Raw genomic sequence first — 57,671 nt, 5'->3', positions numbered from 1 at the left:
CAATTGAGTTAAAAATAAAACAAGATAGCTCGCCACATTTTTGATTAAAATCCAAATTGATTGATTGTGGAGCTAAAAAAATAAAGGGGCTGTCCAAAAAGTCAGGAAAACTGAATTTCTGGAGTCCCTTTTAATCAAACTTTATTATAAATTATCACTTAAAGATGCTCAATACGATTACGTAAGGCACAAAGACCAGTAATAGATGGAGAACAAATTGAAGACATGGAAAAGCTCTTAACAGAGAGCTTAGCTAACAAGACAATTCTTGAAATGATTACTTGGAAAAATGGATACTATCACTAAAGAATTGGATTCCATTATCAATATTGATTTTTTTATATTACAAATGGAACATTATCTGAGCTTTAAAATCACAGTGATACTGGAGTTATTGATTAACTAAAATCATCCCAATCTAGGAAGCTATCTTAGGAAAATCACAAGCAGTTGCATGCCTTATTGCTTTTCCTCAAGCATAAGCTTTTAAAATAGACAGACAAAGTCTCTTCCTTATCTAATAATTGTAGAAATGGAATGTTTATAAAGAGTCTGTTGTTTTCCATTAGAATTAACCAAAATTGAGAAATTATCGTATCCTTCAATAATTCCTTTTATATGAACACCTTTTATTAATATTACTTCTACTTCCTTCTTGCTAATTTTAATCTCTTCTAGAAAGTTCTCCTGCAGATTCATCTAATCGCCTCCCTTATTTAACTTCTAGTATTTACTTAATTAATATAATTATAGAGCAAAATAAATAATGAGGTTAGGTAAATATCATCGTTTAATAAGGGATTTGCAAACTTATACACATTCTAATTTCTTGAAGGAGATCTTCATACAAAATTGGTTTATGAGTTGTTTTTGCACATCCTTCGAAAAGGTGGAATAAGGGATTTCCCGAAAACTATTCCTCATACCTATCCCTTAGTGCAGAATAGGCGCTTCCTTTTTCAAGAAAAGCGCCAGATCGTTGAATAATTTATTACTGGAATGCTGACTGTTACTACAATAAAAAAGAACTATAAATTAGCTCCTTGATTTATTAACAACTCATGAATTAACTTTGGTTTCTTTTCAGATTAGCTTCAAATAAATCTATGATCTCTAAGAACCTTTCAGCTTCTCTAAAGGTATGGTCTGCTAATAGGGGATGAATATTACTCTTAATGAGGCATGCTTCTATTAGCTCTCTGGCAGTTTTCTTAAAATCTCTTATGGAAACAACTGAAACTTTATTTTGATCTAAGAATTGACTAAGAATTGGTTTAGTTTCGGATTGTGGACGCATGGAATCCAAATCAATGGCTTGAAAAACAAGTTGGTCAAAATCATGACTAAACTCTCTTGCCTGTTCAACTAACTTCCTTTCAGAAGGATCTAAGAGATGTCCAATAAATTTTGCATGATCAGCCATAATTCTTAAAAAGAATACATTTTCCTCAATTACATTATCGGGTTCTGGTGCTAATATCCCTTCATTTAGTTCTTTTAATCGGTTGGCGAAATACGCAGCTTCTCTACTAATGTGGTCAACTAACAAAGGAAAATTATTTGTACGGATTTCACAGCGTAAAGTTAAGCCTAATACCTTTCGCTTGTAGCTCCATATTGCTACTACAACTTGGTAAACTTCGGTATTAAAAGCTTGAACTTGACGTAAATCTGAATTTACTGTAAATCTAGATAACTTTTCCTCTACTCTTTCAAACATAGTGATAAACTGGCGTGCCTCATCGATCAATTGCTGCTGTTCATAAGTGAATCCCAAGCTTAAAAATAAGGCATGTTCTTTCATTATCCTAGACCAAAATCTTATCTCATCTAATGACCTAGCCACAATTGGATTAGCCATTGTAAGCCTCCTTATCTAACATCACTTCCTTTCTAATGTATTTTCGATTTCTTGTCAAAATTCCATAATTGTTAAACAAGTATCACAACAAATTGGCATTGAAAAAGGTTTTCTTATTCCGAAATCTGGCCAAATTCATTAAGAAAAGCGCATTTCTTGCTCCAGAATGCGCCAGATTATAGAACAAAAAAGCTTGTTTTTTTCTCCTGTCTATAAAATTCGTTATCGTAATTGCCATTACTCACTTAGTTGTCTATAAACATGGATTTATTTTCTTTTTTTTCACTTTGTACACGAGATCTTCTTTGATACTGCAGGACGGTAAGACCTAGCGAGATACCCCAAACTAAGAACAATGAATACCAAATGTAACCCCAAATTATAGGGTGTATATTTGAATCTTGATAAATAAATTGTGGAGAATATATCATACGATCTATTTCTATAAAAAACCTAAAGTAATAAAAACCGAGACTCCAAAACGTCAACCCGACCACGGAGACTTTGTTCAGGGGGATACACCCGGTGATCTCGAGCTAAGGGCTCGTTTATTGGATTTGAAAAGTAACTGAAGCCAGTCCGTTTGTTCAAGAGGGATAAAAAGTTCCTCTCTTTAACCATCTTAATCATTCTGTAATTTCCTAAGCAAATGGAAAATCTGACCCCTATGATGTGATTCATGTTCAATCAGATGGTAAACAACCCACTCAGGTGTGACGTCATAATGTTCAAGTACCCTCGGCTTACGCCAATCCGTTAGGTCCATTGAACGAAAATGGGAAAGAAATACTTCACGTACCTTATTAAGGCGGTAAAAATGTTCCTCTAAACTTTGTCCCTCAATGTGGATTAAAGATCCGTCTTCAGAACTGATTTCTAACGGAAACAACGAGCGTATTTCGGGATCCCATTCACCACCAAGGACTTCTACATATAACCAATCTGCCTCTACCAATGCAATGTGATATAAAAGCGAGCCGATCGTTTGTCTTTCATCAATTTTTGTGTCGAGTATACTTTGACTTATTCCAGTTAATTCTGTTATAAGAGTTCGGCGAACATCTTCTAAACACCATAGCCATCGGCTAATTTCTTCTTCATATTCTGGTAATGGTGATACCAGTAATGCTCTTCTCTCCAATGGGATCAGCCTCCTCTTAATTAAAGTACTTTATATTCTATTAAAAATGGTCGTTTCCTTCTTTTAAATAAAAAATTCTCTTCACTTATTCCACAACCTGGACCTAAACATAAAGAAAAGAGCACGATTCTCGCAGCAGAATTGCGCTCGTTAGTTGAACAACGTATGTCTAATGGTCGAACTATTTAGTAACAGTTTGAGTTGTTCTGCTCTTACATTTAGTTCCTATTAAATGCTAGTCTTAATATTTTATAAAAAAACAGAGGGACATTTCGTGTTCCTCTGTTTTTTCCTTATGGAAAAATTATTTATCATTTAAGTACGCTTCTTGACAAACTTCATCTAAGAAAGAAAAAATCTTTAAAAACGAAACATAATACTTATTTGTCCTTTCTTAACTTCCTCTCCATCAATTGTGCCATTTGTTGAGAATTCAAATCCTTTTCTTCATAGAGTTTATTAACGATGTTATGATAGTCCTCTTCATTACGATTTTGACTCAGTTTATTGGCAGCTTGAATTTCTTGTACTTTAATCTTAAATCCAACAATACCTTTTAGTTGTTTTTCTAATAGCTGAGGAGAAAGCTTATCCCATAAAACTGGATTTTTACGGTGTTTTTCGTATTTTTGCAGCAACTTTGTCAGGTCCTGTTTTAACTCTTCTTCGTCTAAAATGCTGGCTGAACCATATACATGTACAGCTTGATAGTTCCATGTGGGGACATTTTCCTCTTCATACCAGGAAGAAGAGATATAAGCGTGTGGTCCTTGGAACATAACCAATACATCTTCACAGGTTTCGAATGTTCTCCATTGAGGGTTCCCATAAGCCATATGCCCCGTTATATAGTCAGTATCTCCTTCTTTAATTAACTGCAATGGCAAATGAGTGGCAATTGGTTTCCCTTTTTCTGTTGTGACAATCGTGCCAAAAGAGTTTTTTTGAACAAAATCCCAAATTTCATCAACATTTGTGACTTTAAAATATTTTGGAATATACATAATAATCCACCTTTCAAAAAAGTTATATGAGTGTTTTGGTCATTATAAAGTCTATTTGTTCTTCATCACCCATATAAAAAGAGTGGGCTCCAGTTTGAACAAACCCCATTTTCTTATAAAAAGCAATAGCATTTTCATTTTTTTCCCATACGCCTAGCCAGATTTTCTTTTTATTATGTTCCATCGTAATTTCCATAGCTTTATTTAACAGATATTTACCAAGCCCATGTTTTTGAAAAGTGTTCTTTATATAAATCCTCTCGATTTCAAGTGATTCATCACCCATTTCTTCAGACTGAGCATCATTAGTATTGACCTTTAAATATCCAGCGACTTCACTATTAAAATAAACAAAAAAGAATTGCGAAGAAATATTGGATAATTCTTTTTCTAATTGTTTTAAGTTAAATGCCCTTTCCAAATAGGCATTCATATTTTCGAGTGAATTCTGATGCTTAAATGTCTCATTAAATGTTTCACAACTAATTTCTTGAAGTTTGCGTGAATCTTCAAGGGTACACTTTTTTATATTTATAGTCATTCAAATATGTCGCTCCTTTATATAATCAATAATTTCTCTTGTTTCCCTTTTTTACATATTCCCAGTCTTTTTCTATATTTTTTCTTACTCTTTGAAGAAGATTGAAAATGGTTTCTACTTCTCTTTCGGAAAATCCCTCTAATGCAACGATATTAGAATAATCATTTTCTCTTTTTATAAAAGGAAAAACATTTTTCCCTTTCTCTGTAGGAAAGAGTTTTTTAATTTTTTTGTTATGTTCATCTTCTTTCTTTTCAATAAAGCCATTCATTTCAAGTTTTTTTATAGCACGAGCTGCTGTTGTTCGATCTACTTTTATCATCTCAGCTAACTTTTCTTGAATGATTCCTGGGTTTTCACATATTCTTACAAGGTACAAATACTGACCTTTTGTAAGGTCATATTCTTTAAATTCTATATTACTTATAGAATCTAATGACCTTGCTATCATTCCAATTTCACGTAGAATTTCCTTCATAATTAACTCCTTAGTACATATTTTTATTGTAAATGCAATAAAAATGGTCTATATTAAATTTAAGCTATTTTTGTTGTATTTGCAACAAAAAATAATGATAAAGAGGTCGAGTAAAGTGAAATCTATTTTTTATGTATTAGGAATTTTAATATTAACCCTTGGTATTTCTTTCACTATACAATCAGACCTTGGAACTTCACCTTTTGATGCACTTTTGGTAGGACTGTCCATAAATGTGGGGCTTACTGTGGGAAGTTGGGAAATAATAATAGCTTTAATATTGATAGGTTGTAATTCATTTTTAAAAAGACAAAAACCAGAAGTTTTGGGGTTGTTAACCGCATTTATAACGGGTATTGGTATTGATATGTGGCTTTTTATATTGCACAATTTGATAACACCTGAACTATGGTACAGCAAAGTTGTTTGTTTTGGAATCGGCTTAGTTGTTATAGGATTAGGAACTGCAACATATTTATACACAAATTTTGCACCGATTCCAGTTGACCGATTAACATTCATCATACAAGAATTAACTAAAACAAATATATTTTTTGCGAGAACATTCATTTACCTCGTATTCTTGTTAATGGCAATGATTTTAAATGGACCAATTGGCGTTGGAACTTTATTAACCGTTTGTTTAGGGGGGCTAATACTTAATTACTTTATGCCATTTACTGAAAAAGTACTAGACCGCTTATTAACACACTCTAATACATCACCACATGATGATAAAGGTAAAAACCATTCAATATAGAATGCTTTTTATTTTTCTTGTTCAACTGCTAACCTGCCCGTTAGTTAAGTATTTTTCTTTACAATCTCTTTTATAAATAGTAACAAAAATATCTTTTTGTTTTGAAAATGAGTAACTCAACAATCTGGCCCTATACATAAAGAAAGAGCGCAATTCATACTCCAGAAATGCGACCTTTTCTTGAATAACTATAGCTTTAAAAGAAAGTTACCCGACAATAAGAGGTCAGGCGTAGGCGAGGCATCGCGATATGCGACCTGTAGATCGGGTATTTGTTAATGAATGGCTATATTATTTACCTACCGCGTAGTGCAATTGAACAACACCACTGCCAAGAGACTTGAAATCTAACAACTGGATATCCTTGTATTGGTAGTTGACTGTGTCAAGCAAAAGGCTGAGCCCCTTACCCTCCAACACAGGTACAATATTGAATAGTATCTCGTCAACAAGGTCTTGCTCTAAAAATGCATTATGCAGATCCGCACCCCCCGAAAGGAGTACTGTTTTATGGCCTTTTTCTTGCAAGTAGTTAAGGGCTTCTTGTGGTGAACCCGCAATCTTAATGCCAGGGATTTCTTTGAGGCTCTTAGAAACTACGACTATGTCAATATCGGTAAAAGTGCCACCACCACTTGCCTGGAAGCCTTCAAACGTTTTACGCCCTACTATAAAATTCCCCGCAGCTTTTGCATACGTCTCAAAATCGGTTAGGGCTTCCTTTTTGGGTGGATGTTCAGGGCTGGACTGCGCATAGTTACCATTAGCGGTCAATGTTGCCCAAAGAATTGTTTTCATATTCACTCCTCCTCATTTATAGATGGTTATAATAAGTTAATGGTTACCTTACAGAAATATAGTTGGTTCAACCTAACTTCCATCACTGCTACGACGTTCTTTCAAGGACTCTTCGGATAGATGCTGCAACTCGATCTGGTCGATCCTCTTGCACATAGTGAGAGGCATCACTCAGGGACTCAGTTTCATTCATTTGGAGGTATCTCTGCCATTTTGCCATCTCTTCAGGTGGAAAGCCGGCACTATCTTTAGTACCCCAAAGTATTTGCGCAGGTAAATCAGATAGCGCTGGCAGTTTCGATTCAATTTCCGCGAGCCACGATCGTGCCTTCCGAATCTGTCTAGGGAAAATCCATGTCGGTATCCTTGATTTTAGTGTTGGGAACGGGTCAGTATAGGCCTTTCTCAAGCTTTCCGTGACTTTTTCAGAATGGTAAATCCCTTGTGGAACAATGTTTTTGGCGAAGAAGTTGTGATGTGTCTGAAGCCAGTATCCGAGAGGCCATCCCCCCATTACCAAAGAAAAAATCTTCATTGGAAGGAGAGTTGCGGGCCAAGCCCAGCTGTTCATCACGACGATGCCGCATAAGTTTTCCCGGTGCCGAACGGCGTAGTTTAATCCAATCGGTCCTCCCCAATCCTGAACCACTAAAACAAAATTCTTTAGGTCTAAGCGATAGATGAAATCCAAGACCGCCTCCGAGTGCTCTTGTGGTGTAAAACCATAGTGGGAAGGCGCTTTTGACATACCAAATCCAGGGTAATCCAACGCGATAAGACGATAATCGTTGTGAAGCTCCTTAATGACATTTCGATAGAGATACGACCATGTGGGATTCCCGTGAAGGAGAAGAACTGTCGGCCCTTGTCCTTCGTCAATGTAATGAATATATCCGTCATGATAAGGTAGCCAATGGTCCTTAAATGGATACTCCGAATCCACTTCAAATGGTCTTTTCATTTCCTCCTCCAAATTTTTCACTCTCCTTTATTCAAATAAATATTTCTACTTTCCAGCTGGACTTTGGTACACGTATCTTTACCGAACTGGAAAGTGTAATCCAACAGAATGATTCATACATAAGAGAAAAAAATGAAATAATGGATGTAAAGAAAGCTTGTTTGCCCACCCGATTCTGTTGATGGTGCTGAGTCATAGCTTCTTCTCTCTTTGGCGAACCTGTTCGCTCATGTTGTACAGCATCTTTTTTAGCAAAGAAAGCATAAACTCATATTCCTCTTCATCTATGCCAACTCGGCTTTTTCTACTGATATCATGCAATACTGCCGCTACTTTCGGCAAAACTTCTCTACCTAATTCCGTCAAATAAAGGAGATGATAACGGTTATCGGCGGGGTTTGTTTCCCTTTGCACATACCCTTCTGCTTCTAGTTTTTTGATCGCCTTCGCCGTTGTTGTCTTGTCAATCAAAAGCTCCTCGCTTAGCGCTTTTTGTGAAATCCCTTCTTTTTTCGCGATCGTCAACAAGAAGATATACTGCCCGCTTCCGATTCGGAATGGCTGAAGCTGAGCTGTTATGAGGATTTGCAGATGACGGTATATAGCCGAAATATATTTGCCAGGCGGCGACCCAGCGCCCATGGAGGGCCTATTCATATCGTTGTCCACGAAAACATCAACTCCCAAATAGTATGTTATTGCAACTAATTATAGGATATTCCATATAGAGTGCTATTGCAACTATTTTTTGAAAAATAAACCTCCTTATTCCATTAAAAGGAAAAAGAGCGCTCATCCTTTTTAGGATAGCGCCCTTTGATAGAAAAACTATGAAGTTCCTATCTTTTATTTATTTCACAAAAAAATATTCCTTCTTTCGATCAACGATTTGATGGCCACGACCCCTGCAATTTTCTTAATTGAATAATTTGGCCTGTATGATAAGCATCATGAAGCATGATGTTCAGTAATTTCTCCTCAAGTGAATTTTGGTTAAGCTCTTGATCGGAAATTACACTCAATACCTGTTTTAAATTGCGTTGAGCGTTTTCGGAACGTTCAACGACTTTCCTCCATTCCTTATCATCATTTGATTGATCGGTAAGATAAAAGGTTTCATCACCGTCGAGATTATGTGTCCATTCACGGCCTTCCAAGTTTGCAGCAAGTCTCTCTTTGTAATAAATGAGATGATTAACGTTCTCCCAAATGGTTTTAGTTGCTTCTCCGGAAGGTTTCCAGTTTGCCTGTTCGGCTGTAAGTCCTTTTACAGCATCTTTAAACGGGGCATACCAACTTTCTTTATCGAATGTTGAATCTAGTACGTTTAAAAGCAAGTCAACTCGTTTCAAAGTAATCTCCTCCTTGAAAAGTTAGAGTATTAAAAGATCTCAATAAATAAACTACTTCTGTTGAAATTCTCCATTTTTTATAAAACATCCTGCTTATTACTATCCTGTTATTCTTATTCCCCAATTCTGATCCCTTGATTATTAACCTGCATATGATGAAATGACACTCCTGCAGTTAGTGCTTAGTTAATTAAAGTATAGGAGAATAATAGATTTTAGTTGGTTAACATCTCAAACAGATAAGGTGATAATATGGGAAGAAGAAGAGACAAGAAAAGCAACAAAAAAAAGTGTGTCATTGGACCTTTAAATGCGGAAAAGCGTAATGAGAAGGCATTTAAAGTTCGATATAAAGCAGCAAAATTTCAGAGGGAGGCTCCTCTTTTAGATCATCTGTGTAATGGGGACGAATGTTTGTTTCCTAACAAAATTGGAAACTTTTCAAAAGGATTACCGCATAATTCACTTGGTGAAGTGGACATTAATTCCTATAATATCTTTATTAAAGCACTTGACTCCAGTAAAGTGAATGATTTTAATTCCATACCTATGGGAGGTGTTGTGAAGCTTGCGAATCCACAAGGAGCTTATGTGTTTGATCTTATCGGATCTGATTGTCACAAAATGAGTATAGCTGTGCCGCCTACATTCAGTAGTTCATGGGCGGCAGGTGAAATGGTAGAAATATATTGGCAATCCCTCACTCGTGATGTACCTTTTCAAGAATATGATACCAACCCTCTCACAATAGCGGCTGCATCTGAGATATCGGGACTTTCAGATTTTCGTGGACCAAAAGTGCATGGAGCCGTTACGACGGAGACTTTGTTCCGTGGGGATACACCCGGTGATCTCGTTGGACCATACATCTCACAGTTTCTTTGGATGGACATTCCTTTTGGAGCAAGAACAATTACTCAGCAATATCGTACCACACCAGCTGGCTCCGACCACATGACATCGTATGAGGAATGGTTGAACATTCAGAATGGAGCACTTCCTGGGGCTCCGATATTTGATCCTGAACCTCGTTATATTCGTAATGGTCGTGATTTGGCTGAATATGTTCATCTAGATTTCACCTTCCAAGCTCCTCTTTCTGCTTGTTTGATTCTACAAGGCTTTGGAAAGGGAGCAATTCAGCAATCCAATCCGTACCTAAATTCAGCAACTGAGGGAGGTTTTGTAACTTTTGGTGCTGCCCACATTCTAGATGTAGTAACGAAGGTAGCCCGCGTTTCACTTGAGGCTGCATGGTTTCAAAAATTCTTGGTTCATCGGAGAATTCGACCGGAAGAATTCGGGGGACGAGTCCATAATCATTTAATTGGGAAAGCTAGGTACCCAATCCACACAGAACTATTGGATTCTCAGGTAGTTTCTAAAGTCTTCAATCAGTTTGGCTCTTATTTGTTACCAATGGCTTATCCGGAGGGTTGCCCTACTCATCCTGCCTATCCGGCAGGGCACGCTTGCATTGTTGGAGCAGGAGTTACGGTTCTTAAAGCATTTTTTAATGAAACATTTGTCATTCCAAATCCGGTAACAGTAACTTCTGATGGACTTTCTTTAATTCCTTACGTAGGGGCTCATTTGACAATAGGTGGAGAATTAAATAAACTTGCCTCCAATATTGCACTAGGTCGTGATACAGCCGGTGTCCATTGGCGTTCTGATGGAATTGAGGGCTTAAAATTAGGGGAAGCAGTCGCAATTGAGATTCTTAAGGACTTTAGTAAAACCTACAATGAGAGCTTTAGTGGATTTTCTCTTACCAAATTTGATGGTACTACAATCACTATTAAGTAACATATAAAATTAGATTAAGTTCATACTTGAACGAAATAAATTTATTTTAGATCCATTCATCAATTTCCCATGATGATCAGATTGGAATAATTTATATTAATGGGCAGTTACCCCACTTTAAGACTTAGAAGAACCCAAGACGTCTTACGGAGGAAAACTGGCCATAAAAACTCGAGGACGGACAAAACGTCCAATTAATTGAGTGCCAATTATTTTACTTTTTACCCTTTATTAAACTTTAGCTTAATTACATTATTTCACACATAAATATCCATTAAAAAATCACCTCACCTCTATGAATTGAAGGTGAGGTGAGATGAATTCAATCAAGCTTTACATAATCCCCTTCTTTGATTTGATTCTTTTCAAACCATCCAAGATTCACTTCAATTGCATAACGATAAAAAAGTCCTGGATTATAGATAGGACATTTTTCCTCTTTGCAAGGCACCATATCAAGTATTTTTAGAATTTTCCCATCTGAATCAAGAAAAGCAATAGATAATGGAATGAATGTGTCCTTCATCCAAAAGCCACCATATATTTTTTCTGAAAACACAAATAACATCCCCTCGTTTTCGGGTAATTTTCCAACAAACATTAAGCCCTTTTCTCTTTTTCTTTGAGTATCTGCAACTTGAACGGTTAATCGAGTTGCCCTGTTCCCACTGAGTATTTTTATCATTTTTGTTTTTATTCTATTTTTCATGTTCACTCACCTTCGAGTCTTATCATAAGCAGGAAAGAAATTTGATTTTTTGAAAAAAACGACTTTTCCCCTAATAATAAAAAGAAAGAAAGTTGGAGATATAACGAAAAGAAGAAGAAAAATAACTAGGCAACTCCTTTTCACTTCTAATACTTATTTTATGGTTTTAAATTTAATACTTTGTTTTCAATAATCACTGCAATAATAAATAAAAAGGTTTGTTCAACTAAATTGCCTTTACTTTAAGTGCATTCCTTCACAATCTCTATTTATAAACATAAATATCCACGAAAGAAGATCTCGAATATGGTACTTTATAGCCGAAATTGTTTTAATGAGAAAGCATCATTAGTAATAATTTTTTATTGATGTTAATAAGTTTTATATACTATATAAAGAAAAAAATTAATGCTTCTCTTCTTTTTTATAGAGAATTTTATCCAGGGGGAATCAATATGGAGAATTTCATTCAACAAATTAAAACGCTCTCAAGTAGAATAGAAAGAATTAGAGATAACATTCAAACTGAGGAAGCAACTAAAACGTCCCTAATTATGCCATTAATTCAAGCATTAGGATATGATATTTTTAACCCTGAGGAATTTGTACCAGAGTTCGTAGCTGACGTTGGAATTAAGAAAGGGGAAAAAATTGATTATGCCATTATGGACGGGGTGAACCCTGTTATCTTAATTGAGGCAAAATGTGTACATGAAAAGTTACATAAACATGATTCCCAATTGTTTCGGTATTTTGGAACCACAAAAGCAAAGTTTGCTATTTTGACAAATGGAATTCAGTATAAGTTCTTTACTGATTTAGAGGAACCAAATAAAATGGATGAAAAACCATTTTTCGTATTTAATTTACTTGAATTAAGAGATAATCATTTTTTAGAACTAGCGAAATTCAGAAAGAATTTTTTTAATGTGGAAAATGTATTAACTACAGCATCTGAACTAAAATATACGAATGAAATTAAAAAGTTCTTAACCCAACAATGGGAAGAACCAAATGAAGAATTTATTAAGTTTGTCTTAAGTGATGTTTATCAAGGTGTTAAGACAAAAAAAGTAATTGACAACTTTAGAGATATTCTAAAAAAATCTTTAACTCAATTTGTTAATGAAAAGGTAAATGATAAGCTTCAAAAGGCATTGAGTTCAACAGATGGAAGTCAAAGAGATTTGGATGTTCAGATTAATAATGAGGAAGTAGCTTCGACAAAAGAAGACGAATTAATTGAAGAACTTGAAAAGGTAGCAGATGAACCAGTAATTATAACAACAGAGGAAGAAATAGAAGGTTATGTATTAATCAAATTAATGCTAAAAGAAAATATAGATGCAAGTAGGATTTTTTACCGAGATAACAAAAGTTATTTTAACGTTTTAATAGATGATAATATACGTAAATGGATTTGTAGGCTAGGTTTTAATACAAGTAATAAATATATCCAAATTAATGATGAATTAAAAACAACATATAAATTAGAAAGTGTAAATGATATACTTTTGTATAAAGATGAAATTATTAAAGTTTCCGCAAAATATTATTAAAATAATATAATAAAATAATAGTTCATCCTTTTGGTACATAATAAAGCTACACTTGGTACCATTTTTATTAAGCCAAAGGGGGGAATTGGCTCACGCGCATGACTTAAAAAACGTGTTCCTGCGAGAGAGTCGATTCTGCTCTGGCATTTTGATATAAATGCTATTATTTCACGTTTCTTACATAGTGTAAGGAACTTTTTTTTATTTCTTAAAAACAGTCCTGTAAACGCCAGAATAAAGTTGACAGTTTCTGCTGATTAAGGGTTTACACTTAATTACCATAAAAGACGTGCACTTTATTTGGAGAAGTGGGCATGATAGCCTTGGTGGCAGAGCCATAATGCTAGATAGCTATGGCTTCTTGGCTCACACTCTTGCCCGCAGAGGCTCCAAGTAAAGTGACAAGATACCTGCTCCATCTTCCAGTAAAGTGTAAAGCAAAAGTCAGCAAAAAGTGTAAAATCCATCTCGGCGTCGACAAGTCCTCACAATAAATCGTTTGAGTATTTTCCATTTCACAAGGAGAACGGTAAGAGGTATAAATAATTTATAATATGAAGAATTTCAGGTTATAAACACCGCAAAAGTTGACAAATGGATTTTCTCATAGGTATAAAACTCTTTTGTTTAAATGTTTCACTGATAAGATGTAATTACTTTTTTATCTTACTCAACAATATTTCTCCTTAATTTAATAGTTTATACTCAGTTACAAGGTATGGGTATTTTTCCACATAGTAGTAAAAAATCCAATTTTCATCTGTAAAAACTATAAAAAAGTAGTAAAATAGTCTATATATTATATAGAAAACAGAATTTTAAGGGGGGTTAACATGAAAAGGGTATCGTTGTTATTGGTCCTATTATTAATAATTTCTTTTCAAAACATGGCGGGTGCACACTCTGGACGTACTGACAGTAGTGGTGGACACAATTGCAGTGAAAAATCAAAAGCCAAAGGGTTATGTACAGGCTACCATTATCATAATGGTGGTGGAGATATTTCTTCATCTACATCTAATTCTACTAATGAAACTTCTACAGAAAGTTCAACTAATCATTCTTTAGATAAGGATTGTTCAGATTTTGCGAGTTATGAAGAAGTAGTTGATTATTGGAATTCCAAGGGATATAGCAAAACAAACGATCCTGAAAGGCTAGATGGTTGGGGAAACAAGGTAGATGATGGTATACCTTGTGAAGCTCCAAGCGATTATGACACTTCAAAGATTAATGGAAGTCCAGCACAAATTGCTAAAGTAACAGCTGATCAGGAGATTGCAAAAGGAGAAAAAGAAGGTTATACAGCAGGGTTAAATGATGGTTCTAAAGGAAAAGAAGAAAATTTAAATGTAACGGGTTCAGATGCCTATGTTGAGGGTTATACAACAAGTTATCAAAAGGGTTATAAAGAAGGCATTCTGAAACTTGAAACAGAAAAAAAGAATGCTAATGAAGCGGGACAGGTCTTGGGTAGTAAACAGGACAAAATTGAAGTTCCAATAAAGTATCTAGAAAATGAACAACTAAAAATAACGTTTGAAGAAGGATTTAATAAATCCGTTTCAATAAGAGAAGAAGCAAAGAAAAAAGAGTTTGAGGATAAGGGCTACAAAGATGGTAAAAAGGATATAAATAATGAACCTAAAGATATTAAGGATATATACATCGAAGCATATCAATTAGGATTTGAAAAGGGTCAGAAAGAGCTAAAAGATGACTATATTAAAAAAGGGTATGAAAAAGCTTTTACAATGTTAGAGTACAAAGTACCACAATATGAGAATGAGAAATTTATTGAGTGGTATAAAGAAGGTTTCGAGTCAAACAAAGAGATTAAAAGCATCCAAGAAGCTGGATACAATTATGGATTTAGTGGTAAGGAATATAGTATTCCGAAAACCTATTTAAAGTCTGAAGTAATTTATAAACACTATTATGAGAAGGGCTTTGAAGATTATGAAACTGAGAAAAAGGAAGATACAGCAACCACTGTTGGTGGATTAGGTGTTATTATTTTTGGATGGTTGGCACGTCGATTTTATGTAGCTAAAAAAATGGTCGGATAAGGAGGATAGCTAGTATGGGAATCTATAGAACATTTTGTTATAATGTTGAAGATATTTTCGTAAAACTAATTACTAAAAAGCAAGACCATGAGCAAGTTACACAAAAAGTAGAGAATTATAGGAAGCAAAAAGAAGATGAAAAAGCTCGTAAGAAAAAAGAAAATTTAGAGAAAATGGAAGCGCTTAAAAAGAAAGAAGTTGAAAAAAGATTAGAAAATGAAAGAATAAAAAGAGAAAATGAAGCTAAAGAAAAACAAGAAGTTCTTACTTTACTGTCAAAAGTCGTTGACATAGACAACATGAACTATACAACGTATGAGTTCGATGAGGTAAGAAGGAATAAAGAATTTTTCAAAGCTCTGGATGAAAGAGTATTTGAGAAAAATGAGATAGGTCTTACATTTTTATTTTGTGAATTTAATAAATTAAGCAAGAAAGAGATTAAAGGTTATATAGTGGTGACAAATAAAAGAATACTTTTCTTAACAAAAGATTTGGATCATATGGAAAAGTTTCGGTATCAGACAATTATCAATGTTAGTTGGTTCAAAGATGGGATACTTGAAAAAGGACTTCACATTCAATATGGTAAGAAAAAATTAAAGTTTGATGAGATATTTGATTTAGACCAACTGAAGAGGGTTGGAGATCAAATTCTACATTTATCAATTAAGAAATAGTATAAAAAACTTGGATACCTTTTATATATTAACGTGTAAGGTTGTGACGCCCAAAAGCTTCATCGAAAATCATCGATAATAAGGAAGAATTAGCAAAAGCGGAGAAGGAACGTCAATTATTAACGGATGCAGCCTTGGATGGGAAGCAGATCGATAAGGAAAACATAGAGGGTGTCAAAATTAAGAATCAACAGGACTTTACTTATGAAGGAAATCAGCTTGAAATTACTGTGTCAGAAAAGCAGTCTACAGGGTTTATATTGGTAGAAAGAAAAGATGTAAATGGTGGGAAAATCGAGGTCACCCAATATCATACAAGAACAATAATTGAGAATTTTGATCTCACTGATGAAATCCGTCCCTTTGCTATACAATTAGTAGGCAAATCATTGAGTATAATAGAATCTACAACAGAAATAAGTATTGGAAAATTTGATAAGGAATTTACATTTTCTCAATTTTCGGAAAAAAAGATATATACTCATTTTCAGATGAAGGACAGATTTGGGGAGAAAATGTCCTCTACATTCGTGTGCCTAAGGGTGTTGAAGTAAAAGGAGATGTCCAATTTGTGAGGGAATAAGGCTCTAAATAACCGATAAAGTTATAGAAGGATTTATCTATCATTGTATTTTATAAACGGTCTAGCAACTATGCTAGATCGTTTTTTGTCTAATGAAAGGGATTAATAGGAAAAAGGCCTTTCTGGTACAGGTTAAAGAATCTAGTTAGACAAAAAAATTTGATGTACATCTCATCTCCAAGCAAAGACATTTTACCACTCACATATTAAAAGCTTAACCAGTTTATATCGGTAATTCATCATAGTTTTTTATACCTATTTTCAAATATTTACATCTAATTTACTCATTATTTACTTTGCCTTAATAATAATCTCCTATGATGAAGTAGTGCAAATATTAGAATAAATAATCGAATTGTCATACGAGAAGATAGATTTTCCCTACATAAAAGGACTAAATCCAGCATTTTTCCATTAAAAAATAAAGTTTGCAAAGAAGAGGTGAGGACAATCGGAAAAGAACATCTCTCGACAAGTAAAGTCCGAAAGGCCCCAGCCTTTCTAATTATTAAAATCGCATGCTTTTATTATTTATTATTTTTCATTTTAACCCAGCTTACCGCACCTACAGCTGCTTCCTTTAATGATACTCATAAAATTACTGGCTTAATGAAAGCCGGAACGTGGACAAGCTCATTATCTTTTGTGAAAAATGGTTCCGGGGCTATGGGTAAATGTGAGGGTATTTACGCAAAATTGCAAAACAGTCAAGATTCTGCAGCTGTCAAAGAACCTGTTCAATATGAGGTGTACTGGCTGCCTGAAGGAAATCAGGAAAAGCGAACAGTCGTCCATTCTGGAAAAATTCAAGTACCAGCACCTGGTGACACCGTAACAATAACCTATCATCCAACCAAAAATGGTGCATACATATTTCGATCTAATAAAACACCAGGTCATTCGGAAACCGAAGCCATTTGGAGTGAAGATGTAATAGTATCATGCAAAAAAGCTGAACATGATAATTCCAAAAGCCATCAACGAGCAGAAGACACTACAACTAAAGCCCCTCCGCAGTCAAGTCATCCACAGCAAGTAACAGAACAACAAAATTCAGACAAAGAACAAAAACACCAAACTAAAAAGAAAACCATTGAAAAGAGCAGTCCAGAAAACAACCACAGCATCTCGGAACCTTCCCCAAGCGAAACAAATGAAGAACCAACAAAAAATCCATCAGAGACTCACATTCCTTCAAACGAAACCAATTAGTGAAAAACCTAATAGGAGATGAATTGAATGATCAAAAAAACAATAAAAACCTTGAGCAGCTTGGCCACAAGTATCCTATTTCTCATCTTGATCCTTATGGCTGTTACGGTTATATCTTCAAAGGCTTCCGGCGGGGAACCGAATATTTTCGGTTATCAGTTCAAAACTGTCCTTTCCGGTTCAATGGAGCCTAGTATCCAAACGGGATCGGTTATTGCGGTTAAACCTGCCGAGGATAAGGAGCAATTTCAACAAGGAGATGTAATCACATATACAAATAAAGACGAACTTTTGATCACGCACAGGGTTGTTGAGGTGAAGGAAAGCGGCAAGCCGCTTAGCTATATTACAAAAGGGGACAACAATGACAGTCCAGATCGTGAGCCTGTCCTGCCGCAAAATGTGAATGCAGAGTATACCGGCTTTACCATTCCTTATTTAGGGTACTTATTGAATTTTGCCAATTCGAAAATAGGAAGTGCCATGTTTTTAATCATCCCTGGAATCGTCCTTATCCTCTACTCTATTTTCACTGTTTGGAAAGCTCTTGCAGAAATTGATGGCAAGAAAAAACGAGAAGTATTTGGTTCTGATTGAGTATTAATGCTCTCTAAGGTGAAAAAGAGCATTAGGTCAGTTTGTCGATTGCTCCAAGTCCCATTTCTTACCTCTCACTTCAGGGAGAGTCAAAAGTTTTCAGAAACATTTTTATAGTTGGGTCTCCGCGAAAGTGGATTCAATAAATTAAGTATAAAAAAAGGGAGGAATTAGGAATGAGTATTAAAAAGAGCCTTATCATGGGAGTAGCATCTGCGGCTTTGGGATTATCACTTGTTGGAGGAGGAACGTACGCTTATTTCAGTGACACAGAAGTTACAAGCAACACTTTTGCTGCTGGTACATTGGATTTAGCAGCAAATCCGACAACAATTGTCGATGTGGATAGTCTTAAACCAGGCGACTCAGTTACCCGTACTTTTAATCTTGAAAACAATGGTACATTGGACATTGAGCACGTATTGTTAGATACAGCCTACAAAGTCAATGATGCTGGTGGAGACAACGGATCAGAGGATTTTGGCAAGCATATTGAAGTCGAATTTTTATATAACATCAATAATTTACATGAAGTTATCTATAAAACTACTCTAGCAGATCTTAAAAAAATGACACCTGAAGCGGTTGATCAGCACGTATTTTATCCATGGTTAGGAGAAAAAGGCCTTCCTTCTGGTTCATCCCACGAACTTCTTGTTAAGTTCAACTTCGTTGATAACGGAAAAGACCAAAATGTATTTCAAGGAGATTCATTAGCTCTTGAATGGACTTTTGAAGCAAGGCAAACTGACGGTGAAGTGAAATAATAACGTCCAGGATTTTTAAAATATATCGAATCTAAAAAAAGAGTACCGTTACTAATAAGGAGGTTTTATACATGTCAGGTAAGGGAAGCGGACGTAAACAGTTTAATAGAAGGGATTTTATCAAACTAGGTGGCATGAGTACAGTTGCATTAACGCTTGGTTCTGCAGGGTTGTTGGGAGCGAATCCAACTGAAGCAATTGGAGCATCAAAAGGAAGCGCAGCACAAAAAGTAAATAATTCCTTTAAGGGTTTCGGACCATTGGTGAAGGATCCTGGCGGGGTTATTGATCTCCCAAAAGGGTTCCAATATCGCATTATTTCTGAAGAAGGAAAAACTTTGACAAATGGTGCACCGATTCCCGGGGACTTTGACGGGATGGCAGCATTTCAAGGTCCCGGCCATCTAACCATTTTAGTTCGTAACCATGAGTTAAGCGGATCAGAGTCTGCTGTACAGGGCAAAAATCCATATAACAAGCTGGCTCCAGGTGGAACAACAGCACTTGTCATTGGACCTGATCGAAGACTGTTTGCAGAATATGTCACTTCTTCAGGGTCCATGCAAAACTGTGCCGGCGGACCGACACCTTGGGGAACATGGTTAACATGTGAAGAAACGCGTGAAAATGACCATGGCTATGTATTTGAGGTTATGCCAAATGAACCAGAGAACAAGCTATCTAAAACACCAATTAGAGATATGGGCTTTTTCTCCCACGAAGCAACGGCGATTGACCCTGCAACAGGAATTGTTTATTTAACTGAAGATGACTTCCGGGGGAAAATTGATCCGAATGATCCTACGAATGATGAACGTTCAAGCTTCCTCTACCGTTATATTCCAAATGACACAAGCAAGCGTCCTGGTGCCTTGCAAAAGGGTGGGAAGCTGCAAGCAATGGCGATCGAAGAAAAAACAAATCCAGATGCTGACTTCATGAACCCAGGTCAAAAGTTCGGTGTAGTATGGAAGGATGTTAATAAGGAAGAACCTCATGACGATGCCCTTTCAAAAGGATGTGTACGGTTCAATCGCTTGGAAGGGGCTTACTTTGCCGGGGGAGTTTTCTGGTTTGACGATACAGCCGGAGGAGAAAAGCGTCTTGGACAAATTTACCGTTACATTCCAGCAACCGAAACGTTAGAGCTATTTTATGAAGGTACTGATGCGAATAAAATGGAAAGCCCGGATAACATTTGTATTACACCTTGGGGAGATTTGTTATTTGCTGAAGACGGGGATAACGGCAATCGTGTATTGGGAATCACTCCTGAAGGAGAAGTATACCTGTTTGCAAATAACCGCATGAACGGTTCTGAATTTTGCGGGCCTACGTTCTCACCTGATGGGAAAACCTTTTTCCTTAATATTCAATCTCCTGGCGTTACCTTTGCAATATGGGGGCCATTCCCTGGTCAAAACCCTGCACGTCAGCGTTATATGGGACATGCCGCACCTCCAGCAGCCTATGCTCCGAAGATTTCAGCTGAAATGAAGGAAGTCGCAAAGATTAATGGAATTTCCGATTTAGAAGCGGCAGCATATCTTCGTCACGGAGTACCTTTATTGTAATAATGACTATGGAAAGCACCTATTTCTCCTGGGAAACAGGTGCTTTTTAAATAGAACGAAAATTTTATTGCAGTGTCATAATAAGTACTTGTTATCTCACCCTAACCAAGTTTGCATCAATAAGCCGATTGCTTTTATAAGCAATCGGCTGTTTCATATTCTTATTGGATGCTTATTGATTTTTCAGATGCTTTACCATTTGATTCTACGCTTAATTTTATTTCCCCTTGCTTAAGTGCATGTAATTTTCCAGAGGCTGAATCAAAGACAGCGTCATATTTTTTTGATTCTAAGGCTTTGTTTGCAGCTTCGCCACTGCCGATAAATACGTTTTCACTTCCAGTCCATGTAACACTTGCCGGGTAGCGGAGTGGAAAGTTAAGGCCTGCTGGCTGATGGCCTGTTGCTTTTACTTCTGTTATTTCTCCAGAAGCAATCGTGCTTGGAGCATCTATTGTGATGCTTTCAAGAAGAGGGTTGACTTTCGCTGTAATCCAATTTGTTTGCCCATTGTTTACACCAGATATTGATGGCTGTAACCTTGCATTTGGCTGTACTCCAAACATTGTCCAAGAATAAAATCCACCGTTATCTGCCGCTCCATAGGGAGCCTTTCCAGCAGGACCGACTACCATATATGGTACGCCATCTACCCGTTCCATATTTACTGTGTGGGCATGTCCTGAAATGTACATAGCTCCTTTACCGCCTGACATTTCTCTAAACACTGTCAGCCACGATTCAATGAGCTCTGCTTCTTTTCGATCGCTCAATTGGCTGTTCTTTGTTGAAAGCGGATCGCGTGTAGGGTGATGACCGAAAACGACTAGATTTCTTATTTCAGGATCCTTCATGGCTTTATCAATTGTTTTCCTCAATTCGACTAATTGTTGAAAGTCTGAAGTCCGAAAGCTTCCTGAAGAGGAGTCTAGTAACACAAATTGTGTACCCTTATGGGCAAAGGAATAACGGTTTTGTCCGAAACTTTTCTTAAAGTTATCTAAATTGCCAGTTCCCATAATCTCGTGATTTCCTGGAACATAATAAATAGGGAAACGGTCACCGACTTCCTCGTCCAGGATTTTCTTTGCTAACGCAAAGTCTTCAGGGTATGCAGTATCTACAAAATCTCCGCCAATTACTAAAAATTCAGGTTTTTCCTTTACAATTTGCTGCAAGCTTTCTCGGGCGATCTTAACCTGCTGACTATTTGGTGATCGACCAACAAATTGGCTGTCAGCGAGAATGGCGAATTTCCAGCGTTCCTTGCCAATTTCGTCATTTTGCAAAATAAATGAATCTTTTGTTTTTGCTGAGGTTGGAACGTCAACGGTTGGGCTTACTTTAACTGTTAAATCATCATAGATGAGCTCGCCGTTATATTGCTTAGATTTGTTCGTTTCAATCGCTCCGATGGTTCTTAGTTCCAGCGGATAAACGACACCGCTTGGCACCGCAATTTCGACTTGTTTCCAGCCTGTCCATGTGACATATGGACCATACAAATAATGATAACGGCCATCAGCCCCTTTTGTTGTAAAGGACATCCATTCCCCTTTGCCGTCACCTTTTACCCATACGCTGATTGACTGGGGTTCGCCGGGAAGCTTTATCGGCTCTGCCGGGTGGACGTTTGCCGTTCTGGTTCCGGTTGATTGGGTGAAGTCAAATTTTACTTTCACGCCATTTTTATTTCGGCCTTCTGCCGGTTCAATCGTTCCCGATCCGCGGGCAGAAGAAAAGCTCCACTTTGACAAATCTTCCATTTCTGATACCGTTTCTGTTTTTAAGCCAATCGTTACAGGAAGGTATGCTTCCTTGCCGTTTACTGTCATCGTTACAAGGGCAGAGCCTTCCTTTACTTTCGGCGTCACTAAGAAATTGCCAGCTTCTGTTTGTTCAATTTTAATTACGGATTGATCGTAGGATAAAGAAACATCTTGGGGTTCAATTGGAGCGCTGTAACCATTTCCATCATAGCCAGTAACGAAGAATTCGTCATTTGCCCCTTCTGCCAGACCAAGCCTTGATTTGTTTGACTCAATCCGATCCAATTGGTTGAGCACATGAACACGGCTAATTCCTTTTACTCCTTTTACGGATGCTTCAGCATTGGCTCTGCCTGGTTTTTCAGCAGTGAATACGCCATCTTTTGCAAATGTTCCAAATTTAGAAGGATATGTTTTCCATTTAATCTCTTTTGTCTCGATTGGATCGTAAGCATCATCATAGCCTTTTGCTGTGAATTTTCTTGTTAGACCCGGGAATACACGAATCGCATTTTCTAATTGAGTTTGAGTAAAAACATTCAAGCCTGTTAGCTTCCCGTTTCCTTTTTCCGTATAAATTCCTATGCCGTTTGGAACGGGTCGTTCGTGACCATCAGAAGGAACATTGACAACTTTCGGATCCTCTTCTCCAGGAGTGCGAGCGAGCATGGTTGTTGAACCGCCGCCATCGAGGTTCAATGAATGGTAGGAACCAAACTCTTTCATTAGATGGCCCATTTCTTGAAGTGTCATACCCCGGCTGCTTGTCTGGCGGCCGTCAACTGTTACTAAATACATCTCTTTTCCATCCTTCGAGTAGCCGACCGCGGTTCGAGGGGCCGTTACTTGATCATCAAGCGTTTGTACTTCACCGTCCTTAACTAAAACAGGATTTCCGCCGATCGCAAATTGAAATGGCTTTCCATTTGAAGCTTTTGGTTCATATTGGATAGAAACCTCATCTCCAACATTCAATTGCTTGAGTTTTGCTGCTCCTTCTTCGCGTCCTACTAAAACCAATGTGTTTTCTTCAATGCTCCCTGTGCCAATCTCTTCTTTCGCTTCAATAACTTTCCCGTTTTTTACGATTATTTCATAAACAGACTTTGAATTAAAAACTGCAGCGCTTCTTGATGCTTTTCCCCATAAAGGTGTAAATAACCCAATGCCGTTTGCTGGAATGCTGCTTTGGTTTAATGCCGCAAGAGAATGCTGGCTGCTTTGGAAACTTACTGTTCCTGCTAACATAATGCTTGCCAGCTGTCCAATGCCCTCTGTACTTACACCAGCTGACTGTTCTCTTCCTGGATTAGCTCCTTTAATAAGCTTGCCTTTTTCAATCTCAGCGCCGATTGGAGCTTTCGTTCCGTTAATGTCAAAGAAGTCTCCGTTTACACCAGCGATTGCACCGTTCCGTTTTGCTGCAAAAGATAATGGTTCGGCACTTGATACATGACCAGGGTGCAATAGGTCAGCCGATACCGCTTTGTTGCCAAGATCTACTTTTAATATTTCACCGTTCAACCAACCGCGCGCATCAAACCGTTCAAAAGTCGTTAATTCAACACCTTTTCCGATTGTTGTTTTTTGAAGGTTTGTAACAAGTGTAGAACCACTTTCTTCATTTAGTACTGTTTGCGGTTCATCTTTTTTGGATGAGATTGGTGCCTGTTTATCTTCAACAGGAGACCGGTCAAACTTTGCAGCTGGCGGAGCAGCCATTGCAAATGGTGTAAATAGACTAGTGAATAGAGCAACAGTAACAACCCAAATTAACCAAAACCGTTTCATTATACTCCTCCAAATCCATTTATTTGTAATACACTATTAAACTAGCAATTATTTATTAATCAAATATGTAACTTTTGTAAAGAAATAGATATATTTCCTTATTTAAGGATAATTAGGAAAATAGAAGGAGAACCAGATAAATGAAGATAGGTGGCAGTGCCTATTAAGTAAAAAAGAGGTTTTTTACTCTTAAGATGCAGCTTGTTTTATGGATTGATGAAAATATGAATCATTTTTTCTATCAAGAAACAAATATAACCTTCCTATGAAGGTATTATTTAATTTATTACAAATAAGTAGAGTTTTAAAAGGCTGCTTGGGGATTGGATTGGATGCTAGAATCTTGGGGAATAACTATTGAAAGTCAAGAAATAGAGAACCCGCATATTAATTTAGTAGGAACTTAATATGAAGATAACGTAAAAAAATGTCGTTTTTTGTGGAAAACTATTGCATAAACATTAAGATTTTGTTAAGATAATTTCTGTTAGCAAATTGCGGGTGTAGTTTAGTGGTAAAACCTCAGCCTTCCAAGCTGATGTCGTGAGTTCGATTCTCATCACCCGCTCCATACATATGTGTTTCAACGCAGTGTTTCGTTTCTTTGAAAACGAAGCATTGCGTTTTTTAATGTGATTGAAAGTTTTTCGTTTGATTACATTGTTGGGATCCAGCGTCTAGGCAAAATCAAGCACAAATGAATATAAATTGCCCATTCATTTGATACCTGCATTTTGCCTATAGGTCATTCGGTACTGCAATAGAAAGCCTGAACCTGTATTCCTTTACTCAAAGTGTTCTGAACAGTTTATGTAATAATTTCAATATCTGCTTCACCACCATGTATTTGTGTAAACATTTCCGCCAATGATGACAGTAGTTCATTTCGATCCTTTTCTTCCATGGATGGCTCTAAATAGATGATTTGCACGGCATTTTTCGTCTCTAGTGTGACGGCTGTTCTCTTGGAATCGACAAAAGGGCTTCCAAATGCACCCGTTTCGTCAGCGGTTACAAATTTATGCTGCATATTGACTTCGCGATTGTTAATGGCTAAATAATGATCAGTCTCGGTGCCTATTCTGAGTTCTATCTTTCCATTTAATTTGTCACTATCATAAATGCCAAGCGGGATTTCGTATTGCAATGAAAAGAAATTGTTGAGGTCTGCAGCTGAATGGACAGTTCCTATGTATTGCTGTTTTTTGATTCGGCGGTATAATGCTTCATTAGATGGGCGGTAGCGGTTAGGATCTGTCCCGATTTTTTTGAAAAGCTCTCTCCATATTTTGATACCTGGCAGTTCATTTATATTTTTCTCTTCAAGCTCAAAAAAGAGGGATTCTTGAAATAAGCGGAAACGTCCTTTTAACATTTGAGGTGAGTCACTTACTTCAATATTTTTGTAGTGAATGATTCCAAGCTTAAAATGAGGTATGATGTCTTTTATAGAAGATGAAATTTCCATTTATTATCCCCTCCACAGTTTGTTTGATCTATTTTAACATAATATAATGGCGGGAATGCCAATACGATTAAAGTCTTGACTAGAAAGGAGGCTCTTCAATGGATTATCAAGCATTAAAAAAAGACGTGATTCAGTATAGTAAAGAGATTGGAATCGATAAAATCGGATTTGCAAGTGCAGATATTTTTGAAAGCTTAAAACAGCGGCTGCTTGTGCAGCAGGCACTGGGCTATCAATCTGGGTTTGAAGAACCAGATATTGAAAAAAGGACAAATCCTGAGCTGCTTCTGCCGAAAGCACGTTCCATTATCGCAATTGCCCTTGCCTACCCTTCGAAAATGAAAAATCCTCCGCGAAGTACAAAGGATGATCGCCGTGGTATCTTTTGCAGAGCTTCCTGGGGTCAAGATTATCATACGGTTTTGCGGTCGAAGCTAAAGCAGCTGGAGGAGTATCTTCAGGCATGTGCGCCTGGAGCAAAATCGAAATCAATGGTTGATACAGGCGAGCTTTCTGACCGGGCAGCAGCTGAGCGGGCAGGGATTGGCTGGAGCGGGAAGAACTGTGCAATCATCACACCAGAGTTTGGTTCTTATGTGTATTTAGGAGAGATCGTTACGAATATCCCTTTTGAGCCTGATACACCAATGGAGGATCGCTGCGGAAGCTGTAATAAGTGTGTGGATGTCTGTCCAACAGGAGCATTGGTTCAGGGAGGACAGCTGGATTCAAATAAATGCATTGCTTTTCTCACGCAAACAAAAGGGTTTTTGCCTGAACAATACCGTTCCAAAATTGGAAACAGGCTATACGGCTGTGATACGTGTCAAACCGTTTGCCCAGAAAACAAGGGCAAAGATTTCCATCTTCATGCTGAAATGGAGCCTGATCCAGAAATCGCTAAGCCAAAATTAAAACCATTATTAACAATGAGCAATAGAGAGTTTAAGGAAAAGTACGGGCATGTATCCGGTTCATGGAGAGGCAAGAAGCCGATTCAGCGCAATGCTATTCTTGCGCTTGCACACTTTAAGGACACAACTGCTCTTCCGGATTTAACAATGCTGTTGCATAAGGATCCGCGTCCTGTTATTCGAGGGACTGCAGGATGGGCGATTGGAAAAATCGGGGATGAGAACTATAAAAAAGAGCTTGAGCTTGCTTTGGAAAAAGAAACTGACGAAGAAGCTGCCAAGGAAATTGAAAAGGGGTTAAACATGATTAATAAATAGGCTTGTTCTAATCATAGGCTTTACTATCGGCTCTTTTCGTAAATGTAACATATTAAACAAGGCAATCGGTGATTTGCCGTTAGCTTTAAGACTTTAGTTCTCACTTCTCACCTCAAGAGACCTTTTTTTCTCAAGAGGAAGTAAAGTTTTGCGAAAACTGCCTTACTATTATATAAATGGTAGGTGAACCTATGAAACAGGCAATAGCTGAGCTTCTGGAAAGCAGGCTTGAACGTTTAATCAATCGAAGAGAATCTGAAAGCTTAAGAATGATCGATGATATGCAAAAGGTTGAAAATAAATATGAGCTTTTAAAACGGAGAAATGTAGACCTGATGAAAGGAAAGGTAAGGGTCTCCATTCAAAAAGTCGCCGATTCTTCAAGGACCGAAAAAGAAATTGAGTATAAAGCACATTATCAATTTTTATATAATGATCATGCGAAATTATATATAGAAGAAACTGTTGAAAATAGAAAAGCTTTATTTTATTTGGAAGAAATTATTTCTGATAGGGAGCTTCCTTTTCCTTTTCAAGAAGCAAGTGCTGAATTGGAAGCTGAAGAGGAGGACTTTCCAAGAACCAATTTTCACTATGATCGGCTGGCTGCTGTTCAATATGCTGAGCGGTGGTGGGATAGTGAAAATCCCGCCTACAAAAACTTCGATGTGAATTGTACGAATTTCATTTCGCAATGTCTTCATGCAGGCGGGGCTAAAATGAGGGGGTATCCTAATCGGTCCAGCGGCTGGTGGATGCAGAATAATAATTGGAGCTATAGCTGGACAGTCGCTAATTCGATGCGAATGTTTCTGCCGCAGTCAAAGACTGGTTTACGGGGACGAGAGGTTTCTACCGCACAGCAGCTTATGCCAGGGGACGTTATTGCCTATGATTTTCAGGGGGACGGCAGGTACGATCATACGACCTTTGTTGTGGCGAAGGATAAAAGTCAGATGCCGCTTGTCAATGCCCAAACCTATAACAGCCGAATGAGATATTGGTCGTATGAGGATTCAACTGCCTATACGCCTAATATTAAATATAAGTTTTTTCATATAATCGATGATTCCTCGAAAAAATAACAATGGTATACTATATAACGGATATAGAAATAGATGAGGTGAAGGTTTTGGGACTACATGTAGTATTATATCAGCCGGAAATTCCAGCGAATACAGGGAATATTGCCCGTACATGTGCAGCAACAAATACAACTCTGCATTTAATCCGTCCGCTCGGATTTTCTACAGATGATAAAATGCTTAAACGGGCAGGATTAGATTATTGGGAGTTTGTAACGGTCATATATTATGATTCTTTAGAAGAATTATTTGAAAAAAACCAAAATGGAGAGTTTTTCTTCATTACGAAATTTGGGCAAAAGCCGCATACAACATTTGATTACAGCAGCCTTGATCAAGATTATTTCTTTATCTTTGGCAAGGAAACAACAGGTCTTCCAAAGGATCTGATTCAAAACAATTTAGAAAAGTGTTTGCGCTTGCCAATGACGGAAAATGTCCGGTCATTAAATTTATCAAATACAGCTGCCATATTAATTTATGAAGCACTGAGACAGCAGGACTATCCGAGACTTTCCTAAGAAAAATGCAATAGGAAGCCGTCGGAACTCAGAAAAAGAAAAAACGGCCTTCAGTACCTTGAAGGTCGTTTTATTTTTTCTTTCTTAATCCTGGTTTTCCGTCATAGCCCGCTGTAAATATGGATACTAAAAATGCTAAGCAGACGCCCATTAAAAGTGCCGTTTTCATGGTTATGCTCCTTTCGTGAAGAAAACTGTAAGTGAAGTGAGGTTTATTCGTATAGGAAGTACCGGTGAAGGCGTTTGCTGCAGAAAGGTTGCGATTTTTGCCTTCATATAATCATCCCCCAGAAAGTTCAGGTAAACCGTTCGGGCTTAATTATTCCGTCACCCAACCTATCTTCTTTGCCTGAAAATTGATAGCCTTTTCACTCTATTTTTTATTATAACCTATTGAATAGGACAAGTGAATGTTTCATAAGTTTTTTTCGAAAATTCAGCGTCTGCTTCTTTGAAGAATAGAACTGTTTTTCTTTAATAATTATCGCATGTTAAAGGACATCCTCGCATAAATTGTATTAATCTTGCCCTTTGTAACATCAATGATGGAGGAGGTCCTTATGGATATCTTAAAGAAAATTGAAAAGTATAGAGAAGAAGAACAACGCTTGAAGTGGGAAGGAACCTTCGTAGAGTATTTAGAGATTTTAAAAGAAAAACCGTGGGTTGCTCAATCCGCTCATTCTCGAGTTTACAATATGGTTAAAGATTCCGGTATTGAGGATATGAACGGATCAAGAAAATATAAATTTTTTGATCAGCAGCTATTTGGGCTTGAAGATGCATTAGAACGATTAGTGGAAGAATATTTTCATCCAGCTGCGAAGCGTTTAGATGTTCGTAAAAGGATTTTATTGTTGATGGGGCCTGTCAGCGGTGGGAAATCAACATTAGTATCCATGCTAAAAAGGGGTTTGGAGCAATATTCACTTACAGACCGAGGGGCGGTTTTTGCTATTAAAGGCTGTCCGATGCATGAGGATCCGCTTCATTTAATACCGATTCATTTGCGCGAGGACTTCTTTGAGGAATATGGCATTCGCATCGAAGGAAATCTTTCTCCATTAAATATGATGAGACTGGAACAGGAATATGGCGGCAGAATAGAAGACATGATGATTGAACGCGTCTTTTTCTCTGAAGATAAACGGGTAGGGATTGGAACCTTCAGTCCTTCTGATCCAAAGTCTCAAGATATTGCCGACTTAACAGGGAGCATTGACTTTTCAACGATTGCTGAATATGGATCAGAATCAGATCCGAGAGCCTACCGGTTTGACGGAGAGCTCAACAAGGCGAATCGCGGTATGATGGAGTTTCAGGAGATGTTAAAGTGTGATGAAAAATTTCTTTGGCACTTATTATCTTTAACGCAAGAAGGTAATTTTAAGGCTGGCCGTTTTGCATTAATTTCAGCGGATGAGCTCATTGTGGCTCACACGAATGAAACAGAATATCGTTCATTTATTTCGAATAAGAAAAATGAAGCCTTGCATTCCCGTATTATTGTCATGCCGATTCCTTATAATTTAAAGGTGACAGAAGAAGAGCGGATTTATGATAAGATGATTCGCGAAAGTGATGTGTCAGAGGTTCATATTGCTCCTCATACATTAAAGGTTGCGGCTATGTTTACGATTTTGTCTCGTTTAAAGGAGCCGAAGCGTTCGGACATTGATTTGGTGAAGAAGATGAGATTGTATGATGGAGAAAATGTAGAAGGCTTCAATAATGCCGATGTAAATGAGATGAAGAAGGAATATTCGGATGAAGGGATGAGCGGGATTGACCCGCGTTATGTCATCAACCGGATATCTTCAACGATCATTAGGAAAGAAGTGCCTTCTATTAATGCCCTTGACGTCCTGCGGGCGCTTAAAGAAGGACTTGATCAGCACCCATCTATTTCCAACGAAGATCGTGAGCGGTATTTGAACTTTATTTCTGTTGCCAGAAAAGAGTATGATGACATCGCGAAAAAAGAAGTACAAAAGGCATTTGTATACTCATACGAAGAGTCTGCTAAAACTCTAATGGATAATTATCTTGATAATGTTGAGGCGTACTGCAATAAAAACAAGCTTCGTGATCCATTAACAGGGGAAGAGATGAATCCAGATGAAAAGCTAATGCGTTCGATCGAGGAACAAATCGGGATATCAGAGAATGCCAAAAAGGCTTTCCGTGAAGAAATCTTAATCCGCATCTCAGCTTACGCACGAAAAGGTAAACGATTTGATTATAATTCACATGAACGTCTGCGGGAAGCGATTCAGAAGAAATTATTTGCTGATTTGAAGGATGTTGTTAAAATCACCACATCGACGAAAACACCAGATGAGCAGCAATTAAAGAAAGTAAACGAGGTTGTCGCCCGTCTCATCGACGAACACGGCTATAACTCCACCTCTGCAAACGAACTGCTCCGTTACGTAGGAAGTCTGTTAAACCGGTAAAAGAGAGATGGTGCCAGGCACCTTTTTTGCAAAAGGTGCCTGGCACCATCCTGTTTATTAAAGTTTTAAAGCGGGTATAGAGTAGTAATGAACCTAATAGAGGTGATAATGATGAGCAATAAAGATCAAAATAAAGAACATAATCAATCAGAAAATACGATGATCCGCAATATGAAAGACCTCCACGAACAATCTAAGATGATGGAGCATATGCGAACCAACCAAGAATTAGAAAAGGATGGAAAAGATCCAGATCCTAAGCAGCATAAAGAGGAAAAATAAGTAAAAAGGTGCCAGGCACCAAATTAACAATTTGGTGCCTGGCACCTTCTATTCTTTCGAGTGTATAAAAATACATTTATGGGCAATAAAGGATACTTGTCTATTTTGAGACGACTAAGCCCAATTTTCGAAATTCTTTGTCAATAAATCCATTTTGACGCATAGGATAAAGTAATCTCTATTAAAAGATTGTTTTTTTGGAGAAATGTTCATTCAAGGTAATGTATGTTAACTTTCGGGAAAGTGTGCATAAAAAATGAAAAAAAATTTCTGGAGGGGGAAATAAAATGTCAAAAGGAAATGCTCAGAACTTCGCCATATCGAATGAAGATTGGTCCCTCCATCGCAAAGGCCACGATGATCAAAAACGACATCAAGAAAAAGTCCAAGAGGCGATTCGAAATAATTTACCTGATTTAATCTCCGAAGAAAGCATCATCATGTCTAACGGAAAAGATGTTGTGAAAATTCCTATTCGCTCATTGGATGAGTATAAGATTCGTTACAACTATGATAAGAATAAACATGTGGGCCAAGGAGATGGGGACAGTAAAGTCGGTGATGTAGTAGCTCGGGATGGTTCAGAAGCAGCGCAAGGTCCAGGGAAAGGTCAGGGAGCCGGTGACAAAGCTGGAGAAGATTATTATGAAGCAGAGGTTTCTATCATGGAACTCGAAGAAGCATTATTCAAAGAATTAGAGCTTCCAAACCTTCAGCAAAAAGAACGGGATGAAAATGTTGTCGAAGATATTGAATTTAATGATATCCGGAAAACTGGATTGATGGGGAATATTGATAAAAAGAAAACAATGCTCTCTGCATACAAAAGGAATGCAATGCTTGGTGAAGCCAGCTTTTACCCGATTTATCCAGAGGATTTAAAATTTAAAACATGGAATGAAATAGTGAAGCCTGAATCAAAAGCTGTTGTGTTAGCAATGATGGATACCAGTGGAAGTATGGGGATTTGGGAAAAGTATATGGCGCGCAGTTTCTTTTTTTGGATGACACGTTTTCTGCGAACAAAGTATGAAACAGTTGATATCGAATTTATTGCTCACCATACAGAAGCAAAAGTGGTCACAGAGGAAGATTTCTTTTCTAAAGGAGAAAGCGGGGGGACCATCTGTTCATCTGCATACCGAAAAGCCTTAGAGTTAGTTGGAGAAAAATATCAACCAGCCCGCTATAATATTTATCCATTTCATTTTTCAGATGGTGATAATTTAACTTCAGATAATGCCCGGTGTGTCAAGCTTGTTGATGAATTAATGAAGGTTTCAAATATGTTTGGGTATGGAGAGGTTAACCAATACAACCGCCACTCAACCTTAATGTCCGCGTATAAAAACATCAGTGATGAAAAGTTCCGCTATTATATCCTCAAGCAAAAAGTCGATGTTTTCCAAGCCTTACGAAGCTTTTTTAATAAGGAAGAAGCTAAGAAGCAATATGCTTAAATTGTGTGAATATCCCGGGCAATATTTTGTCTGGGATATTATGCTTGCACACGAATTGTGATTTTAAAATATCAAGCCTTATAGAAATCCTTTTATTAAAAGTGCAGACTTTCATTTGGAACTCTGTTTTGACTTGCGCAGGGTTCAGTGGAACCAAAGAAGAGAGGTGAGGGATAACTTACCCGCAGCTATTCTGGAAAAGGAACACAGATTAAAGCGTCATATCCTTGGAACGGCCCTTATCCTATGGACCTATTTAATTATCAATGGGGAAATTAATGAACGAAAGACTAAATTCTAGGGCGTCCTGTCTCAGGCGTCTCTACTTGCACACTGTGCGTCGAACCTCCTATTGATGGAAGACGCACTTTATTTTTTCTCTATAATGTCTAATATCCACCATTTTAAATCAATCATTCGTAAATGATTAATATTTTTGTTAGTCCCTGTAACGATCATAGAAGTAAGTGAATCATCTTTGTGCATAGAACCGTGTGCGCCTCCACCAGTATGTTCTGGAGAGCTTTCTCCGATAAATTCGTAACCGGGTTTAGCGTCGACTATTAAAAAATTTCCTTTATGTGAATGTAATGCCCCATGTAATCTTGCAAGCCCATCTGGGTAACTTTTATAGGTAATATGATGATTATCCTTTATTTCTAGATCTAAAATTTCATTATTGCCTCTTATATCCCAGGTTTGATTATATAAATCTTTATAAGGTCCTTTAGGTTTAAAGTGTAATCCACCTTTGTGTTGCCCTGAAATGACTCGATTCATACCGTTTTCTTTCCAGGCTAGCCACGCAATTCTAGTGTCTCCCTGCAATTTTTGAGCAATATCTCTTATAGAAAAGTTATCCCCAAGATTATATATATATGCCATTCGTTCATTTGCTGTAATGGCAACCTCATCACTGTTTTGTGCATGCTCACCCAGTTTCAAAACTTTATAATTTGATAGAGCCTTTCTCAAGTCAATTAATGCTTCCTTTTTATTCTTTTTAACAGCTGACTGGCTGCTATCTCCAATGATGATCCAAATCATATTATCAAGAGCATTTTCCCACTTTGGAAAAACATCTAATACTTCCTGCAAATGTTTATCAAGTTTCTCTAATCCTTTCGTGGTCATTGGTCCTTTTCTATGAACCGAATAATCGTTTTCCGGCATGTACATAACTGTAAAATCAGGAAGTAAATTATTCTTGAAAAGATATTTTAGTTCTTGAACGGAAAATGCGTCATTTATTCCCACGCGGTTCAACAGATGTTTATTTTCTTGGTCTTGGCGAATAAAAGCTCCTAAAGACAACATTCTAGGTCCATTGGTTTGATATTGGTCAGGGATTGAGATTGTTTTTGCTAAGATATTTGGAGTATTAAGGATATGCTTATAATTTCCCCTGTAAACTAAAACATTTATTGAAGAAGTTTGTTTCCCTATTGTATCTAAATCTTCATGTATGGTTTTAGCATTCCGGCTAAGATCCACATTATTAAATTGATACAAGCTGTTTTGAGCAAATGGAGGAACGCCATATTTTATCATTTCTATAAAACCGTTCCCATAATTAATAACCCGTTGTTCATTATCCTTAAACCAGACAAGCCCGGGTATCTTGTGTTTGTCAGGATAACTGCCTGTTAGTAATGAACTGTCAATCGTAACTGACATCGTTGGATAAGAACTTACTAATTCTTTATTATATCGTCCATGTTTAAGAAAAAATTCCAATGCTGGAGCTTTTCCCTCCTGGATAGCTTTCTTAAAAGATTTGTCCATTAAAGAATCAACGACAACCAAAACAATTTTAGGCGATGCTTTGTCATTTGTATGAATAATATTTAGAGGTTTATGTAGATGTTTTGGACCAAAAAGGGAACAGCCAATTAGTAGAAATAATAAAAAAACAACAATTATTGACCGAAAGATCATTAGAACGCCCCCTTTGTTTCCTATTGTTCACAATTTCTTCTTTTTCATGATGGATATTTAAATTTTATGGACAGAACCCTCTAGAAAAAAATGAAAGCCCGCTCATTTGAGCAGGCTAATCAAAATCGATTACGGAATGGATTTTTATTGAACATCCGGAAAAACTCTTCGAACGGTTTCGTTAAATTCATCGAATAATCCCTCTATAGGGTCCCCTTCATTAACTCTATTTGCATAGTCATTCATTCTTTCTACAAAATCTGGGTTTGACGATACGTACACATTATCAATATCTTTATCGGTTTCTTTTACTTTATTAGAAATTTCATCCTTTAATTGAGCTCTTACTTCTCCTTTTGCTCCGTTATCTAAAACCACGGCAACAAATGCATTTTGATCTGTTACAAGAATGTTTGCAGATTTCACATCATCAAGTTCTGTAATCTTTTTTGTTGCCTCGTCAGCCACTTCAATCCTTGGCTGGTCACCGTCTGTATTATTTGCATTTCCATTATCTGTGTTGTTCATGTTGCCATTATCTGTATTGTTCACATTGCCGTTATCTGGGTTGAATCCAACATCTTCAGGGTTATTGTTTTGGTCGTTATTATTTGTTGCTTCATCATTTTGATTAGCTGCACATCCAAATAATAAAGCAAGTGAAAGTAAAGTGAGGGGTAATAATTTCAAAAAATTCACTTTAAATTCCTCCTTTAGTTTAGTTATCTAATAAAATAACCTAAATGCTGGAGTCTATGCATAAAGCATAATGATTTCTTTGTTATGTAAATTCATTTTAGCGATTTTGTTTCAAAATGACCTATACAACGAAAGAACCTTATGGACAGGCTTCAGTTAAAGCAATGGGTCCGGGAAAAAAGAACACAGACTAAAAAAATCGGTATGCTGATTTACCCACATCCTTTTGAAATCATCTAACCATTAGTGGGGATTAGGCTAAATTCTCTTGAGTACTGTCGGGCTACTTGTACATCTTGTGCGTCGTTTACATTATCCTAATTACCAACGAAAAGCTACACAAGAAAAAAATTATCTTGGAGATAATATAGGTATCTAAAAGCTGAATTGGAATGAAGGAGCAAATAATGGAGAGAAACTATGCAATAGACTTTATAAAATTTTTTGCGATTTTCGCTGTAGTTGTCATACATACGTTTCCGCTGGATAGCGTCATGGGATTTTATATGATTGATGCACTTTCAAGATTTGCGGTACCGTTTTTCTTTGTGGCTTCGGGTTATTTGTTTGGTCTAAAAATGATGAACACTAGAGAACATTTTAACTACTTTAGAAAATATATAATAAAAATCTTTAAAATTTACGTTTGCTGGCTCATTTTTTATGCCGCATATGATGTCATACTGATTCTTTTTAAATATAAAGGTTTTGAAATAAAAAAGGAGCTTATCAACTATTTTGATGAATTTTCATTGTTTAACCTTTTGTATTACGGAAAAGGTACTAGCGGATACCATTTATGGTTTTTAACAGCTTTAATTTGGAGTGTTCTTACTGTATTTATTTTTTTTAGATGTAAAAAAATAAATATGCTGTTCATACTAAGTTTTGTTTTGAACATACTAGGTTTGTTGGGGCAATCCTATACCATGTTCTTCGAATTCCCGGTTAGTACTAGAGATGCACTTTTTCTCGGATTATTTTATACAGCGTTAGGCTTTTTCTTTGCAGATCAAGTTAAGTGCAGAAAGCTGAAGAAGTTGAATGTCAAAACGTATTCGGTTCTCCTGTTTCTCTTAGCACTATTACAAGTAATGGAAGCATTCGTTTTAGATAAACTACTACCCGGAAGTCACGGAGAATATTTCCTATCAACTATTTTTCTTACAGCGTTTCTTTTCTACTTTGTCTTAACAAATAATCAGTCTGGAAAGGGATTGTTCGTTACAAAAATTGGCCGGAATTCTTTAGGGATTTATGTTATTCATGCTTTTATTATCAACGTGTTTAACATGGTTTTAGAAGCATTACACATAGATTTAGCTAATCACTTTTTATGGAATCTAGTGTACACCTTGTTTATTTTTATCATTTCGTATTTTGCTTATGAATTACTTCAATATGCCGAAAGAATAGTTAAGAAATGGAACCCTGTTCTCCTTTCATAATCCTTAATTTGTTCCGTCACAAAATAACATATGATTTGGAGCTATGATCATGAAACCATTTTTTGAATACCACTCAAAACTAGATCCTTTTCGTCTGTTTTCAATGGAGCACATTTTGACAATCTTGATCATTTTCATTTTATGTGTTCTATTGTTTGTATTTAGAAGCCAGATTAAAAGGCAAGAAAGATTCTTTCGTTTCACTTTGGTCATTATTTTACTAGGTGCAGATGTACTTTATCATTTCTGGCTGATGTATGAAAATGCATGGTCGCCAAAATCGGCATTGCCTCTTCATCTTAGTGATTTTGCTGTCATTCTCGCTATTATTATGCTGCTTACCAAAAGCTACAGACTGTTTCAATTCATGTACTTTGCCGGTATAGGAAGCTCCATTCAAGCGATTTTAACTCCTGATCTTGCCCGATTTTCATTTCCTCATTTTCAATATATAGAATTTTTTGTCTCTCACGGTGGGGTAGTACTTGCTTGCTTGTTTATGATCGTTGCTTATAATTATGAACCACCTATGCGTTCTTTATGGATAACGGTTATTATTGTCAACGTTTATGCAGGTTGCGTCTTTTTACTAAATAAGCTGCTTGGGGCGAATTACATGTACATGATGAAAAAACCAGGGGCCGCTTCTGTTTTAGATTTCCTTGGACCATGGCCGTGGTACCTTCTTTCACTGGAGCTGCTTATGATTGTAAGCTTTTACCTTCTGTATAGTCCGTTTTGGGTAAAGAGAAAAGATAAACAGAAGGACGAATAATTGCTGTTCTTATGGTTTTAAAAAATTTACATAGAATTGAGTAAGTATTTACGCTTAAAAGTAGGTTATTGTTGTCCAGCTCCAGGCGCCATCGGCTCCAGCCAAGCCGTCAAGAAGGTTAAAGAACAACCTTCTTGACGGCTCGTCTTATGCTTGTCGCCGATAAACGGGTGCCTTCCGCTTTTCTAGTCACCGTTTGGATTTTTCCAGACGGTGTTAGTTTTTATGAAAATTTATTATTGACTACAACAATAAATTATTTTATAGTTAAACACGTTAATAGTTAAACTGTTTAACTAATTGGTTAGAGGGTGGTTTAAATGAGGGAAAAAGAAATTCAAGATTTAATTAATCGTTATTTAGATGTCTCCTTTTCTGTGCAAAAAAAGGCCGAGAATTTGATTAAAGGGGAAATCGGTGCGGATCTAACGAATGATCAGCATTATACATTGAGGTACATAAAAAAGAAGGAAATATGTACTTCAACCGAATTGGCTCAGATTTTTGATGTGAATAAAAGTGCAATTACGGCCATTATTAACCGCTTGGCAGAGAAGAACTTAATAGAGAGGAGACGAGATAAGAATGATCGGCGTGTCGTTTATTTAAAGCTGTCTAACGAGGGAGAGCAATTGTTCAACAATGCGGAAGGGAAAATTTGTGATTTGGTAGGATCTTTACTCACGAAATTTGACCATCATGAAATTGCTTCATTTATTGAAACCTATGAAAAGCTTAATACCGTATTAGAGGATTATAAGAAAATGGAGGATGAACTTTGAATAGGATCATTAAAGGGAAATGGCTAGTCATGATTGCTTGGATTGCTGCTTGTGCCGGCCTGTTCTTTATTGCTCCAAATATGGCAGATTTAGTGAAGGAAAAGGGTCAGCTTGAGATGCCTGATGGATATTCTTCTAAACTAGCAGAACAAATTATGGAGAATGTAAATGAGCAAGAAAAGACTGGGGCAGTATCACAGGTAGCTCTTGTTTTTCACAGTGATAAAAAATTGACCGAGCAGGATTATAAAGAAGCTGAAAAAGCAATAGCAAAGCTTGAAGCTAATAAAAGTGAGCTCGGCATTACTGAAATAATGACCCATTTCAATGATGAAAACTTAAAATCAGAACTTGTTTCCCAGGATGAAACAACTATTTTAGCAGCAGTTTCCATAGAGGTTGGCGGCCGGGATGCAGGGGAGCTTACTGATCTGCTTTATAAAGAAATTGAAGATACGAAGCTAGAACACTATTATTCCAGCAGCTGGATGGTTGATGAAGATTTAAATACAAATTCTGAGGAAGGCTTGAAGAGAACAGAAGGAATTACACTCGTCTTTATTTTAGCAGTGCTGCTTTTAGTATTCCGTTCCGTTATTGCACCGGTTATCCCGCTTATTACGGTAGGGTTTACTTACCTAGCCTCACAATCGATTGTTTCTATTTTAGTTGATGTGGTTAATTTTCCAATTTCCTCATATACGCAAATCTTTTTAGTTGTTATTTTATTTGGAATCGGAACGGATTATTGTATATTGCTCCTTAGCAGGTTTAAAGAGGAAATTCCAAAACAAGAAACATTGCCTGAAGCGATTATTGAAACGTACCGGACAGCAGGGAAAACAGTTTTTTTCAGCGGAATTGCGGTCATGATCGGATTCGCATCAATTGGCCTTTCAACATTTAAACTCTATCAATCTGCTGCAGGGGTAGCGATTGGTGTCGTAGTGTTATTAATGGCTCTTGTCACAATTGTACCTTTCTTTATGGCTGTCCTTGGCCCAAAAATATTTTGGCCATCAAAAGGAAACCTTGAACATAAAGACAGTAAATTTTGGGGAAGTGCTGGAAGATTTGCACTAAGGCGCCCTCTCATTGCCCTATTAATTGTGGCGGCTGTGGCAATACCTGTATTCTTAACATATGATGGAGATCTCTCCTTTGACTCATTGGCTGAGGTAGGAGATGATGCTCGTTCTATTAAAGCATTTAATATTATTGCAGACAGCTTTGGTCCAGGTGAGTCAATGCCGACACAGGTTGTAATAAGAAATGATGAACCTATGAATACATCAGACTATCTAGTGCTATCTGAAGAGATAAGCAAAGAGTTAAGTAATCTGAATTATGTCGATTCAATTCGTTCTGCTACCCGCCCCACTGGAGAACCGATTGAAGATTTGTTTGTGTCAGAACAATTGGAAGTTGTGGAAGAGGGGATTGGTGAAGGGAACAATGGTATAAAAGAAATTAGCGAGGGTTTGAATGAAGCAGGGAATAAGCTTTCGAAATCAGAGCCGGAGTTAAAAGAAGCGACTGATGGGATCAGTGAATTAATTTCCGGCACGAATGAAATAAAAACCGGGATGACTGAAATCCAAACCAATTTAACAAAAATTGAACAAGGAATTCGCCAAGGTACAGCAGGTTCTAATGAAATCATAGCTAATCTTGAAAAAATGAAGGCTGGAGCAGAGGAGCTTTTAGCTGGGAATAAAGAACTGCTTGCCGGCTATACGGAGATCGGTCATAATGTAGCAGCGGTAAATAATAAATATCAAGAGGTTGGGCAAGGTTTATCGTCTTTAAACCAAGCATTAGCATCGATTACGCCTAATCATTTCGAAGAGCTTGAGAAAAATAACAGTGAACTACTAAAGGATCCAAACTATTTGAAAATCAAAAATACGGTTCAAGCTGTGCAGCAGCAATTACCAGCTCTTTCTGAAGGCTTGACTCAACTAAATGCTGGTCTTGATCCGATTAGTAAAGGAATCAATCAAGCAAACGGATCATTTGGCAAAATAATTGAGGGGCAAAGGGAGCTTTCAAATGGATTATCTCAATTAATACAAGGTATTGAAGAGCAAAAAGCAGGCTTTGAGAAATTGGCGGATGGTCAAGGACAAATTGTGAACAGCTTTCCTAAGTTAACTGGCGGCCTTGATGATGTAAACCAAGGTCAGCAGCAGCTTATGGATGGGTTTGGCGGTCTTGGTGATCAAATGACCGAGTTAACAAATGGACTCGATCAAAGTACTGCAGGCTTAAATGAAGTTCACGATGGACTGGGCTCTGCGAGGCACTATTTATCAGGACTTACTGAATCAACAAATTCAGGAATATATATTCCTGATGATGTTCTCAAGGATAAAGAGTTCGAGCAAGCGTTAGATGCCTTTATGTCTAAGGATCGCAAGGTCATGACGATGGATGTGGTTTTCGAAGAAAGTCCTTACTCTAATGAAGCGATTGGCCAAACCGAAGTGATTAAAGAAACAATTGAAAGAACAACAAAAGGCACAAAGCTTGAAAGTGCGGATATTGCGCTCGGAGGGATTACAAGCACTTCAGCTGATATGAATGCAATGTCACAAGCAGACTATTCTCGAACAGTCATCCTAATGCTGACAGGAATTGCGATTGTATTATTCATTATGTTCCGTTCAGTCATTATCCCGCTTTATTTAATTGCATCCTTAATTTTAACTTATTATACGTCAATGGCGTTTGCAGAATTCATTTTTGTTAACATCCTTGGCCATGAAGGAATTGGCTGGGCAGTACCTTTCTTCGGCTTTGTTATCATCATTGCACTCGGAATTGACTATAGTATTTTCTTAATGGATCGATTCAATGAATATAAAGAAAAAACTGTTGAAGAAGCGATGCTTTTAGCAATGAGGAAGATGGGCACAGTTATTATTTCGGCTGCTATCATCCTTGGCGGTACTTTTGCAGCAATGATGCCATCAGGTGTATTAACATTAATGCAAATTGCTACAGTTACTTTAATAGGATTGTTACTATATGCCCTGCTGGTCCTTCCGTTATTCATTCCAGTTATGGCGAAAACTTTCGGTCAAGCAAACTGGTGGCCATTTAAAAAATAACATAAACTAACTTGAGGAACCGTTATTTAAAATCGGTTCCTCTTTTAATAGGACTGTTTTCTTAAACTTAGTCAACATAGTTTAATACTAACGAACGTGTCTCTCTTACAGTGGTGAGAGGTGGGATGTGAGATTTGAAGAAATTGGAGAATCACCGATTGCCTTTATATAACTGTTTTTATTGTTCAAAGGCAATGATCTTTTAGAAACTTGCTTTTAAATTCAAAGGGATCTTTAATGTGCAAAAGGCAGTGTTTCCATGAAATATATGGGGAAATAACACTAACTCTTGTAGAGAGGACGTGTTTTATTTTAAAAAGTGTACTTTTTTTAAAGTGTTAACAAACTAAAAAAAGCGGCCATAATCTTTTTGAGTGCCATTGGGTCTGAGGTCATAAACAATTTTGCAAAAAAAGGTTAATGATTTTTAATAGGATAGTCTTAAGTTGGACATGGCGTTCTGTGCTTTTGTTTTATTCATACTTTCGGCTCCTATTTTTCCTCTCGAAGGTAAATATGGAGCGAATAATTTAGCGGTCTTTTTTATATACTTGAGTCTTCAGCTTCAGATGAGTAGAAAAACAATTGGCAGTATATGAAAGATCTGGATAAATGGATGACCTTCCAACCAAGTTTCAAAATTGAAGAAATACTAGGAAAATAACCATAGACAGCCATTCATGGGAGATAGCGTTTACAACAATCTTTTTCTCCGTCAATCGTCCTTATTTAATAACCAAGACAAAAGACCACTCTTTCAAAAAAGGCAACATCATCATTCAGTTTCGAATTAAAATAAGGATGAATTTTGATGAATAAGGAGGAAAACATGAATGTCTGCTGAATCTGCTAATCAATCCAGCAAAAATAGTAAGAAATATATTTTTGAGATTCATTTTTTACGTGCTTTTGCTTGTCTTGCGGTTGTCGCGGTTCATGTCTCTGCCACTAATTATGGCATGAATGATGAGACGTGGAGTGATTTTTCTTATTTCTTGAATCAAGTTGGCCGATTTGGCACACCGATTTTTGCTGTTATCAGCGGGTTTCTTCTTTTTTACCAAGTGAAGAGAAAGGGCTTCAAGCTTGGCCGTTTTTTTACGTCTAGACTTTCTAAGATTCTTATTCCTTTTCTTGCGTGGAGCTTAATTTATCGTTATCTTTTATACTATTATAACAATCAAGCTATAGGAGAGCCTTGGGCTGAAATAAAAAAAATCTTAATGGGAGATTCATTTTATCACTTATATTTTGTTGCTATAGTAGTGCAGTTTTATGTGATTTTTCCGTTTCTGCAAAAGCTTTTCCGAACACAAACGCTTATGCTCGTGTTTACGTTCATTTCCCTGCTTATTAGTTATAACCTTTATGGCTTTAACCCTGGTCTTGAAGGGGAGTGGGGAGAATTCCTTGCAAGTAAATCGTTTATGCCGATATGGATTTTTTATTTTGCGTTTGGAGGCCTTCTTGCCTACTTTTGGGATGAAATTCTTAGCTTTGCAACGAAACGTCCTTGGAAAATGCTTATTCTCGCACTAATCATTACAGCAGGCGCTGTTGTTGAGTACACTTTAGAAGGAGCAGTTTCCAATCGGAGACTTTCCAACTTGGTAAATATACCATTGCTTTGTATTGCTACAATTGGAATTTACCCGCTTTTAGCTAAATCAAATTTTATTAAAAAGCCATTAACATTGATCGGACAATATTCAATGGGGATTTATCTAATTCACCCGCTTATCTTGTACTTGTTTGCCCGGCATTTACCTGAACAATATTGGAACATGAACTATATTCCATTGATGTTTGTAGCCGTTATGTTGATTGCTGTTATATTTATCGGGCTATTTTCGTTTATTCCGCTTAGCGGCTTTGTTATTCCTGTACCAAAAATTAAGAAATCAACAAAACCTCATGAAGCAGGAGAGGGAGTACAGCAGAAGAAACAACCTGCGTAAGGGATTGAATATAAAAAAGGTAAGCCTGTGCTTACCTTTTTTTATTTAGAACATTTTTTGTATGGGAAATTCCCACCTTTGTCACAATTGCGTGCAATATTTTGATGAGGGTGTAATAACATAATCTCTTCTTTTCACGAATTGTTCTTTCATAGAGCACGGGCGATTACGTTCTTTTAAGCTACTAGTGCAGCATACTGAGAAACATAAGATGCACAGGTCACAATATATGATGCACTTTCAACATATGCTTTGTAAGGTGACAGGAGCGAACATAAACTCTATTATCCATCCGGTCATCGATTGTGATTTAGAAAGACCGTTAACCACAATCGTGAGCTCACTGTAGATTTCGCAGAAGACTCCGAGTTTTAAATTCTGTAAAACCCTTCTTCGGTTATATCAAGGTTTTGTCAATTCAAAAAAATCATTGATTAAAGCATAATTTCCGCCCAGTCGACCGATCGGTTGTAACTTTTCAGTATTCACTTTATAGTTCTCTATATAAACATCGTCCTTAATATGGTAGCAAACCAATCTGCCTAGAACTAGATGATTAGTTCCAACTTCAATAATTCGATCTAATTTACATTCCATATTAATAGGTGATTCAAGAACTCTTGGTGCACGAACAATATTACTGTCTGCTGGTGTAACTCCCACTGCATCAAACTCATCCACTTTCGGAAGAAAATTCATACTACTCTCGTGCATTTGATTGGCTAGAGGAAAAGATACAATGTTAATAACAAACTCACCTGTCTCTATGATGTTAACTAAAGTATCCTTTAGTGTGGTGCGGGTTTCACTCGCCCCTGGACCAACGGAAAAGCATAGAGTAGGAGGGTTCCATGATGCCACCGTAAAAAAACTAAATGGGGCAAGATTTTGTGTACCTTGCTTATCGACTGTAGATACCCATGCAATCGGTCTTGGTACAACAGAACCGCTTAGTAACTTATAAACTTCCTTTTTATTTAATTCATGTTGCTCAAAAATCAAATAAAACCACTCCTTAGTTTGAGCTTTTCTTGATCAATTTGAAAATCCGTTTCGATGATTTATAAGGTAGAGATCGATATAAAGAGAGTCTGTTAAAAAATGGTAACATTTTCTCTTCATTGTAAAAAAAAATCTTTAGATTTCAATTCTTTTAATCGGATTGCTTAATCGCCCAATTCCTTCAATTTCAATAGAACAAGGACCATCCCATTTCTGGAAGTCTAGTTCACGTAGCTGGTACTTCCCTTTTGAGGCTGTTCCTATGTGAACGATGTCACCCGCCTCAAGCGTCATATATTTGGTAAGGTGGTGAAGAACGCGTGCTACCGAGTAATTAAGATTTCCCGTGTTGTCCTCTGTGCACAATTCATCGCCCATATACACTTTTACGGATAAAGCGTCAGGATTAGGGATCTCGTCTTTCGTTACAATCCATGGTCCACACGGTCCGAAGGTGTCTGTACTCTTGGATCTAGCGTGGTAAGTAAGGTGTTTTTCTCCATGCTCCCAGCCTGGTGGCGGTGGAGTAACACCGGGATTAGGGAAGACAATCGTGTCATCGCTTTTTAGTGTTACTGAGGTGATATCATTCATAATCGTGTAGCCAAATACCGCACCCATGGCCTCCTCTAGGGAGAGGGACTTACAACGACGGCCGATAACGACGGCTAATTCGGCTTCAGGATGGGTAAGGCCATAATCAGGTCTAATTTCGATCGGCTGCTCGTGACCGATGAGAGAAGACGGGGCTTTGTTGAAGAACATAGGATTATCTGTATAGAATTTAGCTCTATTGGTAATTGCTTTATTGTTACAAGCTACCGCAACGATTTTCGAAGGTCGCAGCACAGGTTGCAGCCATGAGACCTCATCTTTTAAATACCGCTTCACATTACTCTCTGCTGCGGCTTTAGCGGCGCTGTCAATGCTAGATTGTAAAGACGATCCAGCTTCAATCAGGGTAAGCATGCAATCAGGGGCATCTGTTTGATTTAAACCTGCCGCCTCAAAGGCATCTGTAAGTTTCACAACTTTTCCATCTTCAAGTGCAAAACCAATGGTCTTACGGTTGTCGACTATAAAACTAGCTAATTTCATGAACAATCTCCTCCTTAATTATAATCAAAGTATGAAAATTTAAAATAAAAAAATAGAATTGATACGTTACAATCAGACTGTTTTAAAAATTCTATCATTTTCAATTCGTCTAGCATCATATAGCGCGCTTTTTCATTTAAGCTAGAACTTTCTGGTCAATGAAAGTCATCCTTCCACTAATAATGTAGTGTTTTCAACGCTCATCCGTTTAATTTGTTCCTTCGTAAACCCATTGTTTAATAAATTGCTGACAAATGTTTGTAAACCTTCATCAGGATATGGATTGTAAGGCTGCCCGGTGTCTGTTGATAGAATACAGTGGTCTGGACCTACATATCTGATTTGCTCGTATAGTTCATCCCAATCTATACCAAATCTCGGTTTCACTAGCGCAAAGCAGTGTTCCAAATAGGCTCCTAATTCAGCAAGTTCTTTTTGTTCTTCTTTTGATAGACCAACAGAGGAAAAAGTAGGATGAGTTATAATGATTTTCTTCACATTTTTATCTCGAGCAGCAGTAACTAAAGCAAAGATCTCTCGTTTGCTTAAGTGACCTGTAGCTAGGATGAGTTGATGTTTAGAAATGAGGTCTAGGACATCCAATGACTCTTTTTTCAATTTCCCATTTTCATCCAATATAGAAATGCTAGAATGAGGTTGAGTAATACCCTGTTCTTTTAATTCAAACTGCAATTGAGCCCAGTATGGCAATTTGTCATATTTATCCTTTTTAAGAAAGAATTCTTGTTCATTTTTCGCATCAAACGTAGGCATCCAAACAAGTTTAGCTCCATCACGTGCGGCCATTTCTACAGCTAAAGGGCTAACACCCCCTACTAACTGATTTAAGGTGATGGCTCCGACCGGATTTAGGTTAGGATATATCTTTTTGACTAATTTTGCTCTTGCCGCAGTGCAGAAATAATGGGACTTAATCCCGAATCCTTTCATTCCTATTTTTTGAATCCGCTCGGCCATCTCCAAGTCGTCTAGCTTCCTTTCACTAACGTCGGGACCCAAGTGTACATGTAGATCATAGGCTCCTTCAAGTAACTCGGTGTACATCGTATCATCTCGCTTTCTTGTAATTCATCTGTCGGAATTGTAACCGGATACGAAACAACAAAAAAACCAACCGACGCCATCACAATATAGATTCACCTGAAATAGTAGGTGTAAGCTATTGTAGATGACAGATCGCTTGGTTTGCGCTGCTTTCCCAAAAGTGTTATGGCACAATAGGGACAACGTAATTGACAACCCGTCGTATAATATCCGATTTTTAAATATACTAACTTGTGTCCTATATTATCAGACATTATCAGGTAATTGCAAGTATATTTAAAAGATTATGGGAATTGCCAACATTTTGATAAATCTAAGGGAATACATTTTCGGAATAAAAAAGCTGATTTTCTTAAAAGATTTCCCTCAATACTGAAAACTATAGCGAGTCCACAGATTTAGAATGTTCCTGACGATCAGAAGATCCAGACTTCAAGGGCAATGCTTCGATCGGTACGGTATTGTTCCTGGCAATTGAAAAACCAGTATAAATGTAAATCAATGCAAATATAACACCAGTATAAATAATAGGGGTGATCAAAATATATTGGGAAACCGAGACATTTAATGTATTCATAATGAAAACAGCGGAGATCCCCCAAGGAATACCAGGACCTATAGCGGTTCCCGTGTCTTCCAACGATCTAGATAAGTTTTTGCGGTGTAATCCATATTTGTCGTAGAGCGGACTTAAAATTGGTCCCATGACTGCATAAGAGCTGGAAAAGTTCCCAGTTACGCAATAAAACCCTCCGTGTAAAAACAGTGAACAAGTCATCATTGCTTTGGAAGATTTCACCTTTTTCAAAATCGTATCAATCATAAGTTGTAAAATGCCTGTCGTTTTTAAAGGGGCTGCCAGAATAGAAGAAGCGAAAAATATCATTACAGTACTGAACATGCTTTGTAATCCGCCTTGCGAAAGCATGGAATCAACTATTTCTACACCGGTTGTCCCAACATATCCATCACTTAATGTCTTGGCAATGTCTGCTAAGCTGCTCCCTTGAACTGCTACTGCTAACACACAGGCAGTAATAATACCCAACATAAACACTGGTAAAGGCGAAGAACGTTTAAAAACCAGAACCAAAACAAGCAACGGTGGTAATAAAAGTAAAGGATTTAAATGAAAAGAATCCTGTAGAGTGCCTGTAATAAGAACTACACTTTCGTTGCCGGTTTCATATTGCTTTTCATTTAACTGAAAGCCGAGAATTACAAATAGAAAGATTGAAATAACATAGCCAGGCATGGTGGTGGATAGCAGATGCTTGATATGTTCTATTAAATTTACTTCGGTTAATGCAGAAGCAATAATGGTTGAGTCGGATAATGGGGACAATTTGTCACCGAAAAATGCCCCAGTAATGATCGCAGCTGCGGTGTATTCTGTTGGAATACCTAAGCCTGTAGAAACACCCATTAAAGCAATTCCGACTGTCCCAATCGTACCCCAGCTTGTTCCGGTTAGTATGGAAGTGATAGAACAAATCAATAGCGCAGCAATAAGGAAAATCGATGGCTGTAAGACTAGCAAACCATAATTTATGATCAGTGGAATCGTTCCAGAAATCATCCATGCTCCGATGAGCATCCCGACTGCCAATAAAATAAGAGCAGGAAGTAATATTTTTTGCATTGTATCGAAAATATCTTTTTCAATATCTTTCCACTGAATTCCGCGCATAATAGCCATAATAATTAACGTGACACCCGCTGTAAGAAGAACGATGGCTGGAGGAGCTTTGACGTAGACAAGCCCGCCTATAATGATAGCAAAAGCAACCATTAAAAATACAACTACATCTAGCATTGAAATAGGTCTTTTCATTTTTATATTCCTCCTTTTTGAAAGCACTATCAACAATGTTCAAACGACATTTTTTTTCAAACAATTCATACCGCTGTTGTTTTGTCATATTAACTCAAAAATGTGCTAAAAACGTAGGTTTTATTCATAATTACATTATGATAACATCTAAGGCAATTTTTGAAGATCCGTCGAATAACTATAGCGGGCAGGTGATCTCTGTTACTGTATAACATCATCCTATCAATTCATTTTCTTGTGACACATCTGTCAGCCTTGTAACCGGATACAAAACAACGAAAAAACCAAGCTAAGCCATCACAATATGAACCCACATTAAAAAGGATGTGAGCCATTGTAGATGACAGATCGCTTGGTTTGCGCTGCTTTTCCAAAAGTGTTATGGCACAATTGGGACAGCGTAATCGACAATCCGTCGTATTATAAAATTGAGTCAGACCCAACTTGAATTTTTATTATCATACATATCTGAAATTTCAACTTCCATACTATGGTCCTCAACGTTAATATTTTCCCTGTAAATAGAGCTGTGTTATTGGTCCCTTTGTAAGCCGTTAAATCCTTCAGTTGGGTACGTACCCCTTCTCGATGGGTAAAGTGTAATAGCAGTTACTGGTGGAACAACCGCCTGTTCATTTGAAGCATCGCCGCTTCGGTCCGTGCCCGTGCCTCTTCGTAAACACTGTTCCCGTTGGCGTCGATTCCAACGAAAAGAGGACCGAAGTTCCTGACCTTCAACTCCAACACGTTCTCCGTCCAGTTCGGCTGTTCCCAATACTTTCGCACAATTCCTTCCACCCCGCAGGTGTAAGTGGCCGTGCAGCCCCCTATCATTGAGAGATAGACAGCACCATGCTCCTGCATTGCCACCTGGGTAGCCTTGTCCATGCCTCCCTTACCTATTACACCGCGGATTCCCGAAAGCTTGATAAACTCGGGCGTGAATTCGTTGAATTTTGAACTCGTAGTTGGGCCTACCTCGGTTACTTTAAGAGTACCATCTGCTCGCTCCCGATACACTGCACCGCAGTGGCCTAAGAAAGAATCATTCACAGCCATCGGCAGGGGCTCACCCCTCCGCAGAAGTTCTAGGCTCCGTGTGAAGTGCCAGGGACGCATCACCGTAAAAAAGGTACCAGTTAGGTAGACCTTCTGCCCTATTCGAAGCTGACGGATATCGGCTTCGGATACGCGCGTTCCCAGTTCTACTCGCTCAGCCATGCAACTACTCCTCCTCTCTATGCTGGAACCATTCCACCCGACCGTCTTGGTAGATACGCGCCGTGCACTGCCGACCAGGCCAGCAGTTCTGCACCACAGCAACCGGTAGCCACGGACTATGAGTGAAAGCGTATTCAACATTGACCATCAAGGCTGTGGTATCTCCCGAGAGGCCCATCGGCCCGATTTGGCTCATATTGATGGCTTCTAGCAGGTCTTGCTCAAGCTCGGCGATTTCGGATTCAGCGTGGCGCTGGTATAGTGGCCGCATCGTGGCCTTGGTGGCTAGTTTGGCGCACTCATCGAAAGTTCCGCCGAGGCCTACCCCAACAATGGTAGGCGGGCAGGGGTTGGAGCCAGCTTTGAGCACACATTCCAGAATGTACTTTTTTACCGCTTCCATCCCCTCTTGAGGCTGAAAGACCTTAAAGAAGGACCAGAATCCTGAACCTGCCCCCTTGGGGAAACAGGTAATCTCGAGATAATCTGTTTCCGGGATCAGTTCAACGTTTACGATAGGTATCCCCGGCCCGGTATTGTTACCGCACCCCTCTCGGGTCACAGGATGGACCATCATTGACCTCAGGGGTCGGTTAACGGTCAGGTCAGCCACTACATCTGAAAAGGCCTGGCGGATGTCACCCTCCACCTCCATGCCTAGACCAGTTCTGAGATAAAAGAGTGGTACGCCGGTATCCTGGCAGATGACCGTTCCAGTCTCTTTTGCCGTCTGGACATTATCGAGGATGACCTCCAGAATGTTCCTTGCCTGCTCGTTGGACTCTCGCTTTAAGGCTTGTTTCAACGAATACCGGATATCGTCCGGCACCTGTGTCACCGCCCGGATAAAGACCTCTTTTATCGTCTCCCGGAGCAGAGCATACGAAATTGTCATCTATCTTTCCTCCTTTGAAAGTTGTCTCATAACATCACAGTTACCGGAGGCACAATTGGGACAGGACTTCTCGGTTGACCACGAATTGTGGACGGCGCCCTCCTAGAACATCCAAAATCGACTGGGCGCAGGAAATGCTCGTGCGTCCCAAGGCTTCCCTGGTGAAGGCCCCCATGTGCGGTGTAGCAATTAAATTGTTCAGTCCAAGCAGACGGCTCCCCGTGGGGGGCTCTGAGCTAAAGCAGTCCAGTGCAGCTCCTGCGATTCGCTTCTCCGCCAGGGCATGGAAGACCGCATTTTCATCTAACAAGCCTCCCCTGGCGGTGTTGATGAGAAAAGAGTCTGGCCGCATAAGAGCCAATTCCTCGGCCCCGATCAGGTGACGAGTGTTCTCCTTCAACGGGACATGTAGCGTGACAAAATCCGACTGGGAGAGCAGTTCCTCCATAGTTACAAGTGAAATGCCATGTTCCTTTACAAATTCCTCATCGGAGCTCCTTGCATAGGCGAGCACGTTCATCTCAAATCCCTGTGCTCTCCGGGTAACAGCCCGGCCAATTCGTCCCAGGCCAACGATTCCAAGGGTTTTGCCCCAGACTTCTCCTCCTGTGATGACGCTCCAGCTCCCTCCGATCACAAGTGAATGGGCAGCGGGTATACTTCGTGTCAGGGAGAGCATCAGTCCGAAGGTAAGGTCGGCTACCGCGTTCTCGTTTGTTCCCACAGCGGTGGACACCACCACGCCGCGGTGGCTTGCCGCCGCCACGTCGATGCTATCCACACCGATACCATGCTGCGCGATGACCTTCAAACGGTCTGCCCGCTCCAGAACCCTGGCAGTGATCTGGTTAAAGCCGGAGACAATGGCGTCAAAGTCGCCAATTAACTCTAGCAGTTGGTCCTCGTTGAGTGGTTTACCATATGGGTTAGCTACCACCTCGTACCCAGCTTGTTCCAACATCTCCAAGGCCTCAGGTGCCGTGGAGGCAAAAGTGGTGTTGCCAATCAACACCCGTTTCATAGAGTCACCCCATTCATATTATCCATTGTTCCAGGGCTTACCCTTCCGCATGTTGTCAATCTTATGTGAGAATATGGTGATCTCTAAGGCATGCAGATCAACCATAGTCCTCTTAAAGCATGCGGACTGGTATTGTTTTAGTACTGTCGTCGGATGAATTTGAACAACAAAAAAACCAAACAATGCCACCATTAAATGAACCCACTGATCGAAATCAGTCGTTATTCATTGTAGATGACAGATTGCTTGGCTTGCGTCGCTTATCCAAAAGCGTTATAGCACCTTTGGGACAACGTAACGACAACCCGTCGGATTTTAACTTGTATTCTATGCTATCAAACATTATCACATAAGTACAAGTACTTTTTAGAAAATTACAAAAAATCATCTTTTCAGCTTGAATCAATTTTTTGTAAATGATAAACTACTTTCGAATACGAAAAACAGTTTCTTTGCATAACTGTGCTTATCAAAAGCACTGTTAATAAACAAAGAAAGCCAAGTTTTTTGTCATTCAGCTTATTTTGCTGATGACAAAAGCTTGGCTTTTTTATTGGGGGAATATTCTATGAACAAGGTGGTTTCAAAAGAGTACGCAGTGTCACAAATCCCTAATGGTGCTACCATTATGTCTGGCGGTTTTGGCCAGGTCGGAAGTCCGCTAGAGTTAATTGATGAACTTTACCTTCAAGGTCAGTCTGAATTAACAATTATTAGCAATAATATCGGTGAACCTGGTAAGGGACTCAGTCGATTACTCGAAAATGGACAGATTAAGAAAGTCATTGGTTCTTATTTTACAAGTAATCGAATAGTGGGCCAGCATTACTTAAATGGGGAATTGGAAGTGGAGTTAATTCCACAGGGATCTTTTGCCGAAGCCATTCGAGCAGGGGGAGCCGGTATCGGTGGATTTTACACGAAATCATCCGCCGGAACATTGCTTGGCGAAGAAAAAGAAACGAAGCTCATTGATGATGAGCTCTATGTCCTTCAGAATCCCCTTAAAGCGGATTTCGCACTGATTCGCGCACATAAGGCAGATCGACTGGGAAATCTCATTTACCGGAAAACGGCACGCAATTTTAATCCTGCAATGGCCACGGCGGTGAGAACAGTGATTGTAGAAGTGGACGAAATTGTTGAACCAGGTTCCCTTAATCCAGAATCCATAATTACGCAGCATTTATACATTGATTACATTATTCTTAGGGGGACAACTCTATGAAAGATATAAAGGGTTTAATTGCTGAACGTGCAGCAGAAGAACTTCAAGACGGAAATATTGTCAATTTAGGAATCGGTATTCCAACCCTTGTGGTCGAACATTTACCGAAAGACGTTAGCGTTTACATGCATACGGAAAACGGGCTTCTTGGCGTAGGACCGAGTCCAACTGAGAATGAAATTGATCAAGATTTAGTAAACGCAGGGAAATTACCTGTTACAGAGGAAATTGGGAGCAGCTTTTTCTCCAGTGACGAATCGTTTGCTATGATTCGCGGTGGCCACATTGACGTGGCTATCCTAGGTGCATTGCAAGTGGACGAAAAAGGCAGAGTGGCCAATTGGTCGGTGCCAGGACAAGCGATTCTTGGGGTTGGCGGTGCGATGGATCTTCTCGTTGGTGCCAAACGCATTATAATTACCATGAATCATTCGACACGCAACGGTGAATCCAAAATTGTAGATACTTGCACCCTACCTCTGACAGCTGAAAGGTCCATTGACATGATTATTACAGAACTTGCCGTATTTACTCTGACAAAAGATGGACTTGTTTTAAAAGAATTGATGCCTGGCGTGACCTTAGAAGAAGTTAAAGCCAAGACCGCTGCAAACTTCATCATTGAATTGAATTAATTAGACAATTGTTTTTCATATCAATAGGATTAGGAGGTTACCTTCTTTGAATGAATTGACGGTAGGAAACTTATTTGATTGGAAGGAAAAAAATGTAATTATTACTGGGGCAGACAATATGGTTGGAACCACTTTAGCCCATGCTTTTGCTTTCCACCAGGCAAATGTAGTTTTGATTGATGGAAACGAAGAGTCGATGCTAAATATACGTTCGATTATCACCGAAATGGGACGGAAATGTTTGACTTACGGGATAGATATGACTGACGAAGCACTAGTGGCCAATGCAGTTGTCGATGTTTGTGAAAAGCTTGGAACGATCGATGTTTTAGTAAACCATACCAGTAAAAATATACGAAAAATTGAAACCGATACCGACAAAATATTTGAGATAGAGCCTAGAGGTATGCTTTTGATAGCTCATGAAGTGGGACAAGTGATGAAGGAACAAGGATACGGCAAAATCATTAATACAGCTTCCGATTTTCTAGAGAATGGACATCAAAACCTAGTTTCTCATATAACCAATTATAACGGTGTTCTTGAAATGACAAAATCATTAGCCCGGGAATACGTTGCATTTGGTGTGAACGTTAATGCAGTAGGCCGGAGTAGCATTTCTAACAAAGATAATTTATCTAGCAACCCAAGTGGCCTATCTACCCCAAAAATTCTCATCCATCAAAACGTAGAACCATCTGATTTGGTTGGCGCTTATCTTTTCTTAGCATCATCTGGAGCAGATTACATTACAGGACAAACATTATACGTTCACGATCTGAATTCGCCAGTGGAAAATAAGGTAGATTTGATACTGTAGTATGATGGATTTAGTAAGTCAAGACGATTATTGCATTATTCGTACTCTTGAATGTCGATCATACATTCAAGTACACTCAAAGGGAATCTTGGATCATAAACCTTAAGGGGGCTTTCCATTGGAGACCATTCTCATAACAGCTTATGCACAAGCACCAAAAGGCAGCGCTATGTATGAGGCTTACAAAACAACTGGGGTTATTTTGGAAATTAATCCGAATACCCATACTATTATTCGTTGTGAATATATATTTCTCACAGAACTTGGAAAAGATTTTATATCTAGACTTATTACTGGTTATGACTTGTCGAAAGGAATAGAACCATTGATAGAAAGAGTTCAAACGCATTGTTTTACAGCTTCCAATGATTCGATTGTTATGGCGCTACGCATCGCGTATCAACGTTATGTACAAACAGCGCTTCCGAAGTTAGGGAAGAAGCTACATAAATAATTTCAAAGGAATATAGAATTCATATGACTTTGGAGGGGGAATGAACCATGGAGGAAGTTGTCATTGTGTCAGCAGTCCGTACGGCTATTGGTAAACTGGGCGGCACTTTAAAGGATGTACTTCCAGAGGATTTGGCTGAAGTGGTAATCAATGAATCTTTAAATCGTGCTGGAATTCAAGGAGAACAATTAGATGAAGTCATTTTAGGACAAGCAAAGCAAAGTGCAGATAATCCGAATATCGCTCGGTTAGCTTCACTAAAAGCAAATTTACCGATTGAAGTACCTGCTTATACAGTTCATCGTCAATGTGGATCCGGTTTACAATCTGTAATAAATGGAGCACATCAGATTACGCTTGGATTATCTCAAATTGTCTTAGCCGGTGGTGTTGAATCGATGAGTACCGCACCGTATTATATACGAAATGCTCGGTATGGAGCTCTAGCAGGAAATACGCTTCTGCTAGATCCAAATACAGAAAGTCAGCCTCGTTCCCAACCAGCAGAAGTATATGGAGAATTGAATATGGGGATGACTGCAGAAAATTTGGCGGAGAAATATAGTATCAGTCGGCAAGAACAAGATGAATTTGCTTTATTAAGTCAGGAACGCGCCCATAAAGCTATATTTACAGGTCAGCTAAAGGAAGAGATAGTTCCCGTTCCCATCCCTCGAAGAAAAAAGGAGCCAATCTATTTTAAGACTGATGAACACCCTCGCGAAGCCTCATTGGATGAACTAGCTAAACTAAAACCAGTGTTTAAAAAGAATGGAACAGTTACAGCAGGAAATGCCTCCGGCCGTAATGACGGTGCCTCAGCATTGGTTTTAATGTCTAAACGTAAAGCACAAGACTTAGGTATAAATCCTATAGCCCGCTTTGTGTCTGAAGGAGTTGCTGGTGTTTCTCCTGAATTGATGGGGATAGGACCGGTTACTGCAATTCGTCTTGCTTTGTCCCGTGCAGGTTTGACCATAGATGATATCGATTTGATTGAACTTAATGAAGCATTTGCAGCGCAATCCCTTGCTGTATTAAAAGAAATCGGAATAGGAACGGAGAAAGTGAATGTCAATGGTGGAGCAATTGCGTTTGGACACCCTATTGGGAATTCCGGATCGAGGATTCTGGTGACCCTATTACACGAAATGAAAAGACGTCAATCTCGCTATGGTTTAGCCACTCTTTGTATAGCTGGCGGGCTTGGAATTGCTGCAATCGTAGAAAACTTACAATAAATTTCTGCCCCTTCCCTATGGTGTATATGTATGAAATGTTTGTCTCAGCTTTGCTGAAGATCAATACACTTTATTAGCTGGTTTAGTTCCAGAACAAAAGAGCAGCAGTAGCAAATCAGATGATCTTTAACTAAAGCTCCTCATACTATAAAATTATTATTCGAGTTCCCATTGAGACAGAAACGTATTCAGAGAGATCTGCAATTCATTGGGTTACTGAGCATAGGCAAATGATCTGTTTCCAGTATTTCAAATATATTGTGGGGTAAGATTAGAAATCATTTTATCCTGTTGGAACAGTCTTAGCTCTTGGTCATTCGCTAACTTTAGGTAAAGTTTTGGACATTTAGGGCTAGTGCTTCAATTCGATCCGTATAAATGCGAATTGACTCCGGTTCAAATCTACATACTGCTTCCGTTGTTCTTGCTCTAGTGAAAATCAAACTAAATAAAGGCTTTGCCTATCAGCGAAGCCTTTCCTTGGTAAGATCAGTAAATTTAAGTTCAATAATTCGCCAAAGGGTATAGATGATTATTTATATAAAGAAATCAGCTTATTCGCTGAATCAATTTCCATCTCTCATTTCTTGAAAAATACCCTAGCGTTTTTCTTATTTTTCTGGAGGGGTCTCATTTGACGGCAAGTTGATTAGACTGCAGAACCTTATGGATAAATTGAACTGTGTATTGAACGATGAGTTGCTTGTCGTTGTCCATCGAGGCAACATGATAGGAATTGTTAAGTTCAACCATCTCTTTATGAGTAGAGAGCACATGATTATAAATTTTATCTGAACAATGAGCAGGCACAACATGGTCTTCAGGAGATTTGAAAAGCAAGACAGGGGCAGTGATGTAACCAAGTCTTTGCTTTGTTTCTCCCATTAATGCTAGTAATTTTTTTATAGAAGCAAGCGGAATTTGGTTGTGGGTAATTTCTTTTACATTTTTCGCTTTTATATCCGGTTCACCTTCAGCGATAAAGCGGGGGGAGGTTTTTTCTTGATAGGCTTGATAAGCAGGAACTTCAAGAGCAGCATTGATTGTAATAACCCCAAGTATGTTATTTAATTTACTTGCTAGATCAAGAGAAAGTGTTCCACCCATGGATTGGCCAATCACAAAAATTTGACTGCAATGTTGTGCAAGCTTATCATATGCTTGCTTTAGATCTTCTTTCCAATCTTCATAACAGCTGCCTTCAAACTCCTCAACTGAAGAACCGTGGCCTTTTAATCGTGGAGCAAGCACGGTGTATCCTTCATTAGCAAATTGTTCTCCTAAAAAACGCACACTTTGAGGTGTTCCATTAAATCCATGGCAAATCAAAATCCCGATATGATTTCCTTTGTAAAAAAATGCTTCAGCACCCGAAATAACATTGTTTGTTTGCAAGCTCATAACTAGTATATCCCTCCTGAATTAAGCAAAAAACTATCATTACTTACTCTCTTTTAAATTTTTGTAAGAAATACCTCACATAAGATCTTTATTTTTATAAAACCGATAAGATTAGTTGGTTTTAAGAATATCACTTCATGAATCGATCTGTCAATCTGAAAATGAAAAAAGCCTATAGACAGACGCATATGGCAAGAGATTTTTTCGTGCATAAATTCAAAAATTGCTCATTGAATCCACGGAATCGTTCACAGAAAGGAGATCACGTATAGAATTGTGATTTTCGCTCATAGAGGATGGAGAATTCGCGCATAGAACGCACAATATCGCTCATAGAGCCCTTGAATTCGCTCATAGAAAGGAGAACGCACAAAGAATTGTATTTTCGCTCATAGAGGATGAGAATTCGCGCATAGAACTCCCAATATCGCTCATAGAGCCCTTGAATTCGCTCATAGAAGGAGAACCGCACATAGAATTGTATTTTCGCTCATAGAGGATGAGAATTCGCGCATAGAACGCAT

50 protein-coding genes, 1 tRNA gene and 1 pseudogene are annotated in these 57,671 nt (G+C 38.2%); 28 read left to right on the top strand and 24 right to left on the bottom strand.

Annotated features, from left to right (window positions below):
• Nucleotides 1-171: 171 nt before the first annotated feature.
• Nucleotides 172-306: a YolD-like family protein gene (locus tag IC621_RS27220; protein WP_396653074.1), complete on the top strand. Its 135-nt coding sequence runs from the start codon at nucleotides 172-174 to the stop codon at nucleotides 304-306.
• A 207-nt stretch (nucleotides 307-513) separates the two neighbouring features.
• On the opposite strand, the gene hfq is transcribed toward IC621_RS27220, so the two are convergent.
• The 6 genes from hfq to IC621_RS19200 all read right to left on the bottom strand — a co-directional run bounded on the left by hfq (nucleotide 514) and on the right by IC621_RS19200 (nucleotide 5,025).
• Entirely contained in the window at nucleotides 514-699 is a 186-nt protein-coding gene (gene hfq / locus IC621_RS19225; protein WP_191160455.1) for an RNA chaperone Hfq, read from the bottom strand.
• Nucleotides 700-1,066: 367 nt separating this feature from the next.
• Nucleotides 1,067-1,861: a DUF2935 domain-containing protein gene (locus tag IC621_RS19220; protein ID WP_191160453.1), complete on the bottom strand. Its 795-nt coding sequence runs from the start codon at nucleotides 1,859-1,861 to the stop codon at nucleotides 1,067-1,069.
• Between the two features lie 622 nt (nucleotides 1,862-2,483).
• On the bottom strand, nucleotides 2,484-3,002 hold the full coding sequence (locus tag IC621_RS19215) for a DinB family protein (protein ID WP_191160451.1): 519 nt from the start codon (nucleotides 3,000-3,002) through the stop codon (nucleotides 2,484-2,486).
• 380 nt (nucleotides 3,003-3,382) lie between these two features.
• Complete coding sequence (locus tag IC621_RS19210) at nucleotides 3,383-4,006, bottom strand: FMN-binding negative transcriptional regulator (RefSeq protein WP_191160449.1); 624 nt, start codon at nucleotides 4,004-4,006, stop codon at nucleotides 3,383-3,385.
• Between the two features lie 22 nt (nucleotides 4,007-4,028).
• Nucleotides 4,029-4,547, bottom strand: a complete 519-nt coding sequence (locus IC621_RS19205; protein WP_191160447.1) for a GNAT family N-acetyltransferase — start codon at nucleotides 4,545-4,547, stop codon at nucleotides 4,029-4,031.
• 25 nt (nucleotides 4,548-4,572) lie between these two features.
• Nucleotides 4,573-5,025, bottom strand: a complete 453-nt coding sequence (locus IC621_RS19200; RefSeq protein ID WP_191160445.1) for a MarR family winged helix-turn-helix transcriptional regulator — start codon at nucleotides 5,023-5,025, stop codon at nucleotides 4,573-4,575.
• Nucleotides 5,026-5,140: 115 nt separating this feature from the next.
• Here IC621_RS19200 and IC621_RS19195 point away from each other — a divergent pair, with 115 nt between their 5' ends.
• Nucleotides 5,141-5,785, top strand: a complete 645-nt coding sequence (locus IC621_RS19195; protein WP_191160443.1) for a YczE/YyaS/YitT family protein — start codon at nucleotides 5,141-5,143, stop codon at nucleotides 5,783-5,785.
• A 291-nt stretch (nucleotides 5,786-6,076) separates the two neighbouring features.
• Here IC621_RS19195 and IC621_RS19190 read toward each other — a convergent pair whose 3' ends face one another.
• From IC621_RS19190 to IC621_RS19175, 4 genes are all read right to left on the bottom strand, one after another.
• Complete coding sequence (locus IC621_RS19190; RefSeq protein ID WP_191160441.1) at nucleotides 6,077-6,583, bottom strand: dihydrofolate reductase family protein; 507 nt, start codon at nucleotides 6,581-6,583, stop codon at nucleotides 6,077-6,079.
• Between the two features lie 88 nt (nucleotides 6,584-6,671).
• Nucleotides 6,672-7,565, bottom strand: coding sequence for an alpha/beta fold hydrolase (locus IC621_RS19185; RefSeq protein WP_318153090.1), 894 nt, complete (start codon nucleotides 7,563-7,565; stop codon nucleotides 6,672-6,674).
• Nucleotides 7,566-7,736: 171 nt separating this feature from the next.
• Nucleotides 7,737-8,213: a MarR family winged helix-turn-helix transcriptional regulator gene (locus tag IC621_RS19180; protein WP_318153089.1), complete on the bottom strand. Its 477-nt coding sequence runs from the start codon at nucleotides 8,211-8,213 to the stop codon at nucleotides 7,737-7,739.
• 212 nt (nucleotides 8,214-8,425) lie between these two features.
• Nucleotides 8,426-8,896 (bottom strand): DinB family protein, encoded by a 471-nt coding sequence (locus IC621_RS19175; RefSeq protein WP_191160439.1) that lies wholly within the window; start codon nucleotides 8,894-8,896, stop codon nucleotides 8,426-8,428.
• Between the two features lie 252 nt (nucleotides 8,897-9,148).
• Here IC621_RS19175 and IC621_RS19170 point away from each other — a divergent pair, with 252 nt between their 5' ends.
• Nucleotides 9,149-10,705: a vanadium-dependent haloperoxidase gene (locus IC621_RS19170; RefSeq protein WP_191160437.1), complete on the top strand. Its 1,557-nt coding sequence runs from the start codon at nucleotides 9,149-9,151 to the stop codon at nucleotides 10,703-10,705.
• 322 nt (nucleotides 10,706-11,027) lie between these two features.
• Here IC621_RS19170 and IC621_RS19165 read toward each other — a convergent pair whose 3' ends face one another.
• The gene (locus tag IC621_RS19165) at nucleotides 11,028-11,414 is read right to left on the bottom strand and encodes a DUF192 domain-containing protein (RefSeq protein ID WP_191160435.1); all 387 of its coding nucleotides are present in this window, start codon (nucleotides 11,412-11,414) and stop codon (nucleotides 11,028-11,030) included.
• Nucleotides 11,415-11,869: 455 nt separating this feature from the next.
• Here IC621_RS19165 and IC621_RS19160 point away from each other — a divergent pair, with 455 nt between their 5' ends.
• The 8 genes from IC621_RS19160 to IC621_RS19125 all read left to right on the top strand — a co-directional run bounded on the left by IC621_RS19160 (nucleotide 11,870) and on the right by IC621_RS19125 (nucleotide 20,455).
• Nucleotides 11,870-12,973, top strand: coding sequence for a type I restriction endonuclease (locus IC621_RS19160; RefSeq protein ID WP_191160433.1), 1,104 nt, complete (start codon nucleotides 11,870-11,872; stop codon nucleotides 12,971-12,973).
• A gap of 833 nt (nucleotides 12,974-13,806) precedes the next feature.
• Nucleotides 13,807-15,042 carry a YHYH domain-containing protein gene (locus IC621_RS19155; protein WP_191160431.1) on the top strand — a complete coding sequence of 412 codons (1,236 nt, stop codon included), beginning with the start codon at nucleotides 13,807-13,809 and terminating at the stop codon, nucleotides 15,040-15,042.
• 14 nt (nucleotides 15,043-15,056) lie between these two features.
• Nucleotides 15,057-15,722, top strand: coding sequence for a PH domain-containing protein (locus IC621_RS19150; protein WP_191160429.1), 666 nt, complete (start codon nucleotides 15,057-15,059; stop codon nucleotides 15,720-15,722).
• A gap of 134 nt (nucleotides 15,723-15,856) precedes the next feature.
• The gene (locus IC621_RS19145) at nucleotides 15,857-16,276 is read left to right on the top strand and encodes a hypothetical protein (RefSeq protein WP_191160427.1); all 420 of its coding nucleotides are present in this window, start codon (nucleotides 15,857-15,859) and stop codon (nucleotides 16,274-16,276) included.
• A 470-nt stretch (nucleotides 16,277-16,746) separates the two neighbouring features.
• The gene (gene tapA / locus IC621_RS19140) at nucleotides 16,747-17,517 is read left to right on the top strand and encodes an amyloid fiber anchoring/assembly protein TapA (RefSeq protein ID WP_191160425.1); all 771 of its coding nucleotides are present in this window, start codon (nucleotides 16,747-16,749) and stop codon (nucleotides 17,515-17,517) included.
• A gap of 27 nt (nucleotides 17,518-17,544) precedes the next feature.
• Nucleotides 17,545-18,114, top strand: coding sequence for a signal peptidase I SipW (sipW, locus tag IC621_RS19135; RefSeq protein WP_224752649.1), 570 nt, complete (start codon nucleotides 17,545-17,547; stop codon nucleotides 18,112-18,114).
• A gap of 176 nt (nucleotides 18,115-18,290) precedes the next feature.
• Nucleotides 18,291-18,881, top strand: coding sequence for a CalY family protein (locus IC621_RS19130; RefSeq protein ID WP_191160423.1), 591 nt, complete (start codon nucleotides 18,291-18,293; stop codon nucleotides 18,879-18,881).
• 71 nt (nucleotides 18,882-18,952) lie between these two features.
• Nucleotides 18,953-20,455, top strand: coding sequence for an alkaline phosphatase PhoX (locus IC621_RS19125; RefSeq protein ID WP_191160421.1), 1,503 nt, complete (start codon nucleotides 18,953-18,955; stop codon nucleotides 20,453-20,455).
• A 161-nt stretch (nucleotides 20,456-20,616) separates the two neighbouring features.
• On the opposite strand, the gene IC621_RS19120 is transcribed toward IC621_RS19125, so the two are convergent.
• Nucleotides 20,617-24,015: a phosphodiester glycosidase family protein gene (locus IC621_RS19120; RefSeq protein ID WP_191160419.1), complete on the bottom strand. Its 3,399-nt coding sequence runs from the start codon at nucleotides 24,013-24,015 to the stop codon at nucleotides 20,617-20,619.
• Between the two features lie 497 nt (nucleotides 24,016-24,512).
• Between IC621_RS19120 and IC621_RS19115 the strand changes: the two genes are divergently transcribed.
• A tRNA-Gly gene (locus IC621_RS19115) sits at nucleotides 24,513-24,586 on the top strand.
• Between the two features lie 237 nt (nucleotides 24,587-24,823).
• On the opposite strand, the gene IC621_RS19110 is transcribed toward IC621_RS19115, so the two are convergent.
• A complete protein-coding gene (locus IC621_RS19110; protein WP_191160417.1) occupies nucleotides 24,824-25,483 on the bottom strand; it encodes a B3/B4 domain-containing protein in 660 nt (219 codons plus the stop codon).
• 98 nt (nucleotides 25,484-25,581) lie between these two features.
• Here IC621_RS19110 and queG point away from each other — a divergent pair, with 98 nt between their 5' ends.
• The 6 genes from queG to yhbH all read left to right on the top strand — a co-directional run bounded on the left by queG (nucleotide 25,582) and on the right by yhbH (nucleotide 32,519).
• Nucleotides 25,582-26,715 (top strand): tRNA epoxyqueuosine(34) reductase QueG, encoded by a 1,134-nt coding sequence (gene queG, locus IC621_RS19105; protein ID WP_191160415.1) that lies wholly within the window; start codon nucleotides 25,582-25,584, stop codon nucleotides 26,713-26,715.
• A gap of 191 nt (nucleotides 26,716-26,906) precedes the next feature.
• Entirely contained in the window at nucleotides 26,907-27,800 is an 894-nt protein-coding gene (locus IC621_RS19100) for an amidase domain-containing protein (protein ID WP_191160413.1), read from the top strand.
• A gap of 2 nt (nucleotides 27,801-27,802) precedes the next feature.
• Nucleotides 27,803-28,321, top strand: a complete 519-nt coding sequence (trmL, locus tag IC621_RS19095) for a tRNA (uridine(34)/cytosine(34)/5-carboxymethylaminomethyluridine(34)-2'-O)-methyltransferase TrmL (RefSeq protein ID WP_224752648.1) — start codon at nucleotides 27,803-27,805, stop codon at nucleotides 28,319-28,321.
• 560 nt (nucleotides 28,322-28,881) lie between these two features.
• On the top strand, nucleotides 28,882-30,777 hold the full coding sequence (locus IC621_RS19090; RefSeq protein WP_191160411.1) for a PrkA family serine protein kinase: 1,896 nt from the start codon (nucleotides 28,882-28,884) through the stop codon (nucleotides 30,775-30,777).
• Nucleotides 30,778-30,888: 111 nt separating this feature from the next.
• Entirely contained in the window at nucleotides 30,889-31,059 is a 171-nt protein-coding gene (locus IC621_RS19085) for a hypothetical protein (protein WP_191160409.1), read from the top strand.
• Between the two features lie 287 nt (nucleotides 31,060-31,346).
• Nucleotides 31,347-32,519, top strand: a complete 1,173-nt coding sequence (gene yhbH, locus IC621_RS19080; RefSeq protein ID WP_191160407.1) for a sporulation protein YhbH — start codon at nucleotides 31,347-31,349, stop codon at nucleotides 32,517-32,519.
• Nucleotides 32,520-32,888: 369 nt separating this feature from the next.
• On the opposite strand, the gene IC621_RS19075 is transcribed toward yhbH, so the two are convergent.
• Both IC621_RS19075 and IC621_RS19070 read right to left on the bottom strand, forming a co-directional pair.
• A complete protein-coding gene (locus IC621_RS19075) occupies nucleotides 32,889-34,457 on the bottom strand; it encodes an alkaline phosphatase family protein (protein ID WP_191160405.1) in 1,569 nt (522 codons plus the stop codon).
• Nucleotides 34,458-34,601: 144 nt separating this feature from the next.
• Nucleotides 34,602-35,156: a YhcN/YlaJ family sporulation lipoprotein gene (locus tag IC621_RS19070; protein ID WP_191160403.1), complete on the bottom strand. Its 555-nt coding sequence runs from the start codon at nucleotides 35,154-35,156 to the stop codon at nucleotides 34,602-34,604.
• Between the two features lie 407 nt (nucleotides 35,157-35,563).
• On the opposite strand from IC621_RS19070, the gene IC621_RS19065 reads away from it, so the two are divergent.
• The 5 genes from IC621_RS19065 (at nucleotide 35,564) to IC621_RS19045 (ending at nucleotide 43,232) form a co-directional block, all read left to right on the top strand.
• Complete coding sequence (locus IC621_RS19065; RefSeq protein ID WP_191160401.1) at nucleotides 35,564-36,604, top strand: acyltransferase; 1,041 nt, start codon at nucleotides 35,564-35,566, stop codon at nucleotides 36,602-36,604.
• 49 nt (nucleotides 36,605-36,653) lie between these two features.
• The gene (locus IC621_RS19060) at nucleotides 36,654-37,379 is read left to right on the top strand and encodes a YwaF family protein (RefSeq protein WP_191160399.1); all 726 of its coding nucleotides are present in this window, start codon (nucleotides 36,654-36,656) and stop codon (nucleotides 37,377-37,379) included.
• Between the two features lie 320 nt (nucleotides 37,380-37,699).
• A complete protein-coding gene (locus IC621_RS19055; protein WP_191160396.1) occupies nucleotides 37,700-38,161 on the top strand; it encodes a MarR family winged helix-turn-helix transcriptional regulator in 462 nt (153 codons plus the stop codon).
• Nucleotides 38,158-41,274 (top strand): MMPL family transporter, encoded by a 3,117-nt coding sequence (locus tag IC621_RS19050; protein WP_191160394.1) that lies wholly within the window; start codon nucleotides 38,158-38,160, stop codon nucleotides 41,272-41,274. The genes IC621_RS19055 and IC621_RS19050 overlap by 4 nt, the downstream gene beginning before the upstream one ends.
• Nucleotides 41,275-42,107: 833 nt before the next feature.
• Nucleotides 42,108-43,232 carry an acyltransferase gene (locus IC621_RS19045; RefSeq protein WP_191160392.1) on the top strand — a complete coding sequence of 375 codons (1,125 nt, stop codon included), beginning with the start codon at nucleotides 42,108-42,110 and terminating at the stop codon, nucleotides 43,230-43,232.
• 179 nt (nucleotides 43,233-43,411) lie between these two features.
• Here IC621_RS19045 and IC621_RS27215 read toward each other — a convergent pair.
• The 8 genes and pseudogenes from IC621_RS27215 to IC621_RS19010 form a co-directional block, all read right to left on the bottom strand.
• Nucleotides 43,412-43,586: pseudogene (locus IC621_RS27215) on the bottom strand (pyridoxal phosphate-dependent aminotransferase); the annotation flags it as partial.
• 48 nt (nucleotides 43,587-43,634) lie between these two features.
• On the bottom strand, nucleotides 43,635-44,234 hold the full coding sequence (locus IC621_RS19040) for a flavin reductase family protein (RefSeq protein ID WP_191160390.1): 600 nt from the start codon (nucleotides 44,232-44,234) through the stop codon (nucleotides 43,635-43,637).
• 135 nt (nucleotides 44,235-44,369) lie between these two features.
• The gene (locus tag IC621_RS19035; RefSeq protein ID WP_191160388.1) at nucleotides 44,370-45,332 is read right to left on the bottom strand and encodes a fumarylacetoacetate hydrolase family protein; all 963 of its coding nucleotides are present in this window, start codon (nucleotides 45,330-45,332) and stop codon (nucleotides 44,370-44,372) included.
• Nucleotides 45,333-45,497: 165 nt separating this feature from the next.
• Nucleotides 45,498-46,397 carry a DUF6282 family protein gene (locus IC621_RS19030; RefSeq protein WP_191160386.1) on the bottom strand — a complete coding sequence of 300 codons (900 nt, stop codon included), beginning with the start codon at nucleotides 46,395-46,397 and terminating at the stop codon, nucleotides 45,498-45,500.
• Nucleotides 46,398-46,776: 379 nt separating this feature from the next.
• Complete coding sequence (nhaC, locus tag IC621_RS19025) at nucleotides 46,777-48,231, bottom strand: Na+/H+ antiporter NhaC (RefSeq protein WP_191160384.1); 1,455 nt, start codon at nucleotides 48,229-48,231, stop codon at nucleotides 46,777-46,779.
• A gap of 609 nt (nucleotides 48,232-48,840) precedes the next feature.
• Complete coding sequence (locus IC621_RS19020) at nucleotides 48,841-49,452, bottom strand: FumA C-terminus/TtdB family hydratase beta subunit (protein WP_191160381.1); 612 nt, start codon at nucleotides 49,450-49,452, stop codon at nucleotides 48,841-48,843.
• Between the two features lie 4 nt (nucleotides 49,453-49,456).
• Nucleotides 49,457-50,347, bottom strand: coding sequence for a fumarate hydratase (locus IC621_RS19015; RefSeq protein WP_191160379.1), 891 nt, complete (start codon nucleotides 50,345-50,347; stop codon nucleotides 49,457-49,459).
• A 40-nt stretch (nucleotides 50,348-50,387) separates the two neighbouring features.
• The gene (locus IC621_RS19010; RefSeq protein WP_191160377.1) at nucleotides 50,388-51,368 is read right to left on the bottom strand and encodes a phosphoglycerate dehydrogenase; all 981 of its coding nucleotides are present in this window, start codon (nucleotides 51,366-51,368) and stop codon (nucleotides 50,388-50,390) included.
• 568 nt (nucleotides 51,369-51,936) lie between these two features.
• Between IC621_RS19010 and IC621_RS19005 the strand changes: the two genes are divergently transcribed.
• From IC621_RS19005 to IC621_RS18985, 5 genes are all read left to right on the top strand, one after another.
• Nucleotides 51,937-52,596, top strand: coding sequence for a CoA transferase subunit A (locus tag IC621_RS19005; RefSeq protein ID WP_191160375.1), 660 nt, complete (start codon nucleotides 51,937-51,939; stop codon nucleotides 52,594-52,596).
• Nucleotides 52,593-53,231 (top strand): 3-oxoacid CoA-transferase subunit B, encoded by a 639-nt coding sequence (locus IC621_RS19000; protein ID WP_191160373.1) that lies wholly within the window; start codon nucleotides 52,593-52,595, stop codon nucleotides 53,229-53,231. The genes IC621_RS19005 and IC621_RS19000 overlap by 4 nt, the downstream gene beginning before the upstream one ends.
• 46 nt (nucleotides 53,232-53,277) lie before the next feature.
• The gene (locus tag IC621_RS18995) at nucleotides 53,278-54,051 is read left to right on the top strand and encodes an SDR family NAD(P)-dependent oxidoreductase (protein ID WP_191160371.1); all 774 of its coding nucleotides are present in this window, start codon (nucleotides 53,278-53,280) and stop codon (nucleotides 54,049-54,051) included.
• A 118-nt stretch (nucleotides 54,052-54,169) separates the two neighbouring features.
• Nucleotides 54,170-54,505, top strand: a complete 336-nt coding sequence (locus tag IC621_RS18990; RefSeq protein WP_224752647.1) for a DUF3870 domain-containing protein — start codon at nucleotides 54,170-54,172, stop codon at nucleotides 54,503-54,505.
• A gap of 47 nt (nucleotides 54,506-54,552) precedes the next feature.
• Nucleotides 54,553-55,746 carry a thiolase family protein gene (locus IC621_RS18985; protein WP_191160369.1) on the top strand — a complete coding sequence of 398 codons (1,194 nt, stop codon included), beginning with the start codon at nucleotides 54,553-54,555 and terminating at the stop codon, nucleotides 55,744-55,746.
• Between the two features lie 630 nt (nucleotides 55,747-56,376).
• On the opposite strand, the gene IC621_RS18980 is transcribed toward IC621_RS18985, so the two are convergent.
• Complete coding sequence (locus IC621_RS18980) at nucleotides 56,377-57,147, bottom strand: alpha/beta hydrolase (RefSeq protein ID WP_191160367.1); 771 nt, start codon at nucleotides 57,145-57,147, stop codon at nucleotides 56,377-56,379.
• Nucleotides 57,148-57,671 lie beyond the last annotated feature (524 nt).

The organism is Metabacillus arenae (genome assembly GCF_014773385.1).
Taxonomy (GTDB): domain Bacteria; phylum Bacillota; class Bacilli; order Bacillales; family Bacillaceae; genus Metabacillus_D; species Metabacillus_D arenae.
Note: the sequence above shows the minus strand (reverse complement) of the source record. Positions and strands in the feature narration are given on the sequence as shown.

What these genes read in the sequence shown, in the direction of transcription:
- hfq (WP_191160455.1), bottom strand. Translation starts at nt 699, where the DNA reads ATGAATCTGCAGGAGAACTTTCTAGAAGAGATTAAAATTAGCAAGAAG.
- IC621_RS19220 (WP_191160453.1), bottom strand. Translation starts at nt 1,861, where the DNA reads ATGGCTAATCCAATTGTGGCTAGGTCATTAGATGAGATAAGATTTTGG.
- IC621_RS19210 (WP_191160449.1), bottom strand. Translation starts at nt 4,006, where the DNA reads ATGTATATTCCAAAATATTTTAAAGTCACAAATGTTGATGAAATTTGG.
- IC621_RS19205 (WP_191160447.1), bottom strand. Translation starts at nt 4,547, where the DNA reads ATGACTATAAATATAAAAAAGTGTACCCTTGAAGATTCACGCAAACTT.
- IC621_RS19200 (WP_191160445.1), bottom strand. Translation starts at nt 5,025, where the DNA reads ATGAAGGAAATTCTACGTGAAATTGGAATGATAGCAAGGTCATTAGAT.
- IC621_RS19190 (WP_191160441.1), bottom strand. Translation starts at nt 6,583, where the DNA reads ATGAAAACAATTCTTTGGGCAACATTGACCGCTAATGGTAACTATGCG.
- IC621_RS19170 (WP_191160437.1), top strand. Translation starts at nt 9,149, where the DNA reads ATGGGAAGAAGAAGAGACAAGAAAAGCAACAAAAAAAAGTGTGTCATT.
- IC621_RS19165 (WP_191160435.1), bottom strand. Translation starts at nt 11,414, where the DNA reads ATGAAAAATAGAATAAAAACAAAAATGATAAAAATACTCAGTGGGAAC.
- IC621_RS19160 (WP_191160433.1), top strand. Translation starts at nt 11,870, where the DNA reads ATGGAGAATTTCATTCAACAAATTAAAACGCTCTCAAGTAGAATAGAA.
- IC621_RS19155 (WP_191160431.1), top strand. Translation starts at nt 13,807, where the DNA reads ATGAAAAGGGTATCGTTGTTATTGGTCCTATTATTAATAATTTCTTTT.
- IC621_RS19150 (WP_191160429.1), top strand. Translation starts at nt 15,057, where the DNA reads ATGGGAATCTATAGAACATTTTGTTATAATGTTGAAGATATTTTCGTA.
- sipW (WP_224752649.1), top strand. Translation starts at nt 17,545, where the DNA reads ATGATCAAAAAAACAATAAAAACCTTGAGCAGCTTGGCCACAAGTATC.
- IC621_RS19130 (WP_191160423.1), top strand. Translation starts at nt 18,291, where the DNA reads ATGAGTATTAAAAAGAGCCTTATCATGGGAGTAGCATCTGCGGCTTTG.
- IC621_RS19125 (WP_191160421.1), top strand. Translation starts at nt 18,953, where the DNA reads ATGTCAGGTAAGGGAAGCGGACGTAAACAGTTTAATAGAAGGGATTTT.
- IC621_RS19120 (WP_191160419.1), bottom strand. Translation starts at nt 24,015, where the DNA reads ATGAAACGGTTTTGGTTAATTTGGGTTGTTACTGTTGCTCTATTCACT.
- IC621_RS19110 (WP_191160417.1), bottom strand. Translation starts at nt 25,483, where the DNA reads ATGGAAATTTCATCTTCTATAAAAGACATCATACCTCATTTTAAGCTT.
- queG (WP_191160415.1), top strand. Translation starts at nt 25,582, where the DNA reads ATGGATTATCAAGCATTAAAAAAAGACGTGATTCAGTATAGTAAAGAG.
- IC621_RS19100 (WP_191160413.1), top strand. Translation starts at nt 26,907, where the DNA reads ATGAAACAGGCAATAGCTGAGCTTCTGGAAAGCAGGCTTGAACGTTTA.
- trmL (WP_224752648.1), top strand. Translation starts at nt 27,803, where the DNA reads ATGGTATACTATATAACGGATATAGAAATAGATGAGGTGAAGGTTTTG.
- IC621_RS19090 (WP_191160411.1), top strand. Translation starts at nt 28,882, where the DNA reads ATGGATATCTTAAAGAAAATTGAAAAGTATAGAGAAGAAGAACAACGC.
- IC621_RS19085 (WP_191160409.1), top strand. Translation starts at nt 30,889, where the DNA reads ATGAGCAATAAAGATCAAAATAAAGAACATAATCAATCAGAAAATACG.
- yhbH (WP_191160407.1), top strand. Translation starts at nt 31,347, where the DNA reads ATGTCAAAAGGAAATGCTCAGAACTTCGCCATATCGAATGAAGATTGG.
- IC621_RS19075 (WP_191160405.1), bottom strand. Translation starts at nt 34,457, where the DNA reads ATGATCTTTCGGTCAATAATTGTTGTTTTTTTATTATTTCTACTAATT.
- IC621_RS19065 (WP_191160401.1), top strand. Translation starts at nt 35,564, where the DNA reads ATGGAGAGAAACTATGCAATAGACTTTATAAAATTTTTTGCGATTTTC.
- IC621_RS19060 (WP_191160399.1), top strand. Translation starts at nt 36,654, where the DNA reads ATGAAACCATTTTTTGAATACCACTCAAAACTAGATCCTTTTCGTCTG.
- IC621_RS19055 (WP_191160396.1), top strand. Translation starts at nt 37,700, where the DNA reads ATGAGGGAAAAAGAAATTCAAGATTTAATTAATCGTTATTTAGATGTC.
- IC621_RS19045 (WP_191160392.1), top strand. Translation starts at nt 42,108, where the DNA reads ATGTCTGCTGAATCTGCTAATCAATCCAGCAAAAATAGTAAGAAATAT.
- IC621_RS19035 (WP_191160388.1), bottom strand. Translation starts at nt 45,332, where the DNA reads ATGAAATTAGCTAGTTTTATAGTCGACAACCGTAAGACCATTGGTTTT.
- IC621_RS19030 (WP_191160386.1), bottom strand. Translation starts at nt 46,397, where the DNA reads ATGTACACCGAGTTACTTGAAGGAGCCTATGATCTACATGTACACTTG.
- nhaC (WP_191160384.1), bottom strand. Translation starts at nt 48,231, where the DNA reads ATGAAAAGACCTATTTCAATGCTAGATGTAGTTGTATTTTTAATGGTT.
- IC621_RS19020 (WP_191160381.1), bottom strand. Translation starts at nt 49,452, where the DNA reads ATGGCTGAGCGAGTAGAACTGGGAACGCGCGTATCCGAAGCCGATATC.
- IC621_RS19015 (WP_191160379.1), bottom strand. Translation starts at nt 50,347, where the DNA reads ATGACAATTTCGTATGCTCTGCTCCGGGAGACGATAAAAGAGGTCTTT.
- IC621_RS19010 (WP_191160377.1), bottom strand. Translation starts at nt 51,368, where the DNA reads ATGAAACGGGTGTTGATTGGCAACACCACTTTTGCCTCCACGGCACCT.
- IC621_RS19005 (WP_191160375.1), top strand. Translation starts at nt 51,937, where the DNA reads ATGAACAAGGTGGTTTCAAAAGAGTACGCAGTGTCACAAATCCCTAAT.
- IC621_RS19000 (WP_191160373.1), top strand. Translation starts at nt 52,593, where the DNA reads ATGAAAGATATAAAGGGTTTAATTGCTGAACGTGCAGCAGAAGAACTT.
- IC621_RS18985 (WP_191160369.1), top strand. Translation starts at nt 54,553, where the DNA reads ATGGAGGAAGTTGTCATTGTGTCAGCAGTCCGTACGGCTATTGGTAAA.
- IC621_RS18980 (WP_191160367.1), bottom strand. Translation starts at nt 57,147, where the DNA reads ATGAGCTTGCAAACAAACAATGTTATTTCGGGTGCTGAAGCATTTTTT.